Below are 57,671 nucleotides of genomic sequence, written 5' to 3'. Positions count from 1 at the left end.
ATCCGCAAATTCCTTTATAAGCCTTTCCCTTTCCATAACAACCTCCGTTTCATGGTCGTGTACTCCCAAAGTCTCCTTAGCATCCTGCTTTACGAGAATACACTAATCTTTTAATATGACCTTTTTAGTTTCTTTATTGTAAGGTATATTTATTCATCAAAAAACCGGGGGGTTATTTTCCGGTATGTTTCGGAATCAAAAAACCGCATCCACAACATTTCCTGTGAATACGGTTTTTTACTTTTTTTATTCTGCTTAGTCTGCGGGTAATATCAGAAATCGGATATTAGGGAAGACTGAAAATCCAGTCGACAATGTCCTTGATCTCCGGGTTATCCTTCTCCTACCCCAAAAATCTCCTCAACACCCGGTAAAGTTCTTCCATCTCAAGAGGCTTTGCCAGATACTCGTCTATCCCGGCTTCCATTGCCTTTTTCCGGTCCTCCGCAAAGGCGTTTGCGGTCATGGCTGTAATGGGGGTTGATACTCCCAGGCTGCGTATGCGGCGGGATGCTTCATATCCATCCATCCGCGGCATCATAATATCCATAAAGATAAGGTCATACGTTCCCGGGCCCGTCTTTTCCATGGATTCCATGATCTCCACCGCCTCCAAGCCATCGGAGGCAGTGTCAACCGTGAGTCCGGCGTGTGACAAAATGGTGGCCGCGATCTCCCTGTTCACTTCATTGTCTTCAACCAGCAGGACTCGCTTGTCATTGTAAAGGGGCGCTTCTGATCTCTCCTTTTCTGTTTCAGCCGGACAGGTATCGATCTCAAGGCGGAATGAAACCGTTATCTCAGTCCCCTTTCCCAGCTCGCTTTCCACCTGGATCTCCCCGCCTATCATATCCACGATATGCTTGACAATAGACAGTCCTAAACCGGTTCCTTCCAGCTTGCTGTCCGTGCTGCTGTGCTCCCGTTCAAACGGCTCAAACAGCCGCTGCTGGAATTCTCTGCTCATGCCCCTTCCATTGTCGCTGACCTTCAGCTGGTATGCGGCCATATTTTCCTGATCCCATTCCTGTTCCGTCAAGCTTACCCTGATCCACCCGCCGGCTTTTGTGAATTTTACAGCATTGTTGATCAGGTTCATGGCAATGCGGTTTAAGTGATCCCCATCCCCGATCACGTGGTCATGGAGGAGACCGGACATGTCCATCTCAAATCTCAGCGATTTGTCTTTGGTCTGCTGCTCCACGATACCGGCAAGTCCGCTTAGCCTTTCTGTGATCTGAAAGGGTGCCCTCTTCTCGGTAAACTTCCCCTTCTCGATGGCGCTCATATCCAGAACATCATTGATAATGGCAAGCAGGTGGATGGAGGATTTTTTGATCTGGCGTATGCATCTTCGCATTTGGTCCACATTGTCCTCTTCCATCCCGGCAATGGTGGCCATCCCGATGATCGCGTTCATGGGAGTACGGATATCGTGTGATACATTGGCCAGGAAATCGGTCTTGGCCTGATTGGCTATTTCCGCATCATGCAGGGCCAGTCTGAGCCTCCGGTGATACCGTCTCTGCACAATAGTGGCTGTACATAAAACCGCGATTACGGCCAGAAAGAGGAACATGGCCGCCATCAACTGGGGAAACTCGTAGAACAATCTGGTGAGACTCATGGGACGCTCTCCGAATTCCGTATTCCTCCGGGTTACATTTTCCAAATAATAAGCATCCAGGCTGTTTACGCCTTTATTCAGAATCGTAAGCAGATTGGAATCCAGATGATGACCAACGCCAATGCTGAAACGTTCATAGTGGGATGTGAGCACGGTTGCCAGTTCATTGTGTACATCATCAAACACAAACCGTTCCGCCTGGAAGGTATATGTATAGTAACCGTCCGCCTTCCCGCTGCGCACCGCATTGAGGCATTCTGCCACCGAGTCAAAATAAAGGACCTGGGCATCTCCCACCAGTTCAGGCAAAACCGTGGTAGCTGCAGCGCTGGGGCCAATGGTTGCCACCCGTTCCATTGTCCCGTGAAAATTTTTGCGGACGACCCAGGAAAAATCAGTTAATAAATAACTGTCGGTGATCTTCATCCCCATGGATTCCGCCTTGGAGAAATCGTCATGAATGTCCATACACAGATCCGCCTTATGTGAACTTAGCAGGTCCACATACTCTGGGCGGCTGGCTGTCTCTATGATCTCATAGCGGATGCCTGCCCTCCTGGCTATCTCGGCAAACAGTTCCGGCATGATCCCCCTCGCCGTTCCGTCCTCAAACCAGGAATATGGATAGCGGTCCGGGTTCATTGCAACTTTAAACACAGTGTCCTTCTGGTCGTTTAAAAACTCCCGCTCCTCCACTGACAGATGAAGCTGCTCGCCCATGTCTCTCTGATAGTATTTACTGTAAAGTCCATCCCTCCATTTGGGCGAATCCATATCCAATTTCTCGATGGCATTGTTTACCATGGACAGTATGTGGGAATCCCCTTTTTTTACCATCACATAGAAGGGAACCGTTTCAAACACATTTAAAATCCATTCATCTCTTAATGTCCTGAGATTACTGGTCAGGGCAGCGTCTATCCTTTGGTCTTGAAGGGCATCTGTCAACTCCTGTTCCGATATGAAATACTCAGGGACGTAGCTGAATCCATGTTCCCTGGCAAAATCTGCAAAGCGGTCATTTCTGCTGTTGTCAGCGATCATTCCCACACGGATTCCGTCATAGGTGGCGTAATTACCTGCCACCAGTCTGTCGTTGCCGGCTTTAACCGTTAAAATGGTACTGCTGGAACCTATGTCACGCTCTGAAAAATCAAATTTTTCCAACCGCTCAGATGTTTTCTCCGCTGATGTAAGAAGGTCAAGTTCACCGGCCTCCAGCATCTCAAGCATCTGGGACCAATTCTTTTCATATCCTGTATATTCGTAAGTGACGTTTTCATATCGGGCCAGCAGCTGCAGGACCTCATAACCATAGCCGCTTTTATTTCCCATGTCATCCATCTCATGATAACCGTCATATTGAAAGAAACCAACGCGAAGCATCTCAGGGTTACTGTTTTTCTGTCCATAAGATACCGTAGGTATGGCCACTGTCATAAATACGGTACATATCAAAACCATGATCAGAATGCCTGAATGTTTTTTCATCCGCCCTCCATCTATCTGCATTCCTGCATTATTTCCTTAAATCAGTATAGCATAACCTGGGGCAAATACAAATATTTTTTTGGTGCAGGAGTTGTATGTGATGAGCCGTATAACATAGAAAGCCTCCGGGGCAAATCCGCCGGAGGCTTTGGGATCTTTTATGATTGGTTCATTTCCTTTATCCTTTTTATGATATTCATTTCTTCCTGTGGAAGCACCTCCACAAAGGGGCGGCTGACTTTGTTGGTACTGTACAGGCCCATCTCCCGCAGAGCCGTCTTGCATGCGCTCTGATATGCGCCGGTGTCAACCATCTCCAGAAAGGTGCAGTACTCCATGATCCGATCCTGCAGGGCCATTGCCTTCTCATAATCTTTTTGGTTGTGGGCGCTCCAAATGCCTGCAAGCTCTCCGGGTATCACGTTGGCTATGGAGGAGACAGAGCCGTCCCCGCCCACACAGTATGAGGGAAGCGTACAGTAGTCTTCCCCATTTAAGACGGAAAACTCAGGATCGCCCTTCATTGTATGTACAAGATTGGTAAAGTAAAAGAAATCATCCCCGCATGCCACCTTGATTCCACAGATGTTGGGATGCTTTGATAAAGCCATCACAGTTTCAGGATCCAGGCTCAGTTTGGTTTCCCCCGGCTGCTGATAAATCCACAGGGGCACCTTTGCCTTGTCGGCAATTGTCTGGTAAAACGTAAGTATGGCCCTCTGGTCAATCCTTGAATAATAGGGAGGGGTAAGCATTACTTCGTCCGCCCCTTCCTCCTGGGCCATTTTAAGTAATTCCAGTACATTTGCGGTGGAACAGTCGCTGATCAGCGCCACAAGAGGCACCCGCTTTTTTATTGTGTCTGCAGCAGCTTTTATTAACTGCCTTTTCTGCTCAAATGTCAGGTTAGCAAATTCCCCTGTTCCGCTTGGGATCAGGAGTGAATCCACCTGGTGTTCCAGCAGAAACAGCAGGTGCTCCTTAAATTCATTGATCGCTATTTCGCCGTTGATGTCAAACGGCGTTAAGACAGGGACCATGATTCCCTGAAAATGTTTGCCCATAACTTCCTCCAATACATATTCGAGCACCCTTGGAAACTCCAAGAGTACGCCTTATTATGTCTGCAGCCGTCACTCCCCGATCACATAAGTGGCCCGGTGCTGTCCGGCGTCCGTATCAACCACGATCTCATATTTGTCAGCCCTGTAAATACTCTCTTCCAGGGATATCAGCCTGTCGTACTGGTCATAGACCCTGCCTTCCATACGAAATGCAGGGGACTTCTTTTTCTGATCCAGGAGCTTTGCATGCTCCTCATCCAGCAGCACCGCGTTATATGTCTCATGTGATTTAAGCACACAGATATCATACGTATCCTTTAAAAATGCGTACAGGGAATTCCCCTGATATAAATGAATGATATCCCTGCAGGTTTCCGTTGTAAAGTAATTTGTCTCTATGCTGTAGGGAATCCCGGCAATCTTCCTGACCCTTACAAGTTTATATAATTCCGTCTTAAAGGGAACTTCAAACCGTTTGGAAAGGAGATGATCCGCCTTGATCTGCTCCGCGGATATGAGTTCTATGGTGCTTTCGATTCCCATTGCTTTGAACAGTTCAGTCCCGCTCTGCAGTACCGTAATATTGTTGGAAATCTTTTTATCCGTCAAAAAGGTGCCCTTCCCCCTTTTTCTGACCAGCAGATCTTCGGACACAAGATTTTCCACCGCATTGCGCACAGTGATCACACTGACCCCATACTTTTCTACGATCTCCTTATCGCTTAAAAACAGATCGCCCGGTTTGTACTGGGTCATTACCAGTTTCCTTAATTCTTCCGTCAACTGATAGGTTAATGTCAATGGACCTTCCCGTTCTAACTTTTTCATAAGATTTATTATTCCTTTTTACATATTTTATTGGTAATATGGAATTCCCCGGCTGCCACACCTCTCATGGACGCCACCTGGTATAAAAGGATCTCCATAAAAAGCGCACCAGCCATCGCAAATCCTTCTTCCGCCATGCTGCCCACAAAGAAATGGGATCCAAAATCCATGGACTGATTGGAAACGATTACCACCTCACTACCATAATACTGCATTTCCCTGGCTAAATTCAATATCTTTTCCATATATTTTCCGTCACTGAGATATAAAACCGCCCGGTGCTGCTTAGAACAGATCTCAATGGGGCCATGTCTGAACCCGCCCACGGAAAATGCCCTTGCCGAGCATTGGGCCCCTTCCATGAAGATTAAAGCTGATTGTTGGGCAAGGGAAGCCGCGGCCGCCCCTGCACCGATAAAGTGGATCACGTCTGCGGGGGAAAGCCGCTGTGCCCACCGCCTGATCTCCTCTTTCCCTGTTTTCAGGAGTTCTTCCATGACGGGAATGGCTGAGTACAGCCTTTCTTCCAGTTCACTCAGATCTTTTCCATTGATCACGGATTCGATCATGTATAAGACGGCCATGGTGTTGGTAAAGGTTTTATTTGTAATGCTCTCTTCTGTTCCGGCATAGAGAAAAAGCGCCAGGTCGCTGTTTTTGGCCAAAACAGATTCTTCATTGTTTGTGATACCGATGATCTTTACCTTTCTTTTTATCTGTTCAAAGAGCCGGCAGATCTCAATGCTTTCTCCTGACTGGGAGATCAGCACCAGCACATCTCCCTCTCTCAGCAGCCCGGGCATTTCCAGCAGCTCCCCTGCTTCCAGCGCCGAGGCGCTTACCTGTTGGCTCAGGCGCCCAAGTATACAAGAAGCCACGTTCAGGGAAGTCCCCATTCCTGCGAAATATACATGTTTTCCCTGTGTGATCATTGCAGCCGCTTCCCTGACCGTCTCATAGCCCTCCTGTTTATAGATTTCCAAAAGTCCGGCCAGCTTTGACGGCTGTGTCATAACTTCCTCATAAAATCCAGTCATAATGTGTTTGCTCCTTTTTGTCCGTATAGTTTCCTTATCCCATTCCCAGCATAGAGGGAATCAGAAGTGACAGGGTTGGAATATAGGTGACCAGCATTAAAATCAAAAAGTTAACGCCATATAGAGGAAGCATGGCCTTTGAAATTTTTTCCACCGACATATGACTGATCCCGGATGCCAGATAAAGACAAGAACCCACCGGCGGGGTTATCAGTCCCATGATAAGGTTAAAGCACATAAACACCCCAATGTGGACAGGATTCATCCCCATCTGTGTGAGCACCGGGAGAAGGATGGGCGCCAAGATCGTAACAGCAGGCGTTGAATCCATAAAGGTACCCACAAACAGTAAAAATACATTGATGATCAGCAAAAGGATGATCCGGTTGTCCGTAATGTTCAGCAAAATGTTCACCACCATCTGAGGCACCTTTTCCTGTGTCAGGATATAGGCAAAGATAGTGGATGCGCTTAAAATAATCATGACAGACCCCACCGTCTTGGCCGACTTCCAGAAAATCCCCGGCAGATCCCTGAGTTTCAGTTCCCTTGACGCCAATCCAAGGATAATGGCATATACCACGGCCAGTACCGCGGATTCCGCCGCTGTCACCACACCGCCCACAATACCGCCGATAATAATAAGCGGCAGGATCATGGTGGGAATGCCTTCGATCAAATATTTCAGGCAGGTTTTCCAGGGGAGTTTTTCACCCACCGGAATGTAATCTTTGTATTTCCTGCTTTTTCCAAGATAAAAGACATACACCATCTGCCCCAGCCCCAGTAAGATTCCGGGGATCAGACCGCCCATAAACATTTTTCCAATGGAAACGCCTGTGACAGATCCGTATATTACAAAGAGCAGGCTGGGAGGAATGATGGCCCCAATGGTGGAGGACGCCACGGTGATCGCAACGCTGAAATCCTTCCTGTAGCCCTCCTCTGTCATGGCCGGGATCAGCACGGAACCAATGGCAACCGTATCCGCGGTTGCCAGACCCTGGACGCCGCCAAAAAGCATGCTCACCACCACGTTTACATAGGCCAGCCCTCCCTTAAAGCGGCCCACAACAGCTCTTGCCACATTTACCAGCTTCCGTGTCAGCCCCCCGGTATTCATGATCTCACCGCAGAGAATGAACAGAGGAAGGGCAACGAACAAAAAGCTTTCCAGGGACACGGTCATTTTCTGGGGAATCAGGGTCAGAGGCTGTCCGTTGGAGATCAGATAGGCAAGGGAAGACAGCCCAAGGGAATACGCAATGGGCATTCCGATGACCATCAGCAGCAGAAAGATCAGAAACATAACCGCAATATTCATTCTTTGTCCTCCTCTCCCGGCTTGACTATCAGTGACTTTAAAATGTTTCCGATCTCCAAAACCGCATTGAATATAATGATTACATTTGAAACAGAAAATGCTAATGAAACATAGCCCAAATTCATGCGCAGGATGGAACTTTTTTTATTCCACATATTTGCAATGATCTCCTGGTTCGCCCAGAAGCCCACCACACAGAACATGATCAGCAGCACCTGCACCAGGATCCTTGCCGTCTTTTTCATGTTTGGTGAAAGCTTATCCACCACAATGGTGAGCGCGGCCACCTCATTGTCCCTAAGCCCCATGCAGCATCCCATAAAAACCAGCCATACCAAAAGATAGGTCACCAGTTCCTGGGCCCACGAAATGGAAAATGAAAATACATACCGGGATACCACCTGTGAGAAGGATAAAACCACGATAACCGCCAAATCCACTGAGATAAACACGCCGGTTATTTTATAAATAAAATCGCTTAGCTTTTTCAGCATCGTATCTTCCTCTCATCATCTAACGGACACTGTTGATCGCATCTATGTACTTCTGGCAATCGGGGTAATCCTTTACCAGATCATCATATACACCCTGCACTTTTTCCAGATATGGTGCCGTATCTTCCACCACTGAATATTCTTTAAAGGCATTGGCCTTTAAGTCTTCCAGCCCGGCTTTATTCTGGTCCCATCCTGCTTTTACAACACCCGGAAGATCCTCTTTTAGAATGCTCTCCACCGTATTGCGGGTTTCCTCATCCAGCGCATCCAGAGACTTTTTGCTGACAATGCAGGTCTGGGTGGAGGCAAACAAAGGCATATCCGTATAATATGGCGCAACCTCTGCAATAGAAAGGTTCTTGAAGGCAACACCGTCATTCATCCACGCATCCACCACTCCTGTATCCAGGGCTGAATAGATCTCGCTGTATGCAACGATCATGGGATTGGCCCCTAACGCTTCCATGGTCTTGATCTGGATGGGAGAATCCATAACTCTCCATTTTAAGCCTTTAAAATCGTCCGGGGAATTGATCACCTTTTTAACCAGATTAGGCTGCCTGTATCCGATGATCCCCATATAATACATTTTCAGTCCGTCATCCTCCAGTTTTGCGTACATCTCTTCCGCTTCCGGAGTCTTGGCAAACCGGTCCGCGTGTTCATAGGAATCAAAGATAAAGGGAAGGTCCCCCACATTAAATGCATCGTCATACCCTGCCAGCAGGGAGGCGCCGATCTGTGCCGCGTCAATTCCCCCTGTCTGCAGCATGGACAAAAGGTCGGATTCATTTCCAAGCTGTCCCAGGTCATATATCTCAACTTTTATCTTACCGCCGGTCTCCTCCTCAACACGATCCCACATGGCTTTATAAGCTTCCACATATGGAGTCCCCTCCGCGTCAAAACAACTGAATTTCCATGTCACCCCTTCTGTCGGTTTAGATTCATCTGTTTTAGATTCATCCGCTTTTGTCTCAGCGGCAGCGGTCTGTGTCTGTACCGCAGCCGCGGTGGTTTCCACCTTTACATTCTGCCCGCACCCGGACAGCGCCGCCATTGTAAACGCCATTCCTCCCACGATCATACCCGCATACTTCTTCATTTTGTACCCTCCTGTAATTTGTTGTGTTATTAGAGATACTGTGCTATAATAAGATATCATAACCTTATAAACATATAATATTATAAGTATATAATATTTGTCAATTGTTTTAGGAGAATTTGTATGAAAAAAACAGCTTTTATTGGATTTGATGGTTATATTGACCAGATTTTAAGGCCTATTTCTTCTGTACAGGGCCGCAGCTATGATTATTTCACCACCATCAGCGACATGGGACAATACATAATAGGAAAAGGCGGAAAAAGCTGCTCCATCCAGCTGGACCGGGTTTCCAGCCGGCTAGGCGGCAATGGTCCGATCTTTGGACGCACCTTAAAACAGATGGGAATTAATGTGAAACTGGCAGGCATGTTTGGAGCGGATACCATTCATCCTCTTTTTGCAGAGTCTTTCTCTCCGGAAGAATTATGCTCTTTTTCCGATCCCATGGAAACACTTGCGCTGGAATTTGAGGATGGGAAAGTGATGATGTGCCCCACGGCACCCGACCTGAAAAAGCCCCTTAAAGCATTGCTCCAAGGGGCTGACCGCTGTGGATTTTCCTTAGAAGATGCCCTTGCATCCAATCTTCTGGCCTTTCTCAATTGGGGCGAGGTCTACTTTATGCAGACATTGTGGGAGGAAATCTTCTGTGAGTATTTTTCCCAATTAAGAGAGGACACTGTGAAGGGTGAACAGGACATCATATTTTTTGACCCGGCCGATGTCTCCTCCCATGATGAAACCAAGATCCGGGCCATGCTTAACACCATGGAAACATATGGAACCTGCCGTTACGCGATCCTTAGTGTCAATGAAAATGAGGCCCTGCAGATTGGGAAAAGACTGTTTGGCGCATCTGATTGCGGTCAGATCATACGCTTGCTGCAGCAGACCTTCCGGATCCCGGAGATCGTTGTCCATTCCAATAAAGTTACGCGTTCCCTGGTCCATGGAAAGGAGTACCTTATCCCAACCCTGCATGTGGACCATCCTGTGATCTCCACCGGTGCGGGCGACAATTTTAACGCAGGCTACTGTTATGCCAAATTAAAGGGATGGGCGCCTGAGAAGTGCATCCGCACCGCGCACCGGGCCGCGTCTTTTTACATCTCACATGGGTATCCTGTGTCAGGAGATGTCCTGGAACCCGACTGTGAATAAGAACAAGGGGACACCGCCATGTACCAGGCCAAGAAAAGCGGTAAAAGTACATGGAAAATCCTGAGGAACCGAACCGGTTCCCCAGGATTTTTTCACTTTATATTCTCTTCCAACATTTCACTTAATGTCCGCCAGCCCAGCACCGCACATTTTACACGGGCAGGCATATGGGAAATGTCCCGCAGGACCGAGGCCTCCTCCAGGGCCTGAAGTTCCTCCTCCTTTGCCGTTCCCCGGATCATGCTGAAGAAATTTTCAGCCAGTTCCACGGCCTCCTCCTTCTTTTTCCCGATCACCAGATCCAGCATCATATCCGCGGAAGCCTGGGACACAGCACATCCGTCCCCAACAAAAGCGCCGTCCCGGATCACGCCCTCCTCCACCTTCAGCTTGAGCCAGATGTCATCCCCGCAGCTGGGGTTCACACCCTCCAGCACCAGGTTGGCGTCCGGCAGGTCGTGCTTGTGGGCGGGACGGAGGTTGTGCTCCGTCAGTATCTCATTGTAAAAATTCCTATTCTCCATATCCCATTTTCCTCCTGATCCCGGATACACTTCTTAAAAATGCGGCAATCTCCTCCTGGGTATTGTAAAAACAAAGGCTGGCCCTGGTTGCGGAGCTGACCTTCAGATATTCAAACAGCGGCTGGGCACAGTGATGGCCTGCGCGGACAGCGATCCCGTCAGAGTCCAGAATGGCACTCACATCATGGGGGTGGACCCCATCTATGGTAAATGTCAGTATGCCGCAGTGCTCCTCCGGTTTCTCAGACCCTAATACATGTACATGGGGAATTTGCCTGAGTCCTTCCAGAGCCGCGGTGGTCAGGGCTGATTCCTGCCTGTGCACCTCATCAAAACCAATGGTTTTAAGGTAATCCATGGCTGCCGTCAGCCCCCACGCTCCGGCTGCATTGACCGTGCCCGCTTCAAACTTATGGGGAACCGGAGCAAATACGGCGTTGGTCCTGGTAACGGAGTCGATCATCTCCCCTCCGGTGAGAAAGGGCGGCATTTCCTCCAAAAGGGCACGTTTTCCGTACAGTACTCCGATGCCCATGGGGCCCATGAGCTTGTGGCCGGAGAATGCCAGAAAGTCCACATCCAGCGCCCGGACATCGATGGACATGTGGGGAGCGCTCTGGGCCGCATCCAAAACCACCACTGCTCCATGCTTCCTGGCCATGGACACGATCTCTTTAACAGGATTGACGCAGCCCAGCACATTGGACACATGGGCGATGGCCACCAGTCTGGTATGGCGGGAAAATGCCTGATCCAGCCTTTCCTGAGTGATCCTGCCGTCCTCCTCACATTCAAGGAAGCGCAGGCTTGCCCCTGTCTGCCGGGCTGCCATCTGCCATGGAAGCAGATTGCTGTGATGCTCCATCACGCTTACCAGGATCTCATCTCCGGCCTTCAAATGGGACAGCCCGTAGCTGTAGGCCGCCAAATTCAGGCTCTCCGTTGTATTTCTGGTAAAGATGATCTCATCTGCCGATGACGCATTGATAAACCGCCTCACTTCGTCCCTGGCCTTTTCCAGCCGGTCCGTGGCTTCCAGGCTCAGGGCATAGAAACCGCGCATGGGATTGGCATTGTAACGCTCATAGAAGTCACGTTCCGCCTGGATTACGCAGGAAGGCTTTTGGGCTGTGGCCGCGCTGTCTAAATAGACCAGCGGATTTTCCGCTAAAAGGGGAAAATCATTGCGATACTGATTTTTATGATTCATTTCCTATTACCTCCTCTAAGTAATCCTGTACCATTTGTGTGGCCGGCCCGTCCTCCATCCTGCGGCAGACAGCATCCAGCCTGGCCCGGGTGATCATTTTATTGGCAGCCTGCCGGCTCATACCTCTGGAACAGAGATAAAACAGCAGTTCATCATCCAGCCTGCCAATGGTAGCGCCATGGCTGCCCTGGACATCTTCCTCGCCGCAAAGAATCAGGGGTATGGTCTGGTTGACTGCGTCCTCACCCATCAGCAGCACATCCTCCGTCTCCTCGCCTTCTGCTCCCACGGACCCGGCCTTAAAATCAATGGTGCCGCGAAAGAGTTTAAATGCCCTGTCAGAAAGCACACCCTTGGCCCGGGTCCGGCTTTTAGACTTTTCTCCCCAATGGTCCGCCACATAGTTCATGTCAAAATGCTGGCCGTCCCTGCCCAAATATCCCACATCCACATTTAAACTGCTTTCCCTGCCGGACAGATCGGTCCGGCAGCCCGCATAGGTCTTATCGCCGCCTAAAAACATCTGGATCACCTCCGCAGAGGCGCCTGTATCACAGCTTCCGCCTATATCATTGAGCATGGTATAGCCGCTTCCCAGAAGCTGCATCTGGATCAGGCGAAGCCTGGCATTGGCCTGCACCCTGAACCGGGTCTGCACCGCCGCCAAACCTCCGGCTTCAGGCGCGGAGGTAAAATCCATGACAACGGTCAGCATTTCCCCTTCCCTCACAAGGATCTCCACGGGCTGGAAACTTTTTTTCCCGTCTCCAAAGACAAAGTGAAGAGCTGCACGCCTGTTATCCTGGAATGCCCCGGACCCGGATCCGTACTGAGATCCGTACTGAGATTCGGATTGAGCTGCAGACTGAGCTGCGGACTGGATCCGTATGGGGGAAACATTGGCCTCCCTGGCCAGACGGTCCATATCTGCGCCCATTCCTGTGGCGATGGCTGAGAACTCCTTTTGCCAGGACTCTGTTCCCGTAACTTCTTTTGCAATCCCTTCTGTTATGACCGTGTGTTCATCTCCTGCTTCTATCTGCTTCAGGCTTGCCTCATTCATGTCCAGCCAGTTCCATGTCCTGGCAGGGAGCCTGTTTACTTTTAAATTTAGTCCAAGTCCCATAGGGGACCTCCTTTCCGCTTTCCGGGGAAAACCTGCGATCCCATCAAGCCTGTCAAACGTATTGATCTTATCGCTCCCATTACCCTATACTCCCATTCATCTCCAGCCGGATCAGGTTATTCATTTCCACTGCATACTCCAGAGGCAGTTCCTTGGATACATTGTCCGCAAAACCGCTTACGATCAAGGCTCTGGCATCCTCCTCACTCATTCCCCTGGACATAAGGTAAAAGACAGCTTCATCGCTGATCCGTCCGATCTTTGCCTCATGCCCGATATCCGCGTCCGGGGTCCGTATATCCATGGCGGGGATGGTGTCCGACCGGGAGATCCGGTCCAGCATCAGCGACTGGCAGGAAACAGCGGCTTTGCTGTTTTTTGCTCCCTTGGCCACCACCACGGAGCTTCGGAAGGTGCTTACGCCCCCGCTTTTGGATATGGATCTTGTATTTATGTAGGAGGTGGTCTCCGGAGCGGCGTGGACCACCTTTGCACCGGTATCCAGGTTCTGTCCCTGTCCCGCAAATGTTATCCCTGTAAATTCCATCCTGGCGCCGCGTCCCTTTAAGATACTCATGGGATAAAGGTAAGAAACATGGGATCCAAAGGAACCGGATACCCACTCAATGGTCCCTCCTTCCTCCACCTGGGCACGCTTGGTATTCAGGTTGTACATGTTCTTTGACCAGTTTTCAATGGTGGAATAGCGCAGCTTTGCATTCCTGCCCACAAACAGCTCCACACATCCGGCGTGGAGGTTGGCCACATTGTACTTGGGCGCTGAGCAGCCCTCGATAAAATGAAGGCTGGCGCCCTCGTCCACGATAATCAGCGTATGTTCAAACTGCCCGGCTCCGGGGGCGTTGAGCCGGAAGTAGGACTGCAGGGGTATTTCCACGGTAACACCGGGCGGCACATATACAAAGGAACCGCCTGACCAGACTGCTCCGTGAAGGGCCGCAAACTTATGATCGGAAGGCTTCACCAGCTTCATAAAGTGTTTTTTCACCATGTCCCCATATCCGCCTTTTAATGCGCTCTCCATGTCCGTGTACACCACGCCCTGCTCCGCCACCTCCCGGCGCACATTGTGGTATACCAATTCCGAGTCATACTGGGCGCCTACCCCTGCCAGGGACTTCCGCTCCGCCTGAGGGATCCCCAGGCGCTCAAAGGTGTCCTTGATCTCATCCGGCACATCAGACCACTTAGCCCTCATACCGGTGTTGGGACGCACATAGGTGGCGATATGGTTCATATCCAGGCCGTCCAGGGACGGTCCCCAGTCCGGTATATTCATGTTGTTATAGATCTGCAGGGACTGAAGGCGGAACAATTCCATCCATAGAGGGTCCTTTTTTTCCTTTGAGATCTGTTCCACAATGGCCGGACTCAGCCCCTCCTCAATGCGGTAGGAATCCCTTTCCTCATTCCGGATATCATATATGCTTCTGTCTATATCATCTACATATGTTTTTTCTTCCATCGCTGTCCTCCATCCTTTCCGGGCACAGGGAATTCTGGTCCGCCTCATCCAAAAATTGTTCAAACCCCATCCGGTTGATCCGTTCCACCAGGGATGCGTCCCCTGTCTTTACGATCCTGCCATCCACCATGATGTGGGTCTTATCCACCTGCAGGGATTCTAAGATCCGGGTGCTGTGGGTAATGATGAGCAATCCTCCGTCCCGGTCCTTCTGGTACTCCTTTACACCCTGGGACACGGTGCGGACCGCATCCACATCCAGGCCGGAATCCGTCTCATCCAGGATCGCCAGGCTGGGCTTTAAGAGCAGCATCTGAAGGATCTCCGCCTTCTTTTTCTCACCGCCTGAAAAACCTGCATTCAGATCCCTGTCACCATAAGCCCGGTCCATCTGCAGCAGCTCCATGGCCTTTTCCAGCTCTTTTCGGAAGTCCCAAAGCCGTACCCTGGCTCCCCTGCGCTGTTCCATGGCATTGCGGATAAATGTTCCCAGCGTCAGCCCGGGAACTTCCACAGGGTTTTGAAAGGATAGGAACATCCCTTCCCTGGCACGTTTGTCCGGCGCCTCCCGGGTGATCTCCTTTCCCTGAAACCGGATCGCTCCCGCCGTCACTTCATAGCGCGGGTTTCCCATCAGCGCGTAGCCCAAGGTGGATTTTCCAGCCCCGTTAGGCCCCATGAGTACGTGAGTCTCCCCTTTTTTGATCTCCAGATCGATTCCATGAAGAATTTCTTTATCTTCCACATGAACAGACAGTCCTTTTATTTCCAGCAATTGATTTGACATAGTTGTCCTCCATCTCCCGCTATTTTCGTTTTATTATATTATCCTACTAATTCACTTGGTTTATAAACATCATAATATTATAAACCTACTTTGTCAATAGGTTTATAATTATATTTGCTATTGATATTCCTATTTCCCGTGTTGTATAATAGGAATATAAGATTTGGATCATCAGAGGGAGGGATATGGAATGATCATTTCCACAAGGGGGCGTTATGCACTGCGGGTCATGCTGGACCTGGCCCAGCAGACAACGGACCGGTATGTTCCATTAAAAGAAATTGCCAACCGCCAGGATATTTCCGAAAAGTATCTGGAGATCATACTAAAGGTGCTGGTGAAAAATCATCTGCTCACCGGTCTGCGGGGAAAAGGCGGCGGTTACCGCCTGACAAAGGAGCCCGGCGAGTATACCCTGGGTGAGATCCTGCGCCTCACAGAGGGAAGTCTGGCGCCCGTGGCCTGCGTGGAGGAATCCTTTGGGGAATGCTCCCGGCGCGAAACATGTCTTTCCCGCCCGGTGTGGCAGAAGCTGGACACATTGATCAACGATTATCTGGATGGGATCACACTGGAGGATCTGATCCATTCTCCGTGATTGGATTACTGCTGATCCTTCCGGAAAAAGCAAAGGTTAGCAGTCATGAAGACGCAGTATTTTAGATCAATATAAAGATGTGTTATAAAGCCTGAGGACAAAAATCCCCAGGCTTTTCTATATAACAAAACATAGCAAATGTTATGTTGATTTGGCAACCGCACATGGGGCGAAATGATCCTTTTACCGGAATCCGCGTGCTGCTGCAAATACCTACGAATACACATACTTCCGAATGGTACTGATCAGTCTTTCCACATCCACAGGTTTGGAAAGGTGGGCATCCATCCCGGCATCCAATACCTTCCTGACATCTTCCGTAAAGGCATTGGCGGTCATGGCAATGATGGGTATGGTCCCGGCTTGTTCGCAGTCCAGCTGTCTGATCCTGCAGGCTGCCTCACATCCGTCCATAACCGGCATGCAGACATCCATCAGGATCAGGTCACATCCGCCCGGCTGTAATTCCTGAAAACGCCGGACCGCTGCCTGTCCGTTGGGGACAATTTCGCATTCTGCGCCCGCTATGCGCAATAGTTCTGAGAGGATCTCGGCATTCAGTTCATTGTCCTCGGCTGCCAATACACGGATTCCCTGCAAGGGCAGATAGCCGGCCGCGGCGGCTTTTTGCCCTTCTCTTCCTTCTGTCCTGGGAGAAATGCTGCTTTCTTCGGAGACCTGTGACCGGAACCGGACTGTGAATGTACTTCCCTTTCCCTTCTCACTGTCCACTTGAATCACGCCGCCCATCAACTCCACCAGATCCTTGGTTATGGACAGACCCAGCCCTGTTCCCTGGATTCGGTCCACAACTGGATTGGACTCTCTGGAAAAAGGTTCGTACAGATCTTTTACAAAGTCCGGTGCAATTCCAATGCCGGTATCTTTGACCACAAAACAGATCTCCCCCTGATCATCGGCCCGATGTATTGAACTGCTGACCATAAAGTCAATCCGCCTGCCATCCGGTGTATATTTGACCGCGTTATTTAGTATGTTCATCAGAACCTGGGTGATGCGTATTTTATCTCCTGAGAAATACCGGTGTGCCATTGGCTCTATCTGCACATGGAACTCCTGTTTCCGTGCCTGTGCCTGGGGACGTATCATGGTATCCAGTTCATTCACCAATTCTAAAATACTGATCATGGAGATATTCAGCACGGCTTTTCCGCTTTCAATCTGGCTGATGTCCAAAACATCATTGAGCAATGATAACAGCAGCTTGCTGGAGTTAAGGATTTTTTCCGTATATTCCTGCACCCTCTCCTTGTTGGATGCCTCCCTCTCCAAAAGGGTGGCAAATCCTACAATGGCATTCATAGGCGTACGGATGTCATGGGACATGTTGGAAAAGAACTGACTCTTGGCCCTGTTGGCTTCTTCCGCTGTTTTCAGCGCCTCCTGTAATTCCTTTTGCTGCCTCTGCTGCTCCAGATAAAGGTCCGTCAGGTCGGTTCTGGATAAAAGGACCATCTGCTCATCTCGGTCATAATAGCGATACTCCAGTTTCTTTCTTGTGTAGCCGCGTATGGGATCCTCAACACCGCAGTAAATGACATGCTTTTCATATTGTTCCAGTTGTTCAATGACACGCTTCAGCCGCATTTCCCTGATCACATGCTCCCTGTCCCCGGGTACTACAAAATCATTGGCATATTTGACAATCTCCGTTGAGTAATCCAAACACTCCGATGGAGGAAGGGGGGTGCCCGACCGGCTGCCGCTGAACATGGTATAGCTGTTTTGTTTCACATCCAGATAAATAAAATAATCGCAGTTGTTATAAACGAACAGATTAATGATGCTCCTCAAAAGATTCTCCTGCTGATGCTCCTTGTTTTCTAATTCTTTTATCATATGTGTTCCTTTCACGGTTTATTGGAATCAAAATCCGGCATACAGCGGGCGCTCATTATCTGCCCGTCCCAGGACGCCTATGGGAAGCATCTGGGGACATAGGCTTTTACGTCAGCCTCCAGAACCTGCTTCCACTCGTTTGAAACAGCCAGATCATCCCCTTTCTCCAAATAAGTCTCGATCCTCTCCATTGATCCTGCGTAAATTTCATGGATGCTCCGCCCTTCTTCCTTGGCCCGCAGGATGGCAATCGGGTATCCCCAGGCCAGAAGTTCCCGTATTTTCCGGTAGCATTCCCGAATAAAGGCCATAGGACAGACTTCTTCAATAAAACGCATACACACATCGATCCCCCGGTAACTCTCCTGTTTTTTTCTCAAATATGCATACTTCTGTATATGGGCTTTCCTCTGTTCCGGCGCGGATGTATCCAGAACATGGAGCAGGACAGGCTGTATGGTCAGGGCCAGCATCTGCAGGCTCTCCATAAACAGGTGAAGCCCCTCACTCAGGTCGGGATCTGTAAAATCAATCTCCGCTGGTTTCATACAGGCCAGCGTCCCTTTTCCGTGAAAGGTCTCGGTCACTCCCATCTTGTTCAGGATCTCAAGGGCCCTGCGCACCGTATTGATGCCCACCTCATGCTGCTGCGCCAGAAGGGGAAGGGAGGGCAGATAGCTGCCCACAGGGTATTGCCCGCTGATGATCTCCTGTATGATAAAAGAAGCCGCCGTATATCTCATCTGAGGCCGGTTCCGGTAAACATTCCAACGAAACGGGATCTGCTCTGCCTCTGTCAAAGAAAATTCTTCTCCGGCCCTGTTGATAAAATCATACAATTTGGCAACCGCATAATCGCGGTCCGCCTGAAAGTTTTTTAGAAACAAGGCCAAAGCCTCCTCCCGGGAAGCAGCCTCCTTCACCTGTTCCGGTGCATCATCCTCCGCCAGATAGGGAAACCCAAGATACCGTATGATCTCCGAGTAAAGGTTTGGCAGCAGATGATTCCCCGTCCCTTCAAAAACCAGGGCGTAAAACCGGACAGCGGCGGATACCCCTCCGGAATGCGGGTGGAATAAATCATCCTTCAGGCAGTTCCAGTTGTCCTCACCCCATTTTCCCAGTTCCGACTCAATAAGCTGGGACAGCATAAGTCCGCCGGATGCAAGAAGATCTGCGATCCCATCCCTGCGCATCACAAAATACTCCGCCATGTTCCGGCGGTATTTTTGTAAATTTGCTTTATAGACAACCCTTGCCGGCTTCCGGTCCGTTATTTGGATATACCCCGCTTCCTCTAAGCGGGCCAGTGCAAAACGTACCGTAGCCATGGGCATTCTGAAATAGTTACATATTGTGGGGACAGGAGGCAGCAGGTCGTCATAGGCATAGAAACCAAACAGTATCCTTGACTCATAGCACTCATATACAATTTTATAGCGTTCACAATCGGTTCCCATATTCTTCTTCCGCCCTTCCCGTCCATCCTCTTACTTGTTCTTACGTGTCTCATATTTGTCTCTATTCATCTTTGTTTATGGTTATTTGTTTATTCCCAGATCAGGCTCACCCGGCCGTCTCTTGCCGGGCTGATCGTACCTGCAGCCCGGATGGCCGCAGTCATCATCTCCTGGTTGGATCCAGCTTCAGGATACTCCTTAACGAGCCCGGTGATGTATTGTTCATCGATACATCCGGCTCTTGCCGCAACTGTGTACAACCTGTCATTGTCAAGAGCAGTGCCGTCAGCCAAGGTAATGCTGCGCACATTTTCATCCATATCCGCCCAGGGTGCGTACTCCAGCTTCAGCCCGGCAGGGGCATATAGAACATTGACCTGTGTTCCATTGATGACCGGGTGTTCCAACAGTTCCCGCAGCGCGGCGCCGGTGATCTGGTAAGTAGCCAGGTAATCCTTGGCGCCGGTCCCCTTAAGGATAAACCTCTCAGGATAAACAATGGGCCCCTGAAATATCTCCGCAAAATTGGAGCGGTAATAATAATTATTGGGCATTAAGGCAATCTCCGCACCTGTAAGCTGCTGCATTACATCCGCCATATAGATGCTGGTCTCCAGTCTGGTAAATGCCTCCTTCGCAGTCCCAATGGGATCTTCCTCCAACAGCTTCAACTCGTCAATGGGCTTAAAATCATCAACCGCCTTTATCATTTCCGCCATGGCCATTTTACCCATTGTCCAATCCCTGAACACGGGAATATCATCATTGGACCCAAAGTAATCTGCAAAGAAAATGCGGCCTGATTGGATACATGTCTGAATATCCTCATAAGCAAAAACAGCCTTCTGCTGATAGGAGGTAAGGCTGCTGACGCCTGAAAAGGACTGGAACAGGGCGCTTTGCCCCTGGTCCGTGCTGAAGTAATCCAGAATATCCAGGAGGATCTGCTGTTTTCCCGTGTCCTCCATGGATTTTTTGGAGGCGGACAGTTTTGTCCCTGATACCATCTGCATCCAACGCTCTCCCGGTGTATTGGTGGGGAAACCGATGAAGTCGATCTCGCAGTCCGGCTGTTCCGATTGATAAAGGGCAACGATATCCAGGTTTGTGGCCATCATGGCGTATTCGCCGGCATATAAGCTGTGGCGGACCTCCGTGGCACTGGAGGAAAAATCCGCTTCCGTGATGATGCCTTTTTCATACAGTGTTCTCAATGTTTCAAACATAGGCTCCATCAGCCCCTCACAAGACGCCTCCTGCCTGATAAAGGCATTGTAATGGGTCTGTTTTTCCAAATCAGAGAAGACACTGTCATAGCTGAGCCCAAGGCCTATGGACTCTAAGGTGGTATAGTATTTCAGACAGGGAACAAAAGGACGGATCCCGTTTGCGGCAATGGTGTCGCACAGCGAATAAAACTCTTCCAGGGACTCGGGCGCCGTCCATCCGTTCTGTTCAAACAAGGTCTTATTATAAGCAATGCCGATGACCGTATTGGCTGCTGGAATCTGGAAAAGCTTTCCTCCGATGTCCATGGCATTCAGTGAGGAAAGGTTGTACCGGCTGACAAAACTCTCTGCCGACAAGTTGTATAAAAACTCATTATCCGGTGCCGACCGGGTGGAGAGCATCAGGTCCGGAAGGGCATCAGCCCGGCTTTGTAAGGCCATATAGGCAATGGGATCCGATCCCCCAAGAGACTCCACAAAAATGATGTCCAGATCCGGGAACTCAGCTTCGATGGCATTTTCAAGAGGTGTTTCATCAAAAGCCTGATACTTCCCGATAGTGATGATCGTCTTACCGGCTTGCACCGGTGCATAGCTGATAATCTCATTGTCCGCAGTCAGATTCCAATAGCTGCCGGAATCTGATACGGGTGTTGGAGCCTGTTGGGAGCATCCTCCCAACAAAAACAATACGGCCGTCAGGGCTGCTGCTCTTCTTGTTTTTCTAAGACATCTGTTTTGCATCCTTTGTCCTCACTTTATATATAGTTTGAGTATCCGTTTTAACTCAATGATGTCCACGGGCTTTGCCAGATGCGCCTGCATCCCTGCATCCAGCGAGCGCTGTGTATCCTCGTCAAAGGCATTGGCGGAAAGCGCCACAATGGGGATCCTGCGGTCCGGACGGGCGGACGCACGTATCTGTCTTGCGGCCTCCAGGCCATCCATAACAGGCATCTGGATGTCCATCAGGATCATGGAATAGGAATCCGGAGAAGACTGCGTAAATTTGTTCAATACATCCCGGCCATTGACCGCGGTGTCAACCGCAAGGCCCAATTTTTCCAGCATCAGAGAGATGATTTCTCTGTTGATATCGTTGTCCTCGGCTACCAGGACCCTCCTGTCCTTTAATTGCTCCACAAGTCCTTCTTCATCCATCACCGGCCTGGAGGCGGCTGACTTGGGGGCCATGGGCAAGGGCAGTGAAATGGTAAAGCAGCTTCCATGCCCCAAATCACTTTCAACAAAGATCGTTCCATTCATCAGGGATACCAGGCTGTTTACAATGGAGAGGCCCAGCCCGCTTCCCACATAGGAACTGGTAAGTGAAGAATACTCCTGCTCAAAGGGTGTAAAGATCCGCTCAAGGAAGTCCTCACTCATGCCGATACCGGTATCACGTACCTTAAACCGGACCAGGCAGTATGTTTCATCTATGGGCTCAACCCGGTAGGACAGATGGATTTCCCCGCTCTCCGGTGTAAATTTTATTGAATTGGATACCAGATTGATCAGGCACTGGCGTATGCGCAGCGAGTCACCGATGAAATCCGTATCAATGGGGCTTTCCAGGTCAAGAAACAGGGACAGCCTTTTCTCCCTGGCAGGGTTCTCTTCCATCTGCATCACGTGGTCCAGCAGCTCCTCCATATTAAACTGCCGGTTGCTGACAGTCATTTTCCCGCTCTCGATCTTGCTCATATCCAGCACATCATTGATCACAGAAACCAGATATTCGCTGGACATCTTTGCTTTCTTCAGGCAGTCTGTTACCAGACCCGGATCATCCGGGGAACCCAGGGCCAGTTCATGCATTCCTATGATGGCATTTAATGGGGTACGGATATCATGGGACATCTTGTCCAGGAAATCATTTTTCGCCCTGGCTTTTGCCTGCTCCAGGCTTACCGCCTGGTTCCGCTTGATCATCAGCACCAGGGCGGAAAGCACCAGGGCGGCCAGGAACAGCACCACTAGGGTAATAAGGAAAATAACGCTTCGCATCTGACCATAGGTGTCCTTTGCAGTGACCGAGATGGGAACTGCGATTATGATCCCGCGATTCGCATCTGTGCTGACGCTTTGGATCAGCCATGTCATGTCCCGCATGAATGTGACAAACTGGAAGGACTGCCCCTGGGCTACCGCTGTTTTCAGCTGCTCCAGCTCCGTAAGGCTTACGCCTTCTTTTGCCATGATACTGTACAGGTTATACCCATTAAACAGATCATTGGCCTCCGTTGCATTGGGCCGCATCACGATCCGCCCATCGCTGTCTATCACATAGGAAGCCCCCATCCCATTGTAGAGGGGGATGGTAGCAATATCGGCGTATTCCTGCGCATTCACCGGCTTAACAAGGCCCGCGATCTCCTCCCCGTCCAGGGTTACGCCTTTTAATCCCAGGGAAAAAAGCCAAAAGTCCCCTTGCGTCTGTATCGTTGCAAAGGAAGACTCCACATTTGTCCCCTGAGAGACATTGATGCGCAGATCATCATCTTTAATGATCCACATTCTCCCGTCCATTGCCTGAAGATTTCCGGCTGCCGTCACCAGCAGGATATCACCGCTGCCGGAAAACATGCGGCGCATCTCCTCCCTGCTGGTCACTTGGGAATTTTCCAGCATGAAAGCCAGCTGCCTGGTCTCATCCGCGTAAGCGTCCTTTAGCATGGCCACCTTGTCGGAGAGAAGAAACCCTAACTGCTGCACTGCCTCCACCCGTTCATTCAGGATGGATGCATTTAATTTCTGGTAAGCGCGTATAAACAACAGTAAGGTGACCAGGACCCCTATGGCCAGGCCCATTGCCAGCATCCCTGTCAGGTGTTTTGATGGATTTGGGAATCTTTTCGTTTTTCCTAGCCTCACGTCATATTCCTTTCCCGGCTGCCTGCCAGCGTTTTGCCTAATGTTGTCTTCAGTACTTCTATATCCACAGGCTTTGCGATATGTGCGTCCATTCCTGCCTCCATAGCGGCCCTGATATCCTCCTCAAAGGCGTTGGCGGTCATGGCAATGATCGGGATCGTCCCGGCATCGGTACGGTCGGCGGACCGGATGGCCCGGGCCGCCTCATAGCCGTTCATCTCCGGCATTTGGATATCCATAAGGATCGCGTCATAGGTTCCGGGCGCTGCGGCAAAAAATGCATCCACCACTTGTATCCCGTTTCCTTTAACCTCGGACCGCGCCCCGTACATCCGAAGGATCTCACACAGAATCTCAGCATTGAGCTCATTGTCTTCCGCCGCCAGGAATCGGCATCCGGCAAAGGGCCGGCCCGCCGGTTCCTCCAACTTTTCTGTTTCAATCCCCTCATCTTCCGGGGCCGGTGCGGCTTCGCTTTCCAACTCTACCGTGAAGACGGAACCCTTTCCCAGTTCGCTCTGTACGGATATAGTCCCATTCATCAGATCCACCAGTCCCTTGACAATGCTCAGACCCAACCCGGACCCCTCCACCCTGGACACCGCATTGCTTCGGATAAATGGTTCAAACAGCTGCGCCTGGGTTTCGCCCGACATTCCGATCCCGGTGTCGCTGACCGTAAAGCGATAGCATGCCTGGTGTTTCCCTTTTGCAGAGGAAAGCTCCTCCACAGAAAATCCTATGGTTCCCCCCGTTGGCGTGAACTTTACCGCGTTTCCCAGGATGTTGATCAAAATCTGGCTGATGCGCAGGGCGTCCCCATAGAAATACGGGGTATGTATCCTGCCGATCCGGACGTCATACCGCAGTCCGGCCTCATCCGCCTGAGTCTCTATGATCTCCGATACCTGTCCGGCCAGTTTGGGCAGGCAGATCCGCTCCCGGTTCAGTCTGATCTTGGCCTGCTCGATCCTGCTCATGTCCAGGATATCATTGATCAGGCTCAGCAGATGCTTGGAAGATGTGGCTATCTTCTGCAGGCAGCTTTGTACACGGTCGGGATCGCCTATATTGGCGTTTGCCAGGGTGGTCATTCCCATGATGGCATTCATAGGGGTGCGGATGTCATGGCTCATTGCTGACAAAAAGTCGCTTTTGGCCCGGCTGGCTTCCCTGGACAGCGACAACGCCCGCTCCAGCTCTGCTTTCGATGCCCGCTCTGCGGCCAGCATTTCCGTCACATCAGACCGCACCAGACAGACCGTCCGGTGGTTCTGGTCTCCCCACAATACATTGACCTGTTTGTACCGCAAACTGTTCTTCCACTGATAAGGCAGAACAAGATCATAGCCCTCCGGTTTTTCCTCCAGCTGATCCATCAGGGTTTCCAGGCAAAATTGCCGTTTTATGGCCTTGCGGTCCGCTGCTGCTTCGTAGTAACCTACCAAATTATCCAATACTCCGTTATAATCCGGTGCCGTATGGGGCGGAAGGTTCTCTAAAACCATCTGTCTGGTATACATGGAAAGACTGCCTGTGGAAACGTCAATGAAACCTGCCAGTTCACAGGTATAGGCGATCACCCGCAGCAGGCGCTGCTGTTCCCGGATAGACTCTGTAATGTCTGTTCTGGACAGGCAGACCCGTCCCAGCCGAAGGTCAATGGGGGAAACCGTCATGTTCTTGGTCCTGATATCCCCATCATCATCAATCAGGGAGAAAGAAAATGTATAGGCGCCTTCCTGTTTCAGGCGCCGGGCCATCTGGTCCAGGTTCAGACTGTTCCAATATTGCTTGCGGTCCTTTGGAACGACCCGGTTCTCCATCATATATTCTGTCCACTGGGAGTGGTTTCCCTGTTTGGGAGGCACAAATCGGGCGTTGGCGTCCAGGGACAGGATCTTGTAGGTGTCCCGTGTCAGATCCAGATCGGCTGCAAAATCATAACCGGTAACCGAAAGCTGATGCAGGATCCGGTGAGAAACCGTCTGCTCCGTGATATCCCTTACCGTCAAAATTCCGGTAACATCCCCGCTGTCAGGTGTGGAAACCATGTGCATCTCAAATTGTATATACCGGCCGCTCTCCTCATGGGGCAGTTCCACATAGTATTCATTTGTATGTTCCAGTTCTCCCCGTTCAAAGGCGGCCAGGGCCGGTTCGCGCAGGTAGATATACAGGAATCCCTCTTGTTCCTTTTTATCTGGGATCAGGGTGGAAAGACCGGTGAAAAATTCCTCACGGACAGAGCCGAAGGTCTTTCTAAGGTCCATACCGGTCCGGTCTATGATCTCTATAATATAATCTTGTGTGATGTTGCAGTGGCCCAGCACCAGCGCGTTGGGATCAGATTTCTGATAATGCTGCAGGATCAGGTCGTTATACTGCTGCCGGACGTGGGCCCTTTCCTCCCGTTCTTTTGTCATATCACTGTAGACGGAATAGATCCTCCGCTCCCCGCCTCTGTGCTGAATGAGGGACAGTGTATTCTTGACCCATACATAGTCCCCGGAACCATTCAACAGCCGGTATTCGATCTCCCAGCGTTTCCTGCCGCTGGCAAGGTACTCGGACAACTGCTGCAGTGCATGCTCCCGGTCGTCCGGATGGACACCGGTCAGTGCATCTTTCCGGTAGAGCGCCCATGCTTCTTCCAAAGACATTCCAGTGGTGGCCGCAAGGCCTTCTGAGATATACTCAGGGACCATACTCCCATCCTCCTCATATCGGACCACAGCCACACCGCCGGGCAGATTTTTCAGCATGTTCTGAAAATACTGTTCCAGACGGTCACGTTCCCTGCGCATCTCAGCCTCCTCTGTGGCATCACGGATATATTTCACATAGGCCGGTATTCCATTCCAGTCTATTTCCCGAAAGTGTGTGGTAAAGATCTGGCCGGTATCTTTTATGACCATTTCGTGTTCTTTCCCGTCCGGCTTATGGCTTCTCAACGTACAGAATTCACATGGTTCACGTTTGCCGTGAAGCGCAGTATAGCACTTTTGTCCCAGACAGGAACGGTCTTTGGCAAACAGATCCTCGGACTCGTTTACATAGTACAGCTCATAATTGTCTTTTCCAATCACGTAAATGCCGTCCGCGGTGTCGTTGGTCATATTCTGGAACAGGCGGGTTTCCTCCGACATACCTGTAAACACCGCATAGAATCTGGCTGTTTCGGTTAATGGACCCATGCGCCGGCCTCTCACATGCAGCCAGATCAGTTTTCCATTCCTGTGATACATCCGGTAGGAGATATCCAGGACTTCTCCGCTGAGCAGCGCCGCGGTTACAGAGTCCCTTACCCTTTCCCGGTCAAGAGGATAGACGGCAGAGAGGGGATCTTCACCCACCAGGGTGTCATACTCCTCTCTGCTGTGACCGGACATGGCCGGTACTCCGTCTGAATAAAAAACAGGGATCAGACGATTTTCCTCCAACCGGTAACTGGCAATCCCGCCGGGAATGGAATTCAACAGCTGCTCCATCTCAAACTGCGCGTCCTTGAGGTCTGAAATATTGTGGAAAACACAGTGAAGCAGCGGATACCCTCCATCCTCGCCCATCCACTTGGCTTGGGCCCGGACCCACACCAGGCAGCCGTTACGGTGTTTTTTGCGAAATTCCATCACAGCCGTTTTGCGGCTTTTAATAATCTCCCTTGCCTTTGCTTCCACCAGTCCCAGATCTTCCTCATAGATCATAAGTGCCGCATTCTGTTGGACCAGATCCCTGTACTCTTCCACTGAGTAACCGGACAGGGCCGGAACGCCCTCGGAGAAATATACTGTCTCAAAAATATCCGAGACCCGGTAGATGGCAATGCCGCCAGGGATTGCGTTTATGATATTCTGGGTTTTCTCATTGGCCGAGACCAGTTCCTCCTTGAGCTGATGCTGTTCACTTACATCATCATAAATATTGTACAGCAGCTTTTTCCCGTTTTTCCAGGGCTTGGCTACACCTGTGGTGTGCAGCCAGCGGTACTCCTGGCGCTCATCATTCCACAGGCGGCACGTGTATTCCAGCCGCCCGTTATCCCGGAGCGCCTTTTGCACATGCCCGTTTAACACTGGAATATCGTCCGGGTGCACACCCAGATACGTCATTTCCCGCTCCACCTGCCGGGCATGCTCCGGTGAATACCCCATGATGGCATAAAACGCAGGGTTATGAAAGACCGGCGTAATGCGTTCCCCGTCATACTGGTACACGCCCAGCCCGCCGGGAATACTGCTGAGGATTCCCCTCAGCTCTTCATTCTGCAGGTTGGCCCATTCCTCTTTCGATTTGTTCTCCGGCGTCCCGGATAAGGAGAGTTCCCCCATCATGCTGCGCGCCTCCTTTCCACTTTGACAAAAAACTCAGGCATCTTTCAGCTCCGATCTTGCCTATGACTCCTCTCTGCCCATTATAAAATCATACAAAACCTGGTACAGCCGCTCCGGTTCGATGGGCTTTGCCAAATGTGCGTTCATTCCGGCTGCTTTGCTCTTTTCCATATCGTCATCAAACGCATTGGCTGTCATGGCAATAATAGGAATGGTCCTGGCATCGGCATTACTCATATGCCGGATGTTTGTGGCTGCAGTGAGACCATCCATCAGCGGCATCCGGATATCCATCAGGATCGCATCATAAAAGCCCGGCTCCGCCTTGCTGAACATTTCAATAGCGCGGAGTCCGTTTTCAGCCGTGTCCACGGCAAATCCCCTGTGTTCCAAAAGGACAACAGCCACTTCTGTGTTGATGGCGTTATCCTCCACAAGAAACAGGCGGCAGCCGGTAAAGTCGAACACGGCGGGCTTGTCCTCCTGATGGTTTTCCTCTTTTTCTCCCAGCGCCTTGGAAAAGGCGGAGATCAGTGAGGATTTAAACATCGGCTTGCTCATCAGCAGATTGACGCCTGCCCGCCTGGCCTCATGTTCAATGGCGACCCAGTCATAGGCTGTCATTATGATAATGGTGACCTCCGGCCCCGCAATTTCCCGTATGCGCCGGGCTGTCTCAATCCCATCGATGTCGGGCATCTTCCAATCCACCAGGATGATATCATAATATCTGCCCGATGCCCACAGTTGGCGGACGCGTTCAATGGCTTTAAGTCCGCTGTCCACCCACTCCGCGGTGATGCCGATCTCCCTCAGGGTAGACACCGCGCTTTCGCATACGGCCACGTCATCATCCACCACCAGGGTTTTTAAATTAGAAAAATTATATGTCTGTTTTTTCTTGTTGTAACGAAGCTTTTCCTCCTCGGTGATCCCAAGCCGCACATCCACGGTAAACTCAGATCCGATTCCTTTGATGGACCGCACTGTGATCCTTCCGCCCATCAGTTCCACGATATTCTTGGAAATGGACAGGCCCAGCCCGGTCCCTCCATACAGGGAAGTAGTACCCATGGACTCCTGGGCAAACGGTTCAAACAGATGGGGAAGGAACTCATCCCCCATCCCAATCCCGGTATCATTGACAATGAAACGAAGTTCCGCTCCGCTCTTATCTTTTTTGCGAAGTTCTGCGGACAGGGTGACCTTGCCCTTCTCACCTGTGAATTTGATGGCATTGGACAGGATATTCAGCAGGACCTGCTGCAGCTTCATGGCATCCCCAATATAATAGTCATCCAGCACAGGGTCCGCGATACACTCGTATTCAACGCCCTTTGCCGCTGCCTGGGAATAGCAGATGGAATTGATCCCGCCCAGGAACTCCTCTGTAGGGATCTTTTCATTTTTCAGAAGCATTTTGCCGCTCTCGATCCGGCTCATATCCAGGATATCATTGATAAGTGACAGCAGAAAACGGGAGGCGATGCCGATCTTGGAAATACAGTCCGCTGCCTGTTCATGATCCCCGGACCCGATTGACTGCGCTGCTATGGCACTCATTCCGATAATGGCATTCATGGGGGTGCGGATCTCATGGCTCATACGTGAAAGAAAATCGCTTTTGGCCGCATTTGCCTGTTCTGCGGCTGCCAGAGCCGCACTTAGCGCATCCTTTTGCCTTTGTTCCTGCCGGATCACATCTGTCAGGTCGGACTGGGTCATGCATACCCGCCCCAATTCCTTACTGATATAGAGCAGCCGGAACCGTTTGACCCTGGCACAGCCATCCTGGATCAATTCCACGATAAAGGTATAGGAATCCTGCTGTGAAAGCTGCTGCTTCATATATTCAAAATCAAGTTTTTCCATAAACTCCCGCTGTCCGTCTTCATGAACAGCGGTTTGGGCGATCCGCCTGACCTCCTCCCCAAAATCACCCTGGACGGGAACCGTCATTTCCCAGTCACTGGACCGGCCCGCCAGCCGGTATTCTCCGGTCAAAAGATTGATCTCCGTTACAATATCATACCCCAGATTTGTAACACGGTTGAGCAGCTGCTCCTGTAATTTCTGCTCCGTAAGATCCAGTGTATAGAAAAAAGCAATGATATCTCCGCTTTCCATGTTCTGATGAAACCGGAAATTTGTGCTGCTCCAAAAGGCTCCACCGCCATTTCGTTTGCGGAGAAATTCAAAGTGGTAATCCGTCTTCCCTGCCGCAAAACTGGCTAACGCCTGCTTTCTGCAAAGGACGGTACGGATATGCTCACCATAACCGGGATCCACAGCGGAACCTGCCAGCTTTTTTATGGTTTTTTCATAGGAATCCCCCAGCGCAGCAATGGCGGTATCAGATGCAGCCATGTAGTTCTCCACCTTGTTCTGCGTGACATTGACACGGCCCTGGATGCTCCCCTTTGCCGAGGCTGCCTGAGCAAAATAGGCCAATTCCTTTTCATAAAGTTCCCGGACCCGTTCCTGCACCTGCTTTTCTTCGGTAATATCCACAAAAACGCCATAAAAATACTGCTCGCCGTCTTCCATGAACATCTGGGCTTTCAGGGATACCCATTTTACGATCCCATTCTTGCAGACTAACCGGTGTTCGTCCCGTATGGCGCCCTCGCGGCCCGTGTCCGCCGCGATCTTGCATTTCATGGCCTCCATATCCTCAGGGCAGACCACAGAGGACATCCGGTTCCCCAGGGCGGCAAATTCCTCCCTGGTATAACCTAAAAACTCATACAGGCCATCGTTTGCATCAGCAACCGTAAAGCCGTCATCAAACCGGCAGCGGAACACGGCGCCCGGTACATTATTATACAAGTGCATGATTTCAGCCTGGGCCTTTTTTTGCGCTGTAATATCAATGCACACCGACAGGATAGCCCGCTTGCCGTTCTCCGCTGTTGTCTCGCGGCCCTGGTCATGGACCCAGATGTAGGTTCCGTCCCGTTTCTTCATCCTGTATTCCACCGTATATTCACGGCCTTTGGCCATTTGGCGGACCACCTCCCCGTCCACCATGGACCTGTCATCCGGGTGGATGCAGTTTGAGACCATGCCGTGGATATCGGTAACAAATTCCTCCTCGCAGTCATATCCCAGGTACTCCAACATCCGTTTATTAACAAAATAAAACGGAAATCCCTCTTCCAGATACCCGCCCATCATGCCTCCGGGCAGGGAATCGTTAAGCAGTTCCTGACGCTGGCGGACAATGTTCTCCATAACCAGAGCACGTGGATAGTGCTCATCCCCCCGCTGGCTGCCTCCGGGTTCCGAAAACCACAGCGTGCAAAAACGCCAGAGCCCTTTGATCCGGACCAGGGTAAAAAATCCCCTCAGTCTCCAGCTGTACTGCGTATTGATGAGCGTTATCCCAACAGACAAGTTGCGTACATGGTCATTGAGTTCCTGCTCCTGATAGAGTGTGAGATTGACAGAAAAAGGCTCCGGGATTTCCCGGATGTCATGTTCCAGATATTCACGCATTTCCTGCAGTCCGTTGGCGAACTCATTCTCTCCCGTACCCACAAAGCAGACCTCATCCGCTAAAAAGGCATGGGCCTCCTCAGCGCTGCGATGCTCAAACCAGGCACGGCAAAATTCGAGCAGCGTCTCCCATGCTGTCATTGTACTCTTCATCTCTACCATCCTTTCCACATCCGGTTAATCGCCAACGCCTTTTGCATTTGTTTTGTACAGGACTTAAACGGCATGACGGATCATTTGTATTTTCAACTCATTTATGGAGTAAAATATCCTTTGTTTGATGATAAGAGGCAGGATAATCAGGAACCTGAATGGCCCGGCGAAATTGTATGCGGCGCAGCCTCTTTGAACCTCTGTCCATATTTGTTTATTATAGCATAAGCGCCTGAATCAGACAACATTCCTGTTGATAAAAGCTATCTTTTACTTCTCCTAATCCCTTGTACCCGAGTGACGGATCATAATATAACCATAGATATGCAACTCTATCTATATTTGTATTTATTTGCTGTGATATAAAAAACACTTGAGTATAAAACCTCAAGTGTCAGCAGTTTCATCTATTCCTTTTCGCCTTTCCACCCGGCCAGCTGCGGCCTTCCCGCCACCAACAGTCCCCCTGCCAGCACCGCATGGTCCATGAGACTGCTTTCCACGATCTCATAATGTCCCCGGTCCGCCACAAAGGAATATTCATCCGTGTAATTCCTGATGCGCGAAAAGAGCGGTTCTCCCATCTTGGCAACACCGCCGCCTATGGCGATCCGGTCAGGTGCTGCGATGGCCAGCACATTGGCCAGACCAATGGAAAAGGTGGAAGCGGTCCGTTCCAGTTCTTCACGGCAGAACCGGTCATTCCTCCCCGCCCCCTCCGCCAGGTCCTGGCATGTGATCCTTCCGCCCTTTTTTGCAAGGACAGACCCGGCAGGGACATAGCCCGGAATATTCAGCCGTTCCTCAATGCTTTTCCCGGAACAAATCAGTTCCAGCCTGGTCCCGGCTCCCGGTACGGAGCACTCTCCCATCACGGCGCCTCTCCAGTCAGGAACCCATGTATTCCCCAGATAGCAGGCGCCGTAGCCTGATCCGTCATAATACCTGCGGTCGATATACAGTCCTCCGCCGATTCCGGTGCCGATATTTGTGTAGAAAAACCGGCTGCTCCCGGCTCCATTTCCCAGGATCAGTTCCCCGATCCCTCCCAGCACCGTATCGTTGACAATCACGGACCGCACATTAAAATGCTCCTCAAACCAGTCCTTCAGCCTGAAATCCTTCCATCCCGGCACCTGCAGGGAACACAGCACCCGGCCGGAACAAGACTCCAGAGGACCGCCAAACCCCACTCCAATGCCTCCCACCTCACACTCGTTCATGATCCGGCAGATATTTTCCCTGATCCAGGCCAGGATATCAGCGGCATTTGTCTTTTCGCCCAGTTTGACCTGTCTTACATCCAGGATGGTCCCGTCCGCCGTGCCCACCGCGATCTGCTGCTTTGTACCTCCTATCTCCACACCGATCAGCTTACTCATGCCATTTTGCCCCGTATTTTGCTTCGATTTCAGATATCATGTCCACACGCATGGCGTGTCTTCCCCCCTCAAACCGGGCTGCAAAGAATTCGTCCACGATCATCTTGGCCAGTTCTGTGCCCACCACTCTTGCGCCCATGGCAATGATGTTGGCATTGTTGTGCTCCACTGTAAGCTTTGCAGAATACGGCTCCGAACACACGGCGGCCCGTATGCCCGGCACCTTGTTGGCTGCCAGGGATATGCCGATCCCTGTGCCGCAGATCAGTACGCCCTTATGGATCTCACCCCGCATCAGGGCCTCCGCCACCAGACGGCCCGGCTCCGGGTAATTCACCTTATCCGCCGGATCAGAGGGTCCAAAATCAATGCACTCATATCCCTTTTCCCGCAAATGCTCCATCAATACGTTCTTAAGCTCAACCGCCACATGGTCATTACCAAATCCAACTCTCATATTCCGCCTCCTGCATTTGTAAAATTCGTGCTATGCTCCGTCAAATTAATGCTTTGTTCCGTCAAAATTGTACTCTGTTTTATTAAAACAGGGGCTGCATTGTCTGATGCAGCCCCCATCTCTCATATCATTATTGGAAATCAGCTGCGTTATCAGCAGTTACCAGAACAGACTCAACCGGGGTCTTTTCCGGGAACTTGCCAACCTCGCCCTTGGTTCCGCTTGCAACTGCATCGATCAGAAGATCCAGGCTGGTTGCTCCGATCTGTGCCGGATCCTGTGCAACGGTTGCGCTAAGCTCATTGTTTGCAATGGATGAAACCGCTTCTGCATCCCCGTCCGTTCCCACTACCATGATCTCGCCCAGCTTGTTGGCATTGATCACAGCCTGGACAGCGCCCAGTGCCATGCCGTCATTACAGCAGTAGATTCCCTTAAGATCCGGGTTCTGCTGGATCAGAGTGGACGCGATATCCATGGCCTTCTGGCGGTCCCAGTCAGCTGCCTGGCTGCTGATGATATCCATCTTACCGTCTGTAAATGCCTGCTTTGCGCCCTGTGTCCTGTCCTCGGAGGACTGGTTGCCGGATTTCCCCTCTATGATGGCCACCTTGGCTCCCTCGCCTGCCGTGTCCACAATGTACTGTGCGCCCTTGGCGCCCACGGCCACATTGTCGGTTGCAACAAACGCAACGCATGCGCCGCCTTGGTTAGCCAGCTCTGTCTCGTCAAATTTCTCATCCACATCCACGATGATAATGCCCTTTTCCGTTGCCTCGCCAATGCCCGGAAGCACATTTACGCTGGAAAGAGGGGCGATGGCAATTCCGTCATATCCCTGCTGGATACAGCTTTCCAGGATGGTGAGCTGTCCCTCTAAGTCATCCTCGCTCTGCGCGGAGTACAGGTCCACTTTCACGCCCTTTGCCGCGGTCTCCGCCTCAACGCCCTTCCACATCTTAACCCAGAAGTCCGTGGCCTGTGTTTTTAAGATAACCGCGTATTTTTTGTCGCTGGTGCCGGCGGAAGCTTCTTTGGCTTCCTCTGTGGATTCTGCCCCGCTCTCCCCGTCCTTTGCCGCCTCGGTCCCTGCTTCCTCGGTTTTTGCCGCAGCTGTTGTTGTCTCGGCCGTACCGCCGGACGTACACGCTGAAAGGCTTACCGCCATTACCACTGAAAGTGCTGCTGCTAACATTCTTTTCTTCATTTTTACCTCTCCTTTTTTATCTTGATTTTATTTTTCCCGTCCACGGGGGCATGTCTGAAGCACAGACTGAACGATAGCCCGGCCACGCTCCCTGACGTGAATTTCACTGTCTCTTCATAGCGTCAAAAGCCGCCAGTCCGCCGCCTGCCACACCGCTGGTCTGTGTGTGCTCCGGGAAAATGAATTCCAGGTTCTCCGATGGATAGGGATGGCGCGTTCTCTTTTTTACCTGCCGGATCAGATTTTCCATGGGGAAATCCTTCATGATCATGACGCCTCCCCCCATGACCACATAATCCGGGTCCAGGATCGTCACCTCCGTGCTGATGGGGTAGGCCAGGTATTCCACATACTCACGGATGGCAGGCTCATTTCCGTGTTTTGTGAAAATATCCCCGATCTCCGTCTCCGGGTAGTACTGGTTGCGGATCCGCTGCAGATGGGCGCCCGAGCACCGAAGCTCCGCGCACCCCTCGTTGCCGCAGGGGCATATTTCCTTCAGATGGAAGAATGGAACATGGCCCAGCTCCCCGGACACCCCGTTCTTGCCAGCGTGGAAACGTCCGTTTACATAGATGGCGTTGCCGAATCCGGTGCCCAGATACATGCCCAGTATGGTTTTATCCCCTTCCGGGTCCAGATTATATTTCTTAATATCATGGCAGAGCAGATAGTTGACGTCCCTGTCCACAAACACCCGGATTCCCAGGCCTTTTTCCAGAAGATGGCCCAGGTCCACATTTTCCAGCCCCTTTAAATTGGGGGTGGAGTACACAAAACTCTTATCCTTGCTGACAGCGGACGGCACTCCCACGGATATGGCGTCCACCTTTCCTGCCAGAGAGTACCGTTCCATGTAATCCCTGATCTCCCTGCACAGGATCTCCACAGCGCCTTCCTTCAGCATGGACGCGCTGGATTTTTTTTCAAAATGGCTTAGCACTCCGTCCTTTGCCACGCAGCCCAGACGGAAATTGGTTCCTCCGATGTCAATCCCTATTACAAGTCCCATATTGCTCCCACCTTACCGACTTACAGCCTTATTAAAGTTATCCATCATTTTATCCCATGCTGTTGCAAGATCCGGGTCCAGATGAAACAGGCCGGATGTGCCTACGATAAAAACCTCTGTGCCGGCCTTTGCCAGATCCCCAAAGGTTTTCTCATTGCAGGAGCCGTCCACCTCGATCAGATACTTGTATCCCTTCTCTTCCTTCAGTACTTTAAGTTCGTTTATCTTATCCAGCATTTCCCTGATAAAGGGCTGTCCTGCAAAGCCGGGGTCCACGGTCATCACCGTCACCTTATCAAGCAGATGGATGTAGTGCTGTATGTAGGATACCGGGGTGGCCGGGTTCAGCACAACACCCACCTTGCACCCCAGGGAGCGGATTTTGTTCACAATACGGAACGCATCCGCGTTAATGGTCTCCGCATGAGGGCAGATGAATCCCGCCCCCGCCTTGGCCAGGGGTTCGATAAAATCATCAGGGGTTGTGACCATCAAATGGCAGTCCAGGGGGATACGGCACACCGGACGGATGGCTTTGCAGAAATCCGGGGACAGGGTGATATTCTTCACATAGTGTCCGTCCATAATATCCACATGGTAAAAATCAGCCCTTGTATTTAAAATCTGAAGCTGCTCCTTGATATTGAGCAGGTCCATGCACATCAGAGATGGGTTAAACATTGGTTTCATTGTAGTTCTCCTCCTTATTTCTTAGCTTTCGCTACAAAATGATCAATGGCCACGGATATGATGATCAAGGCTCCCATTACGATCTTCTGGTAACTGCTGGGGATCATCAGGGCCGTCATGCCGTAGTTGATAATACCGATGATCATGCCGCCGATCACAACGCCCAGGATCTTGCCCTTGCCGCCCATAAAGCTGGTGCCGCCAATGATGGTTGCCGCAATGGCGTATGTCTCATATCCCGTACCTGCCGTGGGCGCAGCCGCTCCCACGCGTCCCAGAAGCACGATGCCTGCGATTCCGGCGCAGGTTCCGGAGATCATGAATACCAGAAGACGGTGAAGGTTTACATTGACGCCTGAGTACCAGGCCGCTTCCATGTTTCCGCCCAGGGCGTAGATGTTTCTTCCCGCCTTGCATTTGGTGGTGAAAAACGCACAGAAGGCAGCCACGATCAGCGCAATGATCACAGGGACCGGTATGTAGAGAATACTGGCGCTCATGGTCCTTGTAAAGGATGCCGGGAAGCCGTAAATATTCCTGGAATTGGAGATCACAAGCATCAGGCCCTGGAAGATGGACTGGGTGCCCAGCGTGATGATAAAGGGATGAAGTCCGGTCTTATTGACCAGCATTCCGTTGCAGAAGCCGATAAACATGCCGATCAGGATGCCTAAGATAAGGGCCGGTATCACGGGGATGCCGTTTACCATCAGCATGGCGGTGAGCATACCCACCAGGCCTGCCACCGCGCCCACGGAAAGGTCGATGCCCGCGATCAGGATTGCAAAGAATTCACCCAGGGCCAGAAGGATATTTACCGCGCTCTGTTTGAGGATCTGCGGAATACTGTCCGGGTTAAAGATACTGGACGGTTTTGCAATGGTCAGCACCCCCAGAAGCAGCAGGAAAATGCCTATGGTGCCGTATTTCTGCCAAAGTACGCCGAAACTTGGTTTTGTTTTTATTTCCGTCTGATTATTCATGGTTCTTCCCCTCCTGATCACTCTTCACCGGTTGATGATTTTAAAATATTTTCTTCTGTTGCCTCACTGATCCCATAGGTCATGCGGATCTCGCCGTCCCGGAACACGCAGATGGTGTCGCACACGGACAAAAGCTCCGGCATCTCCGAGGAGACCATGATGACTCCCTTTCCCTGGTCCGCCAGCCGCCGCATGAGCACGTAGATCTCGCTCTTGCTTCCCACATCGATACCCTTGGTGGGCTCGTCAAATATGATCACTCTGGACTCGGCAGCCATCCATTTTCCCAGGATCACCTTCTGCTGGTTGCCTCCGGAAAGCTCCGTTATATTCTGTTCCACATCGCGGCACTTGATGTTCATATCCAGCTTCTGCTTTGCCGCGTATTCCTCCTCCGCCTTGTTGTCCACCAGGCCCACCAGACCGTTTGCCCTGGATGTCTTTAAAAAGGGGACAATGGAAATGTTCTGTTTAATGCTGAAATTGTTGAGGAATCCAGTCTCGCGCCGGTTCTCCGTCACCATGGCCAAACCGTTTTTGATGGCCTCATAGGGGGAGCGGATGGTCACTTCCTCCCCGCCGATAAACACCTGGCCGGAAAGCTTTGGCTCGGCTCCGAAAATTGCGTTCATCAGCTCGCTTCGGCCCGCTCCCACAAGGCCCGCAAACCCCACGATCTCCCCTTTTCTCACCTGGAAGGACACATTGCGCACCCGGCCGTCCTTCCGGTTCATGTTCCTGGCCTCAAAGATAACCGGTTCCCCGCTGAAGTCCTGGACGGATTCATTGTGGTAGGTTCCCTTGATCTCCCTTCCCACCATCATGCGGATCACATCATCCAGGGTGATCTCCTTCACGTTCCTGGTGCCCACATAGGTGCCGTCCTTCAATACCGTGATCACATCCCCGATCTCCTTGATTTCATCCATTTTATGGGAAATGTACACGATTCCTTTTCCCTCCGCCTTCAGCTGCCGGATGATCTCAAACAGATGGGCTGTCTCGGACGTGGTCAGGGAGGAGGTGGGTTCATCCATAATGATTACATCCGCATTGGAGATCAGGGCCTTGGCTATCTCGCACTGCTGCTTTTCGGAGATGCTGATCTCCTCCACCAGCTGGCCGGGTTTGCGCTTCAGTCCAACCTTATCAAGCACCTCTTTGGCCCTGGCCGTCATGCCCTTATAATCCACCACCGGGATTCCTCCCACCCGCTTTGTGGGCAGCTTTCCCACAAACAGGTTTTCCAGGATGGACAGCTCATTGATCACGCTCAACTCCTGGTAAATGATGCTGATGCCGCACTCATAGGAATCCGTGGGCGTCAGATGGGAAAATTCCTTCCCTTTCACTGTTATCTTCCCGGAGGTGGGCTGGTATACGCCGCTTAATATCTTCATCAGTGTGGACTTTCCCGCCCCGTTCTCTCCCATGAGAACGTGAACCTCTCCCGCCTTGATCTCAAATGAAATGTTGTCAAGGGCCCTGACGCCGGGAAACACCTTGGTAACACCTTCCATTTTTACTAATGTCTCCATAAATCCTCCTCTTTTCTTTTTGGCCTGCGCGGTACTTGCAGTCCATCCTCAGGTCGTGCCTCTTACCTCCAGTGTGACCGGGATAATCGTTGTCTTTTCACGGATCTCCTTCTTCTGTATCATCTTAAGTATCGTGCTGCCCGCGGCCAGGGCCATCTGCCTTGTGTCCTGGGTGATGGTAGTGATCTGGGGGCTGGTAAACCGTGTCAGGGAAATGTTGTCAAATCCCACTACCTTCACCTCCTCCGGTATCTTTACCCCGGCCTCCAAAAGGACATTGATACAGGCCAGGGCCATCATGTCGTTGGTGGCAAATATCCCATCGAAAAAACATCCCCTGGACTTCATGAGCCGGTCCATAACACTGCGCGCCTGGGCATACTCAGGAAAGCAACTCACTTCCAGCTCTTCGTTATATGGGATATTGCCTTCCCTCAGCGCCCGCAGATACCCTTCCTTTCTGTATCGGATGGTGGAGGCACAGCGCACATCCCGCAGCAGAAGAATCCTTAAACAGCCCTTTCGGACCATCTCCCTGGTTGCCAGATACCCGCCCTCCTGGTTATCCGACATGATCAGCATCTCCGCGTTCTTGGGCGCCCGGTCGATGTAAACCACGGGAATGTTCCGGATCTTACCTGTGTGCTTGATCTCATTCTGTCCCGATATGTAGACGATCCCGTCAATGTGCTTTTCGATCAGTCCCCGGATGTGCATATTCTCCAGCTCGTAGCCCTCGTTGGAATTACAGATCAAAAGAGAATATTTGTGCTTCAGCAGATAAAAATCCAGCTCCTGGATGATCCTGGCAAAGAATTCGTTGGTCACATCCGGTACGATCACGCCAATGCAGCGGCTTTTGTTGGTCCTTAGCCCGATGGCATTGGCATTGGGTGTAAACTCGCACTCATTCACTGCCTTTTTCACCTTTTCCTCCGTCTCTCTGGAATAGCCGCCGTTATGGTTGATCACTCTGGATACAGTAGCCGTAGAAACTCCGGCCCACTTTGCCACATCCACAATAGAAGGTTTCTTTTTTTCATCCATCCGCAGCCTCCTGTTTTACGTAAAGGTTTTCGTATCTTGTAACTGAATAGTAAACCTTTACGTAATAAAAGTCAATATAAAATGTTTATTTCTACTATTTTGACGAAATTAATATTAATAATTTGTGCATCATTTATATTAATATCAGTAAACGTTTTCTCAATAAGCGTAAAAAAAGCCTTCCCGCCTTACGGAAAGGTTTTCCTATTCATATAATTTCACCGAAGACCATGTGGTTCTTATGAGACCGTGTGGTTACGCGTACACTTATGTTGGGCCTGCATGCAATTATGTGGTCCCACGTGCGATCAGCCGCACCGGTATGATCGTTTTTTTCTTCCTGATCTCTTTCCCTTCTATCATTTTCAGTATGGTTTCGCCTGCATGGAGGGCCAGTTCCTTTGTGTCCTGGGCAATGGTGGTGATCTGGGGGTTTGCAAACTGGGACAGGGAAATATTATCAAATCCAACCACCCTGACCTGGTCAGGCACTTTGATCCGGTTCTCCATCAGCACATTGATGCATGCCAGAGCCATCATATCATTGGTAGTGAAAATCCCGTCAAAAAAACATCCCTTTTCCCGCAGCAGACGCTCCATCACGCCTCTGGTTTCCTCATATTCCGGAAAACAGCTCATCTCCAGCTCCTCGCTGAAGGATATGCCGTTCTCCCCAAGTGCCCGAATAAATCCCTCCTTACGGCTGCGGATCGTGGACGCATAGCGGATATCCCTAAGAAACAGGATCTTCGTGCATCCCTTGGCGATCAGCTCCCTGCCCGCCAGATATCCGCCCGTCTCATTGTCGGAAAGGATCAGAACCTCCGCGTTCTTGGGCGCCCGGTCGATGTAGACAATGGGTAGGTTCTTGATCTCGCTGATCTCTTTGATCTCATTCTGTCCCGATATATAGATGATTCCGTCCACATGCTTTTCAGCCAGTCCCTTGATATGCATGTTCTCCAGCATATAGTCTTCATTGGAATTACAGACAAGAAGGGAATAGCGCCGGCTTAAAAGAAAGGTATCCAATTCCCGTATGATTCTGGCAAAAAATTCATTGGTGATGTCCGGGACAATGACGCCTATACTGTTGCTGCGGTTGGTCCGCAGGCCAATGGCATTGACATTAGGTGTAAATCCGCACTCTTCTATGGTCTTTCTGACCCGTTCTTCCGTCTCCTTGGAATATCCACCATTTTGGTTGATGACCCTGGAGACAGTTGCGATGGAAACCCCGGCCTTTTTTGCCACATCGATAATGGATACCCTTTTATTGCTTTCCATACATCCCTCTCATTCTTACACCTTCGGGGTGCAATTTACTCTCACCCTTTATTATAATGCCGATTCCGGACATGTCAAGCACCATGCTGGATATCCCAGGCCTGTTATATATCCACCGCACCCAGGACCGCCCATCTATATATATCCAGCGATTGCTGCAATGCAAGATTGGCTGACTGGAGAGCTGTTTCTGCCTGGAGGAATGCCAATTCTTTCTCCAGATATTCTTCCTGGCTCAAAATCCCGGCCTGGTATCCTGCATTCCCCACAGCTTTGGCCTGGACCCCTTTCTCATAACCAATCCGTGCCAGGCATACCTCCTGGCTTTTCTGCTGTATATCTGAATACATCCGTTTTATTTCGATTGTAAGTTTTTCCTCCCCCTCTTCAATCACATTTCATATCCGGATTATTTCTATTGATCAGTTCCTCCAGCTTTTCATACTCCAGTACCCCATCACACAACGTTTCTCCGTACACTTTCATTGACGCTTTCATTGCCGCATCTTCCTGGCGTACATCTGCACCAGGACCTGATCTGACTGCCGCCCAAGCAGACAGCCCATTCTGGAAAACAAATAGAAGTGCCAGCGTCATGCTGCTTCATTTCTTAGAATCTCCTGCTCCTGACTCCATAATGCTGTTCCAAGGGATAGCTGCAGCTGTTTTAACTCCGCCTCCTGTTTTATTCCCTTACCCGGACTTTTCTCTTTTTGTTCCCGCTCATAATGCTGTAATATACCGGCAGCATCAAAAGGCTTAAAACAGTGGAAGCTGCCAGGCCGCCTATATTTACAATTGCCAGCCCCTGAAGCATTTCACCTGAATGCCCCAGAGCCAGGGCCATTGGTACCATGGACAGGACAGTTGTCATTGTGGTCATAAGAATGGGACGCATCCTGACAGCCCCTGCCTCGATCAGTGCTTCCGGCAGTTCCATATCCTGACGGAATTGATTCACGGTATCTACATACAAAATACCGCTGTTTACCACAGTTCCTATGAGCATCAAAAATCCCAGGATAACAACCATACCCATGTCGCTTCCCATGAGGAACAAAAGGCCAAAGGCCCCAATCAGGCTGAAGGGGATGGTTGTCATGACCATAAAGGAAAATCGGGGCGACTCGAACTGGGCGGCCATGACAACAAATACCAGAAACACCGCCATGAGAACCGCGGTCAGCAGGTTTGTCATTTCTTCCATGGTAGTCTCATCCATGCTGCTGGTGCCCTGGTTCACAGAGGCATTCAGTTTTGGTTTCACCACTTCCTGAAGCAAAAGGTCATCTGCTCCCTCCCTTGCCCCAGGGGTATAGTCGCCGGTAATCGTCACCAGATATTGTTTATCTTCCCTGCTTATGCTGGCAGGGCTGTCCTGAAAGCTCAGCTGGGCCACATCACTTAAGGCCACATAGCTTCCATTATCCAGGCTCAGTGTCATCTGTCGTATCTGGTCCGCGGATGAAAACTCCCCTGGAGTATATTCCACCTTTACATCCACATCCTCCCCCTTCACCTTCATGGTAGTGGCCGTGATACCGTTGATGGCTTCATAGACACTGTGTCCCACAGATGAGGGCAGGAGTCCGGCTGCCTTGGCTTCGATGGCATCCACCATTACCTCCACCACCGGGGCGGAGTTCTCCAATGTGGAATGGATCCGCGTCAGTTCCCCGCGCTCCATCAGCTCCGCCACAATCTGGTCCGAGACTTTTTTTAGTTCATTATAGTCCGTACTTTTTAAGATCAACTCATATCCGTCCCCATCAGACATTCCGGCAATTGTATTCTCCTCCACTGACACATTGCAATCCGTTATCATGGACAGCTTCTGTTTAAATCGTTTTACGGCCTCCTTGGTGGGAGTTTTACGGTCATCTGTCAGGTAGACCATGATCTGGACCGAACCATCGCTTCCGGCTCCGCTGCCGCCATAGCTGGCAACGTAGGACTCCATTTCCCCATAATCTGCAAAAGCCTGCTCCACCTTGCGGATAACGTCATCCGCTTCCTCATCCTTCAGCCCGGGCGCCATTTCTACTGTAATTGCAATCTGTCCCTGGTCATCCGCGCTGATAAGGTTAAACCCCAGCTGCCCGGCCAAAAAAAAGGAGAAAACCAGGAGCAGGACCGATGTTCCCATGACGGTTTTCTTTTTGGGAAGGATCATCCTCATCACCTTCCGGTATGCTTCTTGAAGTCTTACCACGGGACGGGAAAAAGGGGCATGCTCTTTTTCCTGGGGTTTATACAGCATATAGCACAGCGGGACAATGGTAATGGCTGAAATCAAGGAAGCTCCCATACAGAAAACAATGGTAAATCCAAGGGGTTTAAACATTTGCCCCGCCATTCCGCCCAGCAGAGCCAGGGGCAGGAATACCACGCAGGTTGTCAGGGTGGATCCCAATACAGAGGATGCCACAATACCGGTTCCTTCCAGGGCATCGTGATAATAATCGATCAGCCCTTTTCCCTCTGTCTGCGTCATGCGGAAGCAGCTTTCCAGAACCACGATGGAGTTATCCACCATCATTCCCACGCCCATGGACAGGGCTGCCAGTGTCAGCATATTCAGTGAAAAATCCATTGCTCCCATTAAAATAAGTGCTGCCAGAATGGATACCGGTATGGAACTTCCCACGATCAGAGATGCCTTTAAATCTCCGAAAAACAGCCATATCACTGCCATGGACAGGACCATGGCAAGAATAATGGTTTCCACAATGGACAGCAGGGAGGAACGGATATCCTCAGAGCTGTCGTTAACAATATGGATGTCTAATTGGGGGTCACCGGCCATCAGGGAACGCACCATCCGGTTCACATTGGCGGAAACCTCCGCCGCAGTGACGCTCTGCTGCTTGCTGATGGACATGACTACCGCAGGTTCTCCGTTATAATGGGCAATACTGCGGTCCTTTTCCTGGGTCGTGTAAATATTCGCCACATCTCCCAGATATACAATATGTCCTCCGGAAACAGTCAGCGGTATTTCCTTCAAAGACTCCTCCGTATCAAAGCCCAGCCTAGTGGAAACAGAGGCCTCCTTCCGCCCTACGCTGATACTTCCCCCAGGCTGTTCCACCTCGGCTGTGGCCACATCATTGGCAATGGAACCTAAAGAAAGTCCGTATTGAGTCATTTCCTCGGACAGGACCTCGATCCGGATGTAGTCCCCGCTGCCTCCTGCTATGGCTGCTTCCGCCACCCCGGACAGCTTCTCAAATTCAGGAAGTATTTCTGAATTCACATAACCGTATTGATTGGCTTCGCCATTTTTGCTCACCACCAGTGTCATATCTGTCCCGCTGTCCATATCCAGTTCCATAATAACAGGCGTATCCGCATCTTCCGGAAGGTCCGGCACTGTCTCGTCAATCTTCTTTTTTAAATCGTCATATGCCTCGTTCAGATCCACTTCATATTCATACTGGATAACAACCATGGAGAAATTCTCCGAGGAAGTGGAGGTGATTTTCTTTGCCCCCTCCAGAGCGCCGGCTGCGGCCTCTATCTTCTGGCTTACCAACTGGTCCACGTCCCCGGGCTGGGCCCCCGCATAGGTGGTGGTCACCATCAGTATGGGCATATTCATTTCCGGTGTCAGTTCCTGTCTTGCACTTCTCACAGAAGAAAAGCCGAAAACAACCAGACAGAGCAGACACATGATGACTGTTACCGGCCGTTTTAACACAATTTTTGTCAATCCCTTCATGACCTTGCTGTCCCTCCCGTCATCGGCTGCCCCTCATCCTTCGTATGTTCCATGTTCTCATTCAGCAGAACCGCCCCGGCTCCCTCATAAAGTTCCGGACTCCAGGTCACTACCACCATATCCTGTACGGACAATCCATCTTTTACTTCCATACGTTCTGCGTCATATATCCCTGATTCAATGAATGTCTTATGTATGATCCCATTGTCATAGGTAAATACATAGGGCCGGCTGTTTTCATAGTAGACCGCATCCACGGACACTGTCAGCGCGTCCTCCACTCTGTATGAACACAGTGAAAGCTTCACCACCGCACCAGTGGAAAGCTGTTCCTTGGACTGCATGTCAAGGATTGCCTTTACTTCATAAAGACCGGTTGTTTCATCCGCCATCTCACTCATTTCTACAATTGTCCCTGAATAGCTTGTATCGTTCTTTTTGGCTTGAAGCTTATCCCCGGTCTGTATTCTCTTTCTTAATCCTTCTGTTACCTGGGTGGATATCATGGTATCACCCCCACCGACTATGACACATAGCTGATCGCCTGTAAAAACCCGGTCCAGAACCTCCATGCTGCAGCTTTCAATCCGGCCTCCAATGGGGGCTGTCATGTGGCTGTAAGAATATTGTTTTTCATAGTCCGTCACCGCCTGCCCATAGGCAATCTCTGCTTTTTCTGCTGTATTGATATGGTTTTCATATTCCTGCTGGGAAATTCCCCCGCTCTGGTACAGGATCGACATGCGGTTTAAGGCGGTTCTGGCTTCCCGAAGGGATACTTCCGCGTTTTTCATGGCACTTTCCGTACTTTCCACCAGTTTTGTATCAACAGTGCATATAGACTGACCGGCCTTTACCGTATCCCCGGCCTTTATGAAAACCTCAGTGATTGTTCCTGGGGCGTCCGGATAAATCCGGGCAATATATTCCGGTTCCACATACCCGATCAGGCTGGTATAAAGTTCAATATCTCCTATCTCCGGTGGTTCAGCCTCGATCACTGATACATTTCCTTCTTCCACCATCTCATCAGGAATAAAAAACACCCTGGCTGCTGCCACAGCAATCAAAGCAATCCCAAATCCCACTAAATAAAAAGCCTTCTTTTTCACATCATTTACCTTTCTTCCTGTTGACTTTTACTACTTACTCTCTGATGCACCGCTACATGTCAGCCCTCCTTGCATATTTGTTTGATGAATATATTATTTCATGAAAATATTTTTGTTTTGTATGGATTTTGTTTCAGTTATATTAATATTAGGTTAGAATGTCCAGATTATCACCATCTGAAAATTGTATCAAAAAGCGGACCGCAAATGAATGAATCTGCGATCCGCCTTTACTATTTTCTCTGTCTGTTTCTCTCTGTTTTATCCGGCAGACACCTATATAGTCTTCATCCGCCTCCATTTCCCGCTTTTATATCGTATGGTAAATGCCATGGACCGGGCCAGCCAGTCCATTCCCATGGCAGCCCAAACTCCAAAGACTCCAAAACCGCACAGGATGCCCAGTAACACCGCTGTCCCCAGGCGGAACACTACCATGGAGCCAATGCCTATGTACATGGTGATTTTCACATCCCCTGACGCCCGCAGGCTGTTTGCCAGATTAAAAGAGGTGGGGTGAAGGGCAATGGCCAGGATATTATGTGAAACAACCAGCCAGACGGTCACCTTATAAGTCTCCTCTGACACGTCAAAGAGCTGCAATATCACCGGCAGCCAAGCAATCACCACTCCTCCCAGGATCGCGGTATAGAGGTAGGAAATCTTCATTAACTTCTTTGTATAAGCCTTGGCCTGATCCTGCTCCCCGGCGCCGATACACCGGCCTACCAATGGAATGATTGCCAGGTTGACTGCATTCACAACGAGAACCGCTATCTGGTCCACGCTGTTGGCAATGCCGTTAGCTGCAATTTGAGTGGTTCCAAACATTGCAACAATACTGGTTACAAGCACCTTACCCAGAGCAAACAGCCCATTTTCTATTCCGTTGGGGACGGCTATCCCCAGTATTTTCCCTATCAGCTTCCGGTTCCATGCAAGCAGGTGTCTCCAGCATATGAAGATTTCATTGCTGCTTTGAAACGCCAGTCCCACCATAATAACCGCCGCCGCGCTCCTTGATATCAAAGTGGGAACCGCCACCCCTGACACTCCTGCATGCAGCACGAAAATGCCGATTGCATTTCCTGCTATATTAAGAACATTCATCAACAGGGAGACATACATGGTAACCTTTGTCCTTTTCATAGAGCGGTACAGGGCTGCGGATGAATTGTACAGCCCCAGAAACGGATAAGACAGCGCCGTGATCACAAAGTACGTGTTGGCTGCCGCCATAACATCCGGCATAACTTTTCCAAACAGCAGCCTTAAAATCAGGGTATGGAACAGGACACAGAATACCATAAGCGCCAGGGAAAACAAAAAACTGACAGTGACCAGCTGGCTGGCAGATTCATTGGCGTTCTCTTTCGCCTTCTTCCCAAGATACTGGGATACGATCACGGCGCCCCCTGTATCCACAGCTGCCAGCACCGTTGTCACCAGATAGCCGATCATATCCACCAGCGCAACGCCGGAAATCGCCGCCTCCCCTGCATAAGATATCATCACGGTATCGGCGATTCCCACCATCATTACCAGAACCTGCTCAATGACCAGGGGAATCAGCATATTTTTTATACTACGGTTTGAAAACATATACTCCATTTTTTTACCTGATTTTCTTTGTTAATATGGAAGCCCTTTAAACCAGCCTTCTACTCAGCCAGCGAGAAGGTAATCTCCACGCTTTCCGGAAGTTCATCAAACACAGCCAGGTCTGACGTGACTTTCCCCATGGGAAAGACTTCCATGGTAAGGTCTGGGCGGCTGGTCTGGGCATAAAAGATAGCGGCTGTATTGTTAGCCGGGCAATAAGTAATATGTCCATCTTCAAAGAAATACTGACCATTTCCCTGGGTCTGGATTTCGCCGTCTAAGACTCCGTAATATTCCCTTCCACCGTACCCGGACATAGTTATAGTCTGGGGAAGCATGGCGATAAACTGCTGTGACTGGGTATTGTTATAGAGCACTCCGTCCAAAATCCGGTCCCCAATGGTAATCCGGACGGCCATCTCACCGTTTGGCGCTGATATCTTCCCACCCTCTGCAAATGAGATCCCCAGGCCCTCCACCCACTGTTTTACAGTGTCCCGGGCAGATGGAACATCCTTTGCCTCCACAGCAAGCCCGGCGGCTACCTCCGCTCCGGGACAAAGGGAAGCGATGGTGGAGCAGCTGCTTCCAGCACCATATCCGTCATGTGTGCAGAAGGGAACCACGGTCTTTCCAGTGAGATCATACCCCTGAAGAAAGGCACGGACAGCCTGAGGGACATCCGTTGCCCATACCGGATACCCCACAAATACCACATCATAGTCTGACATGTCCAGGCTGCTGTTCATCAATGCCGGGAGCGTTCCCTGCCTCATTTCCTCGTGATTTTTGGTGACGACCTCATCAAAATCCGTTGAATAAGGAGTTTCAGTCTGAATCAGATGCAGTTCTCCGCCTGTAAGCTCCTGAATTATTCCGGCTGCATACTCTGTTGTTCCATACAGATCATTCTCATCCACTACAATGCTGGCTGATGAGGTGGCATCCACATCATCTTCGTACTTCGTATTGCCCCAGCGTGAAAAATAGGTGATCAACACCCGGCTCTCCTGAGTCTCCAAAGCGGCCTCCTCCATATCGGCGGTCGCTATCGCAGTCTGTATCCCATTTGATCCTGTTACAGCCCCATTGGCTTCGTTTTCTCCCAGTGCTCTCTCAGTTTCCACGGCTGTCTCCGCCTGGCTGATAGAACTGCATGCGGTTGCTGTTATAATTATTCCCATTGCAAGCATGACACATATATTTTTTCCCGTAATCATTCTCTCTCCTTTTATAATTGATCCTCTGTCAGTTCTGCTTCCTGGTGTGAATCATGTAATCTATACGGTCCAGCAACTGCTGTCTGACATGGATATCGTCCAGCATCTGGAACCTACACCTTTTCAGAAGACGGATCTGCTCCTCCACAGTACCTGTCCCCTGGTTCATCAAGTCTTTTAAACGCTTGAGTTCTTCCAATTCGACTCCAATCCTTGCTAAGGAATCTATATCCTGAATATCCTGCAGTTCCTTTGCCGCCTGGGCCGCGTCAAGATATTCCAACCGCAGCAGTCCCTGCTTTTCATAGAACCTCAATGTGTCCGTATCAATAGGAACCTGTTTGCCCGCATCTTCGATCGTCACCTGCATCCCTCCGTTCTTTTTTATTTTGACATGGATAAACCAGTTGTCCTTGGCAGCCCATACCAGTGTTGCATTCGTTTTATCATAGCAGCAATTAAAAAAAGCAAGTGCCGGAGGGATATGATTTCCTCCTGCACTTACATTATAATACCTGAGAAGTTCTATAACAAATACCTATGTTTTATGGGTATCTCATGCCGCAAAAGCATGTATTTTCCCATCAATGTCCATGGCCGTAATTTGCTTTTTTACGTTTCTACTGTCGCCATAGAATCTTTCATGTATTCAATAAATTTCATAGCTGCCCTGCTGAACGGCTGTTGCCGTTTCCACGCCAGCACACAGGTTGAAGTGATTTCCGGATATAGAGGGCGGCAGCAGATTTTATCCTTATCCCAGAGCAGCGTTGAGCCTTCCACCACAAGGGAGTATCCCAGTCCGTTTTGGACCATGATTGCACCATTGGTACTGAAATTGCTTTTGAATAAAATATTCAGATCTTTAAAGTAATCTCCGAACCAATTTGCCAGTTCGTTTTGCAGCCGGGCACGTCTGGCCATAATAATGGGAAGTCCGGCCAGATCCTTTGCCGTAATCCATTCTTTTCCCGCCAGAGGATCATCGGGGCGCATTAAGGCAACCCACCGCTCTCTGGTGCCAAGGCGGATAAATTCATACTTGTCAATGTCAATGGGCTCCAGCAAAAGGCCGATATCAATGGTTCCAACCTCCATGCGTTCCTTTACCTGGTCTGCGTTTGCGGTAAACAAGTCAAAGGTGACACGCGGATACCTCTGAATGAAGGATTTCAGCAGCTCCGGCAAAGTCTCCAAAGCGGCCAGTTCTCCGCAGCCTATGGAAATACAGCCCTCGACCTGTTCTTCCTGTACGGACAGCTCCTTTTCTGTTTTATCCACCAGCATTGTAATCTCCTCCGCCCGTCTTCGGAGCAGGATTCCCTCGTTTGTCAGGGATATTTTTCTTGTGCCCCTTATAAACAACTTTACACCAATCTCCTCCTCAAGCTGGGTCAACTGCCTGCTCAGGGTGGGCTGGGTTATATGCAGCACTTCTGCCGCCTTTGTTATGCTTTCTTCCCGTACAACTGTCAAAAAATAGCGCAAAACCCGTATTTCCATCCGCTGCCTCCTCATCTGTACTGTCTGCTGTTCAACCACGGTTGTCCGTGCCTCTCCTTCTATAGCATAGCACGATTATATTGTGTTGAAAACCGCTCAGGCGGTCGGTTTGTATTTCCCTTTGAATAAACCGCATTACCATCGGATATTCAGCAGATTATGCACAAGGAACAGCACCGGCATCCCGGAGCCGATCCATTCGCGAAGCATTTCTCCTGTGTTTTTGGTACGCCGTCAGCACGAGCGGAGATATCGTCATCAAAATGTCTGCAGCCATCTTTATCTTCATTTTCGTGTTCATATTGTATCCTTCCGTGACGGAAGGCGGGGCGGTAATCCTTTACGCGGCCTGCATAAAACGCTCCGCTCCGCCATGACCTGCTGTTCTTCTTTATTCTGTGCTGACAGCCAAACCCAGTCCGTTTACCCATTCCATTACCTCATCCTGGGAACTTCCCCCACCTAGCCTCTGGCCGGAAAGCCACTGGGCGCCGTCTGTCAATTCAGCCAGGTTTGAGGCACTGGAACCCAGGCCGCTGCCGCCGGAGGTACAGAAGGGAATCAATGTCTTTCCTGAAAAATCATAGCTTTCCATAAATGTACTTACAATCCTTGGAGCCTCCCCCCACCAGATGGGGTAGCCGATAAACACAATGTCATACTGCTCCATGTTTTCCACACCACCGGAAATCGCCGGCCGGGATGACGGGTCGTTCATTTCGATTGTACTACGGCTGCTATCGTCATTATAATTCAAGTCCGCATCCGTATAGGCTTCTTCCGGCACAATCTCGTATAAGTCGGCGCCCAGTCCATTGGCAATATGCTCCGCCACACCCTCGGTTGTGTTTGTGGCTGAGAAATAGGCAACTAATATGTTGATCTCGTTCATTGTATTGTCCTCATTTTCAGTGTCACCGGTCTGGGCGTCTTTATTAACAGCATCGGCATCTGCTGTATTACCGACCAGTCCGGTACTGCTTTCTGCAGGGTCCTCGTGTATGCCTGTTTCTTCTATTGTACGTCCCACAGCGGGAGCGGACGTACCCGCCGGTTCGCTGCTCCCGGTGCAAGGCCGCAAGAGCCATGGCTGTCAACAGGGTAAATAAAAATGCTGCGGGTTTTTTCATGTTTTTCCTCCAATTCTTTCTGTTCTTCCTGGGTATAGGGGTGTAAAGAAATATGAAGCTTTTCTTTACACCCCTATTATAAATTACGACTTTTTTGTTGTCTAATACTTAGATTCTTTGGCTACTTCATGCTTTTTAGGCATGGTTTCTGTATTCCGTTATCCTCTGATTACTGTACGATACCGGCTGATATTGGACAGGCTTCCGCTGATTCCGCTTCCTCCGCTGGTGCAGAACGGAATCACCGTCTTCCCGGTAAAGTCATTGGACTGAACCGATCCCCTCCACCGGATATGCCGCTCCCCTCCAAAGCCCTGTCAATCTTTCTCGATAAAGCCACATAGGACACTGGATTTAGAACAAAATACATGGCCTGTACTTCATATCCGCGGATTGCATATTGAGCCATATTAGTAATAAAGATAATCACAACCTCCCCATCTTTTTCCCTTATAGCCTCGGCAGTACTCATGCCGTCCATAAAACGCATCTGGATATCCATAAATATCCGGTGCAGCCCTTAAAATATTATGCCTTTTCTACACAGGCAACAGCATTTAAACTGCGTGGATAGCCAATATATGGCAGGCACTGGGAAATCACTTTCATTAAATACTCCTTCGTATTTCCGAGACGTATATTGGCTGCCGCATGGCTGATCAGCTGCGGTTCACAGCCGCCCTGGGCTGCCAGAAAGCAAAATGTAATCAGCTCACGCTGTGCAAAATCCAGGCCCCTGCGGGTATAATAATCCCCAAAACAATTGGCGGCGAGCCAGCGGTTTACATGCCTCTTTTTCCAAAAGTCCCGCATTCCTTCGCCAAAAATATCCACTTGTGCCTGGGAACCTTTTTCCAGCCGGTCTTCCATTGTAGTAGTTGCCTGTCCCGGCAGGGGCAGAGGGACTTCTCGGCTTTCCAGTACTTCATTTGTCACTGATAAAAATGGGCGCATTCTTCCTATTCCCATATAATCCACGGACTGGTAAACGATTTCCTTCACCATCACCGGTGTCAGTCCTCCGTCCAGGGCTGACGGAAGGATTTCCCGGAATGTGTCGATCCCCTGACACCCGATCAGGGAGGCCAGAATCACCATATAACGCACCGGTTCATCCAACTGCTGCCCGTTCTCCTTTACCACTTCCTCCAGTGCAAAATAGTCCAGGCGTTCCATAAACTCAGGATCTGTCTCATGCAAATCTCTCATTTTTTTCTTCCTCCTACTATCTTCCTCTAAATTCTTTCTCAGATTTTCTGTTCCCCCAGAGACCAAGCATGCGTTTCACTATGTGTTTCCGGTCTGTTCTGCGCCATAACGCCCGTCAGTCCATGGGGAACATAGGCGTCTTCTAAATATGCCAGTTCTTTATCAGTCAGACTTAGTTTTTCTGACGCTGCCGCCCCTTCTATATGTTGTAACTTAGTGGCACCAACTACAGGGGACGTTACCTTTGTCAGAAGCCATGCCAAAGCAATCTCTGTCATAGATACGTTCCTGCGGTCCGCCAGTTCTGCCACCCGCCCGATGATCACTTGATCCTGTTCCGCCGTCTTATCATATTTGAATCTGGCATATTCATCTTCTGCCAGGCGTTTTGAAATTTCCCCCGGCCTCCTGGACAGCCGTCCTCCTGCCAGTGCACTGTAAGGGGTCAGTGCAATTGTTTCCTCCCTGCAATACGGAACCATCTCTCGTTCCTCCTCCCGGAAAATCAGATTGTAATGCCCCTGGACGGAAACAAATGTTGCAAAACCTTCCTGTTGCGCCAGTGCATTGGCCTTTGCCAGCTGCCACGCAAAGCAGTTGGAGATTCCGATGTACCGGGCCTTTCCGGTTTTTACCACACGGTTTAAGCCGTCCATTATATCATAAAGAGGCGTTTGGTAATCCCACATATGGTAGATATACAGATCCACATAATCCACGCCCAGATTTTCCAGGCTTTTATCCATCATACGCTGAATATGCTCCTGTCCGCTGACTCCCTTTGCGATTTCTTCCGGGGTGCGTGGAAGAAACTTGGTGGCGATCGCTACATCCTTGCGCTCTGTGAAATCCTTTAGCGCATGCCCTAAAAACTGCTCGCTGGTTCCGCTCTGATAGGCAATTGCCGTATCAAAGAAATTGACCCCTAGTTCAAGCGCCCGTTTTATAATTTCTCTGGAACGTTCTTCGTCCAATGTCCAGCTATGCTGGCCCTTCTGTGGATCCCCAAACCCCATACATCCCAGGCAAATGCGGGATACGGTCAAGTCTGAATTACCTAGTTTGGTATATTTCATCTTCTCCTCCTCTTTACTCCATAAACTCAATGGTCCCCGTAAAGTCATCCTCTTCCCCGGACAATACTTCCAGCCCGCTTTCCACGACCCCCAGAGGCACAAGTTCGTTAGAGTGACGGAAATCTCCATAGAAAATCGTAAAACTGCCCCATGGCCGGTAAATCACCATCTCTCCGGTAACCGGGTCATATCCCGGATCTTCATCAGCAATGGAGAATGGGGCACCGTCATTTCTTGCCGGTTTTTCTATACCGGAAAGATCACAGAATGCCTCTGCAGCCCCTGAATCCAGGACTCCAGTTCTTCCGCCATTCTGTCTCCACCGGCATTGGTAACATGAAATCCAGCTTGTACTTGTGCGTTTGGGCATAATACGGCAATATCCTGCTCCACACATCCACGTTCTTCCCCTCTGTGGGTACAGAATGGGATCACAATTTTGCCATCTGTTTGTATCCGTTCTAAAAAGGAAGCCGCCGGAGGGGATATCCTCCCCCTCCAGCAAGGCGTTCCTATAAATATTACATCATATCCTTCCGGTATTGTCTCAAATGGCAGAAGCCTGGGCCTATGGTTCTCCCGGATTTCCTTTTCTGCCTGCTTTTTGAGTTTGCAATATTCCAATGGATACGGCTGCCACGGATATATCACGCATAAGGTTCCTCCGGTTATCCGCCGGATTACTTTTGCAACCCTTAAGGTGTTCCCTGTATTGGAGAAACAGGCAATCAGTATTTTTACCCCATTCCTAGCTTTCGCCCCCGTTTCCACTGCTGCCGAAATCACTCCTCTCTCCATCCGGCTTCATATTACTGGGTATCAATACCGTTTTGTTCCAGCCATTCCGTCACGCCTCCAGGCATACGGTCACCGCCGGAGTAAGAAATTGCCAGTCCTTCCCGGATTTCCGCAGCAGGGGCCAGCTTAGCAATAGCTGTCAGGCTCTGCCCAAACCTTCCGCCTCCATGGCTGCAAAAGGGAATGATAATCTTCCCTGTGAGATCATATTCTATTTCAAAGAGATCCGCCCCTGTCTGGCGCTCAATTTCCCGGGCAATCCCCCTGGTATTTCCTCCCCAGGAAAAATATGCGATCAGCACCCTTCCACTTCCGCCGTCCTCCTTTTCCCGGCTTTTTGACGTTACCGCCGCGCCGGAAAGTACCGCTGCATTTCTTGCAAGGCGGAAGCCTATGTTATAACTCTTATTGTCCTCCGGCATTGCGGCGCGGTAAGCGGAGCGGAGATTTTTAGCAAAGTCATTCCAGCCTCCGCCCCTGTTGACCCTTCGGGTCCCGTTGTCCGGCCCTGTGGGATTTTCGCTGTCGGTACTGTCATAGGATCCGTAACAGTCCCACACCCACTCACCTACGTTTCCATGCATATCATAGAATCCCCAGGCATTGGGCTGAAAGCTTCCCACCGCCGTTGTGATCTGGCGGTATACGCCCGGCTTTGTCTCCAGATTCCCCTGGGAAAAATAGTTGTCCTCAATCATATAGGGATAATCTCCCCAATAGTTTGCCTCCTCCGCACTGATGGAAGTCTGGGTATTAAATGGGGTCACTGTACCGGCCCGGCAGGCGTATTCCCACTCAGCCTCGGTTGGAAGCCTGTATCCTGAAGCGCTACGGTTCCAGCTTATGGTGCCATCCCCGATCTCATAGGCCGGTTCCAACCCCTCCTTTTCGCTGCGTGTATTGCAGTAATTAACCGCGTCCAGCCAGGAGACCATTTCCACCGGCAGATTTTCACCAATAAAAGAACTGGGATTGGCGCCCATAACCTGCCGGTACTCATCCTGGGTCACTTCGCAGGGAGACAGATAAAAATCATCTACTGTAACGGAATGCTGCGTTTCATCCTGACTTCTCCAGGCCTCAGACTCCGGACTTCCCATATCAAAGCTTCCACCAGCTACAAGTATGAACTCATCCCCACCAATCTCCCCCTGTATACCCTGTCCGGAACCGGTGCTGCCTGAAGTCACCAATTGCTCCAACGGTTCGGGGTGTTCCGGATTTTGGGATGGAGATAGTGAACCGCCTGTTTTTGCATCTCCTGTGCCTGTACCGCATCCTGCCAAAAGCACTGCTGACAGAAGAAAAACAGAAAAACTGTAAAATCTGTTCTTATCCATAACGTACCTCCACTGTTTCGTCATCAAGGGGTGATTTCCAGTCCGTCTATCCAATGATCTTGGCTTCATTCTGTATTGCAGCCGCAAGTGCGGCAAGTTTCTGTTTCATTATAATCTCCTCTGATATTGTTATGGTTCCGTATGCTGTTCCTGTTCCTTGTTGATTTCCGTTCCCATCTTTTTCTTTCCCAACAACGCCGGCAGTTTTGCTCCATAATGGGCAAGATAAATAAACAGTCCCATCATTGCCATGTAATCCAAATAAAACATCAGCGGCGGCTCGTTATAATCCAGGAATACAAACTCCGTCCGCACCAGCATATAGGTCAGCAGATCCCGCCGGATGAATACCGACAGTCCATAAACGGCAATAGCTGTCCCGGCCAACGGAAGGAGGATACAAAGAGACCATGGAAACGTTTTAGAGTTAAACCCGCGGCTCGCCATACCCAGGAACATTTTCCAATGCAGTCCCAAATGAACCGCCATAAGGACAAATCCCCAGTAAGCTCCTGCCATATGCAAAATCCTTGCAAGTGACATGCCGCCCCGGATGGAAAGGAAGGCAAATGCATAACGGGACAGTACGATTCCACTGTACATCATGCACATCATGGAGATAAGCAGCAGCATATTAACAGCCGCCTGCATGACACGTAGGGCCGTATACCTGCCGCGAAACAGGTTTTTGTACCAGTTCCTGTTAAGTATGTTGTGCAGGATAAAGAGGATAAACAGGCCTGCTCCCACCCATTCGTGAGCAGCTTCTCCCCAAAGCTGATATCCCATTAGGAACAGCAGCCCAAATGTCATAGCGATATCCAGCGCAATCTTAAATCTCATCTTCCGGTTCATATACGGTCTTTTCCCTTTCTTTTGGTTATTATCTTCATGGATTTTCTTCATGGATTTTTATCTCTATTGACTGTCACCCTCCTATCCGCTGATTCCTTCACCGCTGCATCCGGTTGATCAATAACCGATTTCAGCCAGCCAGCTTTTTATATCTGCTTGTGCATTTGGTATATCATTGCGGTATATGCCTATCACATTGCGTTCCACTTCACATTCCGGCATAGCCCTGGTTAGGTCCTGCACACTGCTTGCCAGGCCGCCGGTTCCATGGGAGCAGAAAAGGATTACTTTTTTGCCGGCCAGATTGTTCTCCTCTATAAAAGAATACAATGCCATGGGTACCGTATACCACCAGTTGGGATATCCCAGAAATACCACATCATAATCGTCCATATCCTCTACGGCAGCTGTCAGCTTTGGGTGCACGCCATCCGCTTTTTCATCCGCAGCACGGTTCAGGCATTCGTCATAATCGCTGGAATAAGGTTCTTCCACCTGAATGGAGAATAAATCCCCGCCAACCTCTTCCTGAATCCAGTATGCCATTTGCTCCACATTACCGGGGGGCAGTACGCTGGCCGAGGAGGTTGCATCCACATCCACGGAGGAGGGGTTCTCAACAACCGTATTATCCGCCCAGGTGAAATAGGCAATGAGGATTTTCCGGCCTGCCGCCGATTCCACAAGAGATGTCCCCAATGCTTCCGTTTCCGCTATGGGTGTACTCTCTGCCGGATCAGTCCCGTCTGTCACAGCTGTGTCTGGCAATGATGATGTGCCAACAGCCGCAAATGTGCTGCAGCCAGTAAGCGAAACCGCGGTCATCAGTGCCATTATCATACAACTTACCTTTTTCATGAATTTGTCACCCCCTTTCCAAATATCATGCATTTGCCGATTATAGGAATCGGATATAAACCTAATACAGAGCCGAAAGTTTTCTTCATTATTAGTTTCCTCCTTAATGATTTTATATTTTCAAAAGTTCTCTCCTTTGAAATCATTTGACTGTTTAGCCGGTTTCATGTTTCATACGTTTATTCTATTATGACAAGGTTTTAATGTCTAATGCTTATGTCATATGGTTTATCATACGTGAAATGAATGGTTTTTTAACCAAATCACCCAAATGGTTAGTTGAAATCCTAAATGCAACATTGAAGTTGTAAATGCACATTGGAAATTTCACGAAGTTGTAAATGCACCATGACATGGGTAAATGCAAC

47 protein-coding genes (1 of these 47 running past the window's edge) are annotated in these 57,671 nt (G+C 50.2%); 2 read left to right on the top strand and 45 right to left on the bottom strand.

Translation table 11 applies throughout. From position 1 onward, the window contains the following. The 8 genes from ABID13_RS06200 to ABID13_RS06165 all read right to left on the bottom strand — a co-directional run. Nucleotides 1–36 carry the 5' portion of a tyrosine-type recombinase/integrase gene (locus tag ABID13_RS06200; RefSeq protein WP_048930421.1) on the bottom strand. It extends 897 nt beyond the left edge of the window, so only the first 36 of its 933 coding nucleotides appear in the window; its start codon is at nucleotides 34–36; its stop codon lies beyond the left edge, outside the window. A 307-nt stretch (nucleotides 37–343) separates the two neighbouring features. Next, complete coding sequence (locus ABID13_RS06195; RefSeq protein WP_197092196.1) at nucleotides 344–3,118, bottom strand: ATP-binding protein; 2,775 nt, start codon at nucleotides 3,116–3,118, stop codon at nucleotides 344–346. 158 nt (nucleotides 3,119–3,276) lie between these two features. After that, nucleotides 3,277–4,182: a dihydrodipicolinate synthase family protein gene (locus ABID13_RS06190; protein ID WP_048930419.1), complete on the bottom strand. Its 906-nt coding sequence runs from the start codon at nucleotides 4,180–4,182 to the stop codon at nucleotides 3,277–3,279. Between the two features lie 69 nt (nucleotides 4,183–4,251). Then, nucleotides 4,252–5,010: a GntR family transcriptional regulator gene (locus tag ABID13_RS06185; RefSeq protein WP_007871013.1), complete on the bottom strand. Its 759-nt coding sequence runs from the start codon at nucleotides 5,008–5,010 to the stop codon at nucleotides 4,252–4,254. Nucleotides 5,011–5,018: 8 nt separating this feature from the next. Next, complete coding sequence (locus ABID13_RS06180; RefSeq protein WP_048930418.1) at nucleotides 5,019–6,047, bottom strand: SIS domain-containing protein; 1,029 nt, start codon at nucleotides 6,045–6,047, stop codon at nucleotides 5,019–5,021. Between the two features lie 34 nt (nucleotides 6,048–6,081). Next, nucleotides 6,082–7,371 carry a TRAP transporter large permease gene (locus tag ABID13_RS06175; RefSeq protein ID WP_048930417.1) on the bottom strand — a complete coding sequence of 430 codons (1,290 nt, stop codon included), beginning with the start codon at nucleotides 7,369–7,371 and terminating at the stop codon, nucleotides 6,082–6,084. Then, entirely contained in the window at nucleotides 7,368–7,865 is a 498-nt protein-coding gene (locus ABID13_RS06170) for a TRAP transporter small permease (RefSeq protein WP_007871006.1), read from the bottom strand. Before ABID13_RS06170 ends, ABID13_RS06175 begins: the two co-directional genes overlap by 4 nt. Before the next feature lie 19 nt (nucleotides 7,866–7,884). Beyond that, nucleotides 7,885–8,973 carry a TRAP transporter substrate-binding protein gene (locus tag ABID13_RS06165; RefSeq protein ID WP_048930416.1) on the bottom strand — a complete coding sequence of 363 codons (1,089 nt, stop codon included), beginning with the start codon at nucleotides 8,971–8,973 and terminating at the stop codon, nucleotides 7,885–7,887. Nucleotides 8,974–9,096: 123 nt separating this feature from the next. Between ABID13_RS06165 and ABID13_RS06160 the strand changes: the two genes are divergently transcribed. Beyond that, nucleotides 9,097–10,137, top strand: a complete 1,041-nt coding sequence (locus tag ABID13_RS06160) for a carbohydrate kinase family protein (protein ID WP_048930415.1) — start codon at nucleotides 9,097–9,099, stop codon at nucleotides 10,135–10,137. Nucleotides 10,138–10,229: 92 nt separating this feature from the next. On the opposite strand, the gene sufU is transcribed toward ABID13_RS06160, so the two are convergent. The 5 genes from sufU to sufC form a co-directional block, all read right to left on the bottom strand. Next, nucleotides 10,230–10,661: a Fe-S cluster assembly sulfur transfer protein SufU gene (sufU, locus tag ABID13_RS06155; protein WP_007870997.1), complete on the bottom strand. Its 432-nt coding sequence runs from the start codon at nucleotides 10,659–10,661 to the stop codon at nucleotides 10,230–10,232. Further along, nucleotides 10,651–11,871 (bottom strand): aminotransferase class V-fold PLP-dependent enzyme, encoded by a 1,221-nt coding sequence (locus ABID13_RS06150; protein ID WP_048930414.1) that lies wholly within the window; start codon nucleotides 11,869–11,871, stop codon nucleotides 10,651–10,653. Before ABID13_RS06150 ends, sufU begins: the two co-directional genes overlap by 11 nt. Next, complete coding sequence (locus ABID13_RS06145; protein ID WP_048930413.1) at nucleotides 11,861–12,997, bottom strand: SufB/SufD family protein; 1,137 nt, start codon at nucleotides 12,995–12,997, stop codon at nucleotides 11,861–11,863. The genes ABID13_RS06150 and ABID13_RS06145 overlap by 11 nt, the downstream gene beginning before the upstream one ends. A 79-nt stretch (nucleotides 12,998–13,076) precedes the next feature. Next, nucleotides 13,077–14,483: a Fe-S cluster assembly protein SufB gene (sufB, locus tag ABID13_RS06140; RefSeq protein WP_048930412.1), complete on the bottom strand. Its 1,407-nt coding sequence runs from the start codon at nucleotides 14,481–14,483 to the stop codon at nucleotides 13,077–13,079. Beyond that, nucleotides 14,458–15,270 carry a Fe-S cluster assembly ATPase SufC gene (gene sufC / locus ABID13_RS06135; protein ID WP_007870986.1) on the bottom strand — a complete coding sequence of 271 codons (813 nt, stop codon included), beginning with the start codon at nucleotides 15,268–15,270 and terminating at the stop codon, nucleotides 14,458–14,460. The genes sufB and sufC overlap by 26 nt, the downstream gene beginning before the upstream one ends. Nucleotides 15,271–15,460: 190 nt before the next feature. On the opposite strand from sufC, the gene ABID13_RS06130 reads away from it, so the two are divergent. Continuing rightward, on the top strand, nucleotides 15,461–15,868 hold the full coding sequence (locus ABID13_RS06130) for an RrF2 family transcriptional regulator (RefSeq protein ID WP_007870983.1): 408 nt from the start codon (nucleotides 15,461–15,463) through the stop codon (nucleotides 15,866–15,868). 213 nt (nucleotides 15,869–16,081) lie between these two features. Here the strand turns inward: ABID13_RS06130 and ABID13_RS06125 are convergent, their stop codons facing one another. The 32 genes from ABID13_RS06125 to ABID13_RS05970 form a co-directional block, all read right to left on the bottom strand. Next, nucleotides 16,082–17,728 carry an ATP-binding protein gene (locus ABID13_RS06125; protein WP_048930411.1) on the bottom strand — a complete coding sequence of 549 codons (1,647 nt, stop codon included), beginning with the start codon at nucleotides 17,726–17,728 and terminating at the stop codon, nucleotides 16,082–16,084. A gap of 77 nt (nucleotides 17,729–17,805) precedes the next feature. After that, the gene (locus ABID13_RS06120) at nucleotides 17,806–19,188 is read right to left on the bottom strand and encodes a GntR family transcriptional regulator (RefSeq protein ID WP_048930410.1); all 1,383 of its coding nucleotides are present in this window, start codon (nucleotides 19,186–19,188) and stop codon (nucleotides 17,806–17,808) included. An 89-nt stretch (nucleotides 19,189–19,277) separates the two neighbouring features. Continuing rightward, complete coding sequence (locus ABID13_RS06115) at nucleotides 19,278–21,161, bottom strand: extracellular solute-binding protein (RefSeq protein WP_048930409.1); 1,884 nt, start codon at nucleotides 21,159–21,161, stop codon at nucleotides 19,278–19,280. A 9-nt stretch (nucleotides 21,162–21,170) separates the two neighbouring features. Beyond that, the gene (locus ABID13_RS06110) at nucleotides 21,171–23,291 is read right to left on the bottom strand and encodes an ATP-binding protein (protein ID WP_082173936.1); all 2,121 of its coding nucleotides are present in this window, start codon (nucleotides 23,289–23,291) and stop codon (nucleotides 21,171–21,173) included. Beyond that, the gene (locus tag ABID13_RS06105; RefSeq protein ID WP_048930407.1) at nucleotides 23,288–27,625 is read right to left on the bottom strand and encodes a hybrid sensor histidine kinase/response regulator; all 4,338 of its coding nucleotides are present in this window, start codon (nucleotides 27,623–27,625) and stop codon (nucleotides 23,288–23,290) included. The genes ABID13_RS06110 and ABID13_RS06105 overlap by 4 nt, the downstream gene beginning before the upstream one ends. Nucleotides 27,626–27,685: 60 nt before the next feature. After that, the gene (locus ABID13_RS06100) at nucleotides 27,686–31,276 is read right to left on the bottom strand and encodes a response regulator (protein ID WP_048930406.1); all 3,591 of its coding nucleotides are present in this window, start codon (nucleotides 31,274–31,276) and stop codon (nucleotides 27,686–27,688) included. Nucleotides 31,277–31,683: 407 nt separating this feature from the next. Further along, nucleotides 31,684–32,658 (bottom strand): ROK family protein, encoded by a 975-nt coding sequence (locus ABID13_RS06095; RefSeq protein WP_048930405.1) that lies wholly within the window; start codon nucleotides 32,656–32,658, stop codon nucleotides 31,684–31,686. Beyond that, complete coding sequence (gene rpiB, locus ABID13_RS06090) at nucleotides 32,651–33,115, bottom strand: ribose 5-phosphate isomerase B (protein WP_007870960.1); 465 nt, start codon at nucleotides 33,113–33,115, stop codon at nucleotides 32,651–32,653. Before rpiB ends, ABID13_RS06095 begins: the two co-directional genes overlap by 8 nt. A gap of 130 nt (nucleotides 33,116–33,245) precedes the next feature. Then, nucleotides 33,246–34,322: a D-allose transporter substrate-binding protein gene (alsB, locus tag ABID13_RS06085; protein WP_007870956.1), complete on the bottom strand. Its 1,077-nt coding sequence runs from the start codon at nucleotides 34,320–34,322 to the stop codon at nucleotides 33,246–33,248. A 103-nt stretch (nucleotides 34,323–34,425) separates the two neighbouring features. Next, entirely contained in the window at nucleotides 34,426–35,334 is a 909-nt protein-coding gene (gene alsK / locus ABID13_RS06080) for an allose kinase (protein ID WP_048930404.1), read from the bottom strand. Between the two features lie 12 nt (nucleotides 35,335–35,346). Further along, the gene (gene alsE / locus ABID13_RS06075; RefSeq protein WP_007870952.1) at nucleotides 35,347–36,024 is read right to left on the bottom strand and encodes a D-allulose 6-phosphate 3-epimerase; all 678 of its coding nucleotides are present in this window, start codon (nucleotides 36,022–36,024) and stop codon (nucleotides 35,347–35,349) included. A gap of 14 nt (nucleotides 36,025–36,038) precedes the next feature. Continuing rightward, a complete protein-coding gene (gene alsC, locus ABID13_RS06070; RefSeq protein WP_007870950.1) occupies nucleotides 36,039–37,007 on the bottom strand; it encodes a D-allose ABC transporter permease in 969 nt (322 codons plus the stop codon). 17 nt (nucleotides 37,008–37,024) lie between these two features. Continuing rightward, entirely contained in the window at nucleotides 37,025–38,545 is a 1,521-nt protein-coding gene (locus ABID13_RS06065; RefSeq protein ID WP_007870948.1) for a sugar ABC transporter ATP-binding protein, read from the bottom strand. Nucleotides 38,546–38,593: 48 nt separating this feature from the next. Next, the gene (locus ABID13_RS06060; RefSeq protein ID WP_048930403.1) at nucleotides 38,594–39,592 is read right to left on the bottom strand and encodes a LacI family DNA-binding transcriptional regulator; all 999 of its coding nucleotides are present in this window, start codon (nucleotides 39,590–39,592) and stop codon (nucleotides 38,594–38,596) included. 288 nt (nucleotides 39,593–39,880) lie between these two features. Continuing rightward, entirely contained in the window at nucleotides 39,881–40,879 is a 999-nt protein-coding gene (locus tag ABID13_RS06055) for a LacI family DNA-binding transcriptional regulator (RefSeq protein ID WP_048930402.1), read from the bottom strand. 104 nt (nucleotides 40,880–40,983) lie between these two features. Further along, a complete protein-coding gene (locus ABID13_RS06050) occupies nucleotides 40,984–41,274 on the bottom strand; it encodes a hypothetical protein (protein WP_048930401.1) in 291 nt (96 codons plus the stop codon). A 290-nt stretch (nucleotides 41,275–41,564) separates the two neighbouring features. Then, nucleotides 41,565–44,600 carry an efflux RND transporter permease subunit gene (locus tag ABID13_RS06045; RefSeq protein WP_048930399.1) on the bottom strand — a complete coding sequence of 1,012 codons (3,036 nt, stop codon included), beginning with the start codon at nucleotides 44,598–44,600 and terminating at the stop codon, nucleotides 41,565–41,567. After that, on the bottom strand, nucleotides 44,597–45,712 hold the full coding sequence (locus ABID13_RS06040; RefSeq protein ID WP_053095354.1) for an efflux RND transporter periplasmic adaptor subunit: 1,116 nt from the start codon (nucleotides 45,710–45,712) through the stop codon (nucleotides 44,597–44,599). Before ABID13_RS06040 ends, ABID13_RS06045 begins: the two co-directional genes overlap by 4 nt. A 276-nt stretch (nucleotides 45,713–45,988) precedes the next feature. Continuing rightward, nucleotides 45,989–47,314 (bottom strand): MATE family efflux transporter, encoded by a 1,326-nt coding sequence (locus ABID13_RS06035; protein ID WP_048930533.1) that lies wholly within the window; start codon nucleotides 47,312–47,314, stop codon nucleotides 45,989–45,991. A gap of 59 nt (nucleotides 47,315–47,373) precedes the next feature. Then, nucleotides 47,374–48,534, bottom strand: a complete 1,161-nt coding sequence (locus ABID13_RS06030; RefSeq protein ID WP_156200131.1) for a flavodoxin — start codon at nucleotides 48,532–48,534, stop codon at nucleotides 47,374–47,376. A gap of 28 nt (nucleotides 48,535–48,562) precedes the next feature. Then, the gene (locus ABID13_RS06025) at nucleotides 48,563–48,898 is read right to left on the bottom strand and encodes a MerR family transcriptional regulator (RefSeq protein WP_156200129.1); all 336 of its coding nucleotides are present in this window, start codon (nucleotides 48,896–48,898) and stop codon (nucleotides 48,563–48,565) included. A gap of 248 nt (nucleotides 48,899–49,146) precedes the next feature. Then, nucleotides 49,147–50,037, bottom strand: a complete 891-nt coding sequence (locus ABID13_RS06020; protein ID WP_048930397.1) for a LysR family transcriptional regulator — start codon at nucleotides 50,035–50,037, stop codon at nucleotides 49,147–49,149. 391 nt (nucleotides 50,038–50,428) lie between these two features. Next, complete coding sequence (locus tag ABID13_RS06015) at nucleotides 50,429–51,067, bottom strand: flavodoxin (protein WP_082173935.1); 639 nt, start codon at nucleotides 51,065–51,067, stop codon at nucleotides 50,429–50,431. A gap of 258 nt (nucleotides 51,068–51,325) precedes the next feature. Continuing rightward, complete coding sequence (locus ABID13_RS06010) at nucleotides 51,326–51,412, bottom strand: hypothetical protein (protein WP_242849279.1); 87 nt, start codon at nucleotides 51,410–51,412, stop codon at nucleotides 51,326–51,328. Beyond that, nucleotides 51,409–51,669, bottom strand: coding sequence for a LytR/AlgR family response regulator transcription factor (locus tag ABID13_RS06005; protein ID WP_048930395.1), 261 nt, complete (start codon nucleotides 51,667–51,669; stop codon nucleotides 51,409–51,411). Before ABID13_RS06005 ends, ABID13_RS06010 begins: the two co-directional genes overlap by 4 nt. Nucleotides 51,670–51,695: 26 nt before the next feature. Beyond that, nucleotides 51,696–52,376 (bottom strand): carboxymuconolactone decarboxylase family protein, encoded by a 681-nt coding sequence (locus tag ABID13_RS06000; protein ID WP_048930394.1) that lies wholly within the window; start codon nucleotides 52,374–52,376, stop codon nucleotides 51,696–51,698. A gap of 38 nt (nucleotides 52,377–52,414) precedes the next feature. After that, nucleotides 52,415–53,452, bottom strand: coding sequence for an aldo/keto reductase (locus ABID13_RS05995; protein WP_048930393.1), 1,038 nt, complete (start codon nucleotides 53,450–53,452; stop codon nucleotides 52,415–52,417). 13 nt (nucleotides 53,453–53,465) lie between these two features. Then, nucleotides 53,466–53,744 (bottom strand): cyclophilin-like fold protein, encoded by a 279-nt coding sequence (locus tag ABID13_RS05990; RefSeq protein WP_465244961.1) that lies wholly within the window; start codon nucleotides 53,742–53,744, stop codon nucleotides 53,466–53,468. Beyond that, nucleotides 53,699–54,250, bottom strand: a complete 552-nt coding sequence (locus ABID13_RS05985) for a flavodoxin (RefSeq protein ID WP_082173934.1) — start codon at nucleotides 54,248–54,250, stop codon at nucleotides 53,699–53,701. Before ABID13_RS05985 ends, ABID13_RS05990 begins: the two co-directional genes overlap by 46 nt. A gap of 11 nt (nucleotides 54,251–54,261) precedes the next feature. Continuing rightward, the gene (locus tag ABID13_RS05980) at nucleotides 54,262–55,590 is read right to left on the bottom strand and encodes an SUMF1/EgtB/PvdO family nonheme iron enzyme (protein WP_053095353.1); all 1,329 of its coding nucleotides are present in this window, start codon (nucleotides 55,588–55,590) and stop codon (nucleotides 54,262–54,264) included. A gap of 129 nt (nucleotides 55,591–55,719) precedes the next feature. Further along, entirely contained in the window at nucleotides 55,720–56,445 is a 726-nt protein-coding gene (locus ABID13_RS05975) for a DUF4405 domain-containing protein (protein WP_007870919.1), read from the bottom strand. Nucleotides 56,446–56,562: 117 nt separating this feature from the next. Continuing rightward, a complete protein-coding gene (locus tag ABID13_RS05970) occupies nucleotides 56,563–57,303 on the bottom strand; it encodes a flavodoxin (protein WP_007870916.1) in 741 nt (246 codons plus the stop codon). Nucleotides 57,304–57,671 lie beyond the last annotated feature (368 nt).

The sequence above is a fragment of the Enterocloster citroniae genome (assembly GCF_040545455.1).
Classification (GTDB): domain Bacteria; phylum Bacillota; class Clostridia; order Lachnospirales; family Lachnospiraceae; genus Enterocloster; species Enterocloster citroniae.
The sequence above is the reverse complement of the archived record's forward strand: the minus strand, read 5'-3'. Positions and strand labels throughout refer to the sequence as shown.

Coding starts and splice junctions, on each gene's coding strand:
- ABID13_RS06175 (WP_048930417.1), bottom strand. CDS start 7,371: ATGAATATTGCGGTTATGTTTCTGATCTTTCTGCTGCTGATGGTCATC.
- ABID13_RS06150 (WP_048930414.1), bottom strand. CDS start 11,871: ATGAATCATAAAAATCAGTATCGCAATGATTTTCCCCTTTTAGCGGAA.
- ABID13_RS06190 (WP_048930419.1), bottom strand. CDS start 4,182: ATGGGCAAACATTTTCAGGGAATCATGGTCCCTGTCTTAACGCCGTTT.
- ABID13_RS06060 (WP_048930403.1), bottom strand. CDS start 39,592: ATGGATGAAAAAAAGAAACCTTCTATTGTGGATGTGGCAAAGTGGGCC.
- alsE (WP_007870952.1), bottom strand. CDS start 36,024: ATGAAACCAATGTTTAACCCATCTCTGATGTGCATGGACCTGCTCAAT.
- ABID13_RS06105 (WP_048930407.1), bottom strand. CDS start 27,625: ATGATGGGGGAACTCTCCTTATCCGGGACGCCGGAGAACAAATCGAAA.
- ABID13_RS06045 (WP_048930399.1), bottom strand. CDS start 44,600: ATGAAGGGATTGACAAAAATTGTGTTAAAACGGCCGGTAACAGTCATC.
- ABID13_RS05980 (WP_053095353.1), bottom strand. CDS start 55,590: ATGGATAAGAACAGATTTTACAGTTTTTCTGTTTTTCTTCTGTCAGCA.
- ABID13_RS06125 (WP_048930411.1), bottom strand. CDS start 17,728: ATGATAAAAGAATTAGAAAACAAGGAGCATCAGCAGGAGAATCTTTTG.
- ABID13_RS05995 (WP_048930393.1), bottom strand. CDS start 53,452: ATGAAATATACCAAACTAGGTAATTCAGACTTGACCGTATCCCGCATT.
- ABID13_RS06145 (WP_048930413.1), bottom strand. CDS start 12,997: ATGGGACTTGGACTAAATTTAAAAGTAAACAGGCTCCCTGCCAGGACA.
- ABID13_RS06120 (WP_048930410.1), bottom strand. CDS start 19,188: ATGGGAACCGATTGTGAACGCTATAAAATTGTATATGAGTGCTATGAG.
- ABID13_RS05985 (WP_082173934.1), bottom strand. CDS start 54,250: ATGGAGAGAGGAGTGATTTCGGCAGCAGTGGAAACGGGGGCGAAAGCT.
- rpiB (WP_007870960.1), bottom strand. CDS start 33,115: ATGAGAGTTGGATTTGGTAATGACCATGTGGCGGTTGAGCTTAAGAAC.
- ABID13_RS06160 (WP_048930415.1), top strand. CDS start 9,097: ATGAAAAAAACAGCTTTTATTGGATTTGATGGTTATATTGACCAGATT.
- ABID13_RS06195 (WP_197092196.1), bottom strand. CDS start 3,118: ATGAAAAAACATTCAGGCATTCTGATCATGGTTTTGATATGTACCGTA.
- ABID13_RS06180 (WP_048930418.1), bottom strand. CDS start 6,047: ATGACTGGATTTTATGAGGAAGTTATGACACAGCCGTCAAAGCTGGCC.
- ABID13_RS05975 (WP_007870919.1), bottom strand. CDS start 56,445: ATGAACCGGAAGATGAGATTTAAGATTGCGCTGGATATCGCTATGACA.
- ABID13_RS06030 (WP_156200131.1), bottom strand. CDS start 48,534: ATGATTACGGGAAAAAATATATGTGTCATGCTTGCAATGGGAATAATT.
- ABID13_RS06130 (WP_007870983.1), top strand. CDS start 15,461: ATGATCATTTCCACAAGGGGGCGTTATGCACTGCGGGTCATGCTGGAC.
- ABID13_RS06020 (WP_048930397.1), bottom strand. CDS start 50,037: ATGGAAATACGGGTTTTGCGCTATTTTTTGACAGTTGTACGGGAAGAA.
- ABID13_RS06000 (WP_048930394.1), bottom strand. CDS start 52,376: ATGAGAGATTTGCATGAGACAGATCCTGAGTTTATGGAACGCCTGGAC.
- ABID13_RS06115 (WP_048930409.1), bottom strand. CDS start 21,161: ATGCAAAACAGATGTCTTAGAAAAACAAGAAGAGCAGCAGCCCTGACG.
- ABID13_RS06095 (WP_048930405.1), bottom strand. CDS start 32,658: ATGAGTAAGCTGATCGGTGTGGAGATAGGAGGTACAAAGCAGCAGATC.
- sufC (WP_007870986.1), bottom strand. CDS start 15,270: ATGTCAAATCAATTGCTGGAAATAAAAGGACTGTCTGTTCATGTGGAA.
- alsB (WP_007870956.1), bottom strand. CDS start 34,322: ATGAAGAAAAGAATGTTAGCAGCAGCACTTTCAGTGGTAATGGCGGTA.
- ABID13_RS06055 (WP_048930402.1), bottom strand. CDS start 40,879: ATGGAAAGCAATAAAAGGGTATCCATTATCGATGTGGCAAAAAAGGCC.
- ABID13_RS05970 (WP_007870916.1), bottom strand. CDS start 57,303: ATGAAAAAGGTAAGTTGTATGATAATGGCACTGATGACCGCGGTTTCG.
- ABID13_RS06165 (WP_048930416.1), bottom strand. CDS start 8,973: ATGAAGAAGTATGCGGGTATGATCGTGGGAGGAATGGCGTTTACAATG.
- alsK (WP_048930404.1), bottom strand. CDS start 35,334: ATGGGACTTGTAATAGGGATTGACATCGGAGGAACCAATTTCCGTCTG.
- ABID13_RS06185 (WP_007871013.1), bottom strand. CDS start 5,010: ATGAAAAAGTTAGAACGGGAAGGTCCATTGACATTAACCTATCAGTTG.
- ABID13_RS06035 (WP_048930533.1), bottom strand. CDS start 47,314: ATGTTTTCAAACCGTAGTATAAAAAATATGCTGATTCCCCTGGTCATT.
- ABID13_RS06065 (WP_007870948.1), bottom strand. CDS start 38,545: ATGGAGACATTAGTAAAAATGGAAGGTGTTACCAAGGTGTTTCCCGGC.
- ABID13_RS06170 (WP_007871006.1), bottom strand. CDS start 7,865: ATGCTGAAAAAGCTAAGCGATTTTATTTATAAAATAACCGGCGTGTTT.
- sufU (WP_007870997.1), bottom strand. CDS start 10,661: ATGGAGAATAGGAATTTTTACAATGAGATACTGACGGAGCACAACCTC.
- sufB (WP_048930412.1), bottom strand. CDS start 14,483: ATGGAAGAAAAAACATATGTAGATGATATAGACAGAAGCATATATGAT.
- alsC (WP_007870950.1), bottom strand. CDS start 37,007: ATGAATAATCAGACGGAAATAAAAACAAAACCAAGTTTCGGCGTACTT.
- ABID13_RS06100 (WP_048930406.1), bottom strand. CDS start 31,276: ATGAAGAGTACAATGACAGCATGGGAGACGCTGCTCGAATTTTGCCGT.
- ABID13_RS06005 (WP_048930395.1), bottom strand. CDS start 51,669: ATGGATATCCAGATGCGTTTTATGGACGGCATGAGTACTGCCGAGGCT.